Genomic DNA, 56152 nt, shown 5'->3' with positions numbered 1-56152 from the left:
AGACGCTCTCGGGCCGCAGGCTCGGTGTTCTGCAGAGCGTGCACGACAACGAGCGTGCGCTTTCCCTCAGTGATGTCGCTGCGGAAGTCCTTCTTCTTGGCCTCGTCAGTGCCCACGAGGTTCAGTAGATCGTCCTGAATCTGGAAGGCGAGGCCCGTGTCAAGCCCGTAGCTGCGCAGGGCCTCCACCACCTCGTCGGAGGCGCCCCCCACGATGGCGCCCACGGCCAGCGGCACCGCGCCGGAATAGTGGGCCGTTTTGTGGATGGCCATGGTGAGGTAGTCCTCGGGCGTGATGTCGTAGCGGCCGTCGCGGGCCCAGCCCAGATCGAGCGCCTGGCCCTCCACCGTGCGGCAGGTCATGGCGATGAGCTCCTTGATAACGCGCACCTTCACGGCGTCTTCCAAAAGCGGGTCGTTCACCACCGGACCGTTTACCATGGAAAGAGCCAGATCCCCCATGTTGATGGCCAGCCCCAGCCCCTCGGTAAGGTGCAGGCAGGGCTCGCCGCGGCGCAGCTCGGCCTCGTCGGCGATGTCGTCGTGGATGAGGGCCGCGGAATGGAAGTGCTCAATGGCCGCGGCGGTGGTGGCGGCACGGTTGGGGTCGCCGCCCACGGCCAGACAGGCCGCGAAGCAAATGAGCGGACGATGACGCTTGCCCGCGTTCTCGCTGTAATGATAGAGCGGATCGTACAGGTAGCGGTCCATATCCCCGTGAGTCCCATGGGGAATGTAGCTGTTGATCAGCTCCCCGACCGGATCGGCGTAGGCTTTCAAATAGTCTTCGAACGTGGCGGGCGTCTCTTCGACGCTGGCGAGGATTTCTGAGATGTTCTTCATAGCGCTTTCTTGCCAGAGGGCGGTCGTTTCAGCATCGAACCATAATACCACGGGCACCAAGGCCCGCGCCGCGCGATCAGCCCACCGACAAGAATGTAAGATTTGGCGGCGAGGAGCGACGCCGGCACCATGGCCCTAAGCAGCGTAAGGGCACGACTGCCCTACAGATCGAACTCCCGAAAGAGCTCGTCTCGCCGGACGGGATCGGATGCCGCTTGCGCGAGATCGTCGACGCGGCCGGCCTCGATGAGCCGGGACGCCAGGGCGGCGAACCGCGCGGAGCCCTCCTCGAGGCCTTCTTGGCGGCCTTCTTGGCGGCCTTCCTCGCGCGCCTCCTCGCAGGCGATGCGGCCGTTTATGCGCTCGCGCCGCGCGGCGTTCTCCACGATCGTGCTCACCGACCACACCTTGTCCACCCACTCTCGATCCTCGTTGGCCCGCCCGACCGCCTCCTCTATCTTGCGCGAGAGCGAACCCAGGGCCTTGCCCGTCTGGGCATATCTTAGCAGATCGAGCAGGTCCCCGCCCGGCGCGTCCTCCCACGCCCGGGCGTTCAGCGCGAGCCAGTGCGAGGCATTCCCGAGCCGCAATTCGGGGACCTCGTCGCATCGGCGCTCGAGGTGGTAGACGGGCAGGTCGTACCCGAAGGGATCCTGGCTGCACAGGAAGACGACGAAGCTCTCGGGCAGCCGGTCGTAGTCGTCCCCGGCGGGAAGCTCCCTCACGTCCAGGACAGCCTGGTAGTACCGGAAGCGCTTCCCGAGCAGGGGCTCCCGCTGCGCCTGCATCTCCAGGTCGTAGACCCGCTCGCCCGACCCGCGCTCCCTGGCGTACACGTCCATGCGGACGCCGTGGCTCTCCGGGGCGGGGTCGAGCACCTGCTCGGCGTTCAGGTAGTCGATGCGCACGGCCTCGATGCCCAGCACGGCCCTGATGACATCGCGACATATCGACTCGTCGGTCATGACCCTCCCGAACATCCAGCTGTTGGTGAAATCGACCCTTCTTTGGCGCTCCCGCATGACTCCTCCTCCATCGGACTTGCAGCATGAGCCTAACAGAGCCGAGCCGTAGAAATGACGCGGGAATGTCCCGTTTCGTTCCTCGCGCCGACCGCAGTCGCGTCGCAAAATGAAGCGGGCCCCGGCGAAAAAAGCCAGGGCCCGCTCTTGGGAGACTATTCGATTCGTATCAGCTAGACGGCGCAGTCCCCGGTCTCGAGATCGAAGCCCGATGCAGCATCCAGGGCACCGACCGCTGCAACAGCGCGGCGGTCGACAAACGCCCGGCGGACGCGCAGCACGGCGTAGGCGCCAAAGATCACCGTGTACATGACCACACTTGCCACAGCGGCCTCGCCGCCCTGGCTCGCCGCCGGCGCCAGCATCAGCATGAGGTGCACGTACACCAAGCCGAAGAACACATAGGCCCACCGCTGCAGGCGCTTCCAGCTATCGGTGCGCATGCGGCGCTTTACGAAGGCGAAAGAGGTCACGCCCAGCACCAGCAGAAGCACGAGCAGCGCGAGCGCTACCACCAGGGCGCTCACCACATTCACCCCCAGCGTGCCGCCGAGTCGCGGAGCGTAGGAGCCCAAATACACCGCCATATGCCCGCAAGCCAAAATGCATGCGATAATGGACAACTCGCTGCGCACCGGCTTAAGCCACTGATGCACCTTCGATCCCTTGGCGAACACACCGATGTACATGACCACCACAAACAGCGCCAGCGACAGCACACACTTGCCCATGAGCAGCGTAAGCGGCCCCATTACAACACGGGGGAGCAGCCCCTCGACGCCAATGACGTAGGCCACGTCAGCCGCCACAGCCAGTACGTAAAACGCCACCGGCCACTTATGCAGCGGCGTGCGCAGAGCCAGGCAAGCCGCCACCGTCACCGCCAAAACCATAAGGAATGTCATTGCTTGCTCCTCACCCTCGCCTATGCCGCACGCTCAGCAAGCGTTGCCAGCAGAAAACGCCCGTACGCCGCCAGCGCGCCATAGAAGCGCTCGGCCGCCGGGTCCACCTTGCCCGCCTGCGCGAGGCGTTCGACCTCTTCAGCCGTGCGCGTCAGGAAATCCGGCAGCCACAAAGCCGCGTGGTCTCGAACGAAATCAGCAACCCGACCCCGCCAAAGCGCCACGGCCTCTTCATCTTCCGCCTCTAAAGAAGCCGCCTCGCTGCCAAGGAGAAACGAGAGGAACGCCCATTCGTTCCACGCGCTGTCGCACGGCTCGGTCTCGGCGTCCTTCGGCAGAACGCCGCTCTCACGCATGGTTTTCTCGACACGCAGGGTCAGCGCCGTACGGAACAGCGCCGGCGCTCCGGGCAACCCCTCGCGAACGTGCACAAACGCGCTCTCGTAGGGAAAAATGGCCACTCCGCTTCCTTGGCGCGCGTACAGCAGCGACCATGCGCGGCGCAATGCGGCCCCGAGCGCCTCAGCATCTTCGTCGGCAGCGCACACGAAGCCTTCGCAAAGCGCCTCAATGTCACCAGCGCGCCCGTCATCACGCGCTGCCGCCACGTCTTTCGCGCAGCCAACCGCGTCGTCGTGCACCGATCCGCTCGCCACCGCTGCCGCCACATCGTTGTCAGGAAAGCGCGTCAGCGCGCTCATCAATTCGCAACCGTCGGCCAAGCCGACAACTTTCCTCATATCCTCTGCGCTCACGAAGCCTCCTTACAAAGAGGCGGGCGCCGTACTTTCCGACGCCCGCCCTGCCGTTTCCAGATACGCGCTTACTTCAAGTAGTAGACACTCGGGTTCGTCCCCGCCGACTCCAGCATGAGGTGATAGTCGCGGCCCTCGATGGCCTTCGACACCTCAGATTCCGGATCGTCCAAATCGCCCCAGTAGCGGGCGCGGGCCGGGCACAGCTGCATGCAGGCCGGCACATCTCCGCGATCGACGAGGTTCTTGCAGAACGTGCACTTCTCCACCGTCCCGGCCTTGTGGGGCGGGGCGTCGAACTCGCCGACCTCAACCTCAAGGTAATACTCGGGGTTGTCGCTGATAAGGGTGCGGACGCCCTCGTAGGGGCACGCCTTGATGCAGGACTCGCACCCGATGCACAGATCCGTATCAACGAACACGATGCCGTCCTCGCGCTGCTGGGTTGCGCCAGTGGGGCACACGCTCAGGCAGGCCGGATCAGCACAGTGCTGGCACTGCATGGGCAGGAAGTTCAGCGTGCAATTGGGGAAGGTGCCGCCGGCGTTGTCGTTGGCAAGGGCGCCGCGGGACACGGCGGTACCAATGGTGTCGAAATCGTCATCGGTCTTGGTGTACACGACGTTGTACGTCAGCTCCTTCGGCAGATTGTTCGCTATCTTGCACGCCGCAGCGCACGCCTGGCATCCGATGCAGCGACGAAGGTCGATCGCCATTCCGTATCGAGTCATCTATCTCAGCCTCCCTAGAGCTTCTCGATGGCCACAGCGCAGTCGAAGTAGGACTGGTTTCTGCAGGCCTGGTTGTATTCGTTGAAGGTCGTACGAGCAAGGTCGCCGTCAATGTGCTCGCGCGTCAGGAAGCTGCGCGGGCAGTGAACCGCCTTGCGCTGCTCACCGGGATTGAGGACGGCCAGCATGGTAACCGATCCGCGGTCGTTGTAGAGACGGACGGTATCTCCCTCTTCGATACCCAGCTCGGCGGCATCTTCCGGATTGATACGGCACACCGGTGCGGCCTCGAACTCCTTCAGATAATCGACGTCGTACCACTGAGTGTGGGCGCGGGTGCGCATATGCTCGCAGCAGATGGTGAAGGGGTACTTCTCGCGGATGGGGTTGGAAAGATCGGCCTCGCGCGCCGGCTCCCAGAAGACCGACAGCTTTTCCTTCTCCAAATCCAGCTCCTGGCCCATCATGTAGTCGGGCTTGGGATCCTCGCGGTAGAACATGGCGCGTCCCGTAGGCGTTCCGAAAACAGCGCCCTCGAAGGCGATGGTGGGATCGTTGTCGCAACGCAAGTAATTCTTCTCGCGGATCTTGTCGATAGTGATCCCCTTCTCCTTCCCATAGGGAGTGGAGAGAAGGACATTCAAGTACTCGTCGGCCGTGAACTGGAAGAAGTCACCGTATCCCATAGCCTCGGCGATGAGCTTGTAAATCTCGAAGTCCGGCTTGCTCTCGTACAGGGGCTCGACGGCCTTCTCGTTCCACAGCAGATAGGGGTTGCAGTAGTAGCGGACGCGCAAATCCTCAGTCTCGAACCAGTGGCAAGCAGGCAGCAGGATGTCAGCGTACAGCGCCGTGTCGTTCATGGTCATGTCCTGGATGACAATGAACTCGATCGCATTCATGAGCTCGAGGGTCTTGTTCTGATCCGTCTGATTCGAGACGACGTTGGTGCAGGAAGCGTAGAAGGACTTGATGGGGAAATCCTCGCCAAGCTTCTTGCCCGTGTGCACAATGTTGTTGCAGAAGTCGGTCCAGTTAAGAATAGCGCCGACTCCCTGAGGCACTTCACCCGAGGCGCTCGGCATCGTGATGCATGCCTGCACATTGCCCTCGCCGAAGTTCGGCTCGCCGGTGAACAGACCCGATCCCGAACGACCCATCTGGCCAGACACGAGCAGAAGCGAGTTGATGCACTTCGAGCTGTACATGCCGTTGTTGTAGTGGTTCAGACCGAACTTCATGTCCGTCTGAACATCGCCTTCCTGCGTGTAGAGGTGCGCGAGGTGCTGGATGTCCTCGACGCTCACGCCGGTCACCTCGGAGGTGTGCTCCAGCGTCCACGGCTCAACCGCTTCCCGCACCAGCTCCATCTCCGTGCGCACCGCGATGCCCTGGATGGGGGCAACCCCGCCGAGCGCAGGCTTGACGGCCTGTGCCAGGGGCACAGCGCTGGAAGTCTCCTCGTCCCACACCACGTAGGGGTCGACGGGAACTTCCTCGCCCTGAGCGTTGGTCGCAGTCTCGGTCGGCTCCACGCCCAAGTCGCTCATGCGCAGGAATTTACCGTCCTCCTTGATCAGCAGGGGAGCCTCGGTGTGATCGCGCAGGAAGTCGGTCGCTTCCCAGCCCTGCTCGAAGATCTCGTGGATAGCGCCGAGCGCCAGGGCGCCGTCGGTAGCCGGATGCACCGGGATGAACCAGTCGGCCTTCGAGGGCATGACGCGATAGGCGATATCGATCACCACAAGCTCGGTGCCCGCATCGCGCGCCTCCAGGAAGAAGTGTGCGAGCTGCTTCTGGGACACCGCCGTGTCGCCGCCCCAAATTACATGGTGCTTGGCGTTAATAGCGTCCGAGCTGCGATTGCCATAGGGGCCGGCTCCAAACACGTAGGCCCAGGACATCGGCGTAGCAATATCGCGGTCCGGCAGGACACGGCTCGCGCCCATGACGTTCAGCAGGCGAGCCATAATGGAGCCCTCCGGGGCGCCGCCGCCGAGAGTACCGGTGTTGCCGCTGCCCAGGAACATGGCAATGGACTTCGGGCCGAACTCCTCGGTGTAGCCCTTCCATTTCTCGGCGATCTCAGCAATCGCCTCATCCCAGCTAATGCGCTCGAACTCGCCACTGCCGCGCTCACCTACACGACGCATGGGGTACTGCAGTCGCTCGGCGCTGTACACGCGGGCGGGTTGGACAAGGCCCTTCGGGCAGATACGGTCGAACTCGGGGCCGTCATCGAAGTGACCCGCAGTCGTGCGCACCACGCGACCGTCGCGCACATGGACGTTCAGGTAGCAGCCCTGACCGCACTGGGCACGGCACGCGCCCGAGTAGATCTTCGTCTCCGGAACCTCTACCGTCTCCTCGCCCGTTTCCGCCAGCGTCTCCTTGGCGGGGGCGCAGCCGACGAGCGCGCCGGTGGCCGTCAGCGCGGCCGCTCCCTTGATGAAATTTCTGCGCGAGAAACTCATGCCCGTTGTCTGTTCGGTCATGTCCTGACTCCTCTCTCTCCCTCGCATGTTGACGAGGACGTTCGCCAGGGAGGGGGTGGCTCGCGTCCTCGCCCGCGTGAAAAGTCTCCTCTTTGGACTTTTCGATACTGCCATTATGCCGAGGTGCGCCGATTAATAGCGATACGCTATGCCTAAGCTTTAGGTTAAATTGACCTTAACAGGAGATTAAGTGGCCAATCGACAAGCATTCCGAACAGGGCGTTTTAGGATTTGGCGATGTTTCATTTTAGGATTTGGCGCTCGGCGCGACCCGGAGCGGCCCGCATGATCCACACGATCGCCACAGCCTGTGCCTACCCCAAGGTGTCGGCCATTTTGTAACCAACGCGCTGCACCGTCAGCAGGTATTTGGGCTCGCTGGGGTTCTCCTCTATCTTCTCGCGTATCTTGCGCACGAACACGGTGATGGAGTTCGAGTGCGCGTCCACCTCCCCTTCGCCCCAGATGTACTCCTGAATCTGACCGCGCGTGAACACCTTACCCGGGTGCGTCGCCAAAAAGGCCACGATCTCGAACTCCTTGGTAGTCAAATTCGCAGGAACACCGTGCACAAGCACCTGGCACTCGTCGAAACGCACCTCCAAGTCGCCGATAGTCACCGATCCGTCGCGGGTCGTGCAGCGAGCGAAATCAATCGTATCTTTGTGACGGCGGATGTGGGCCTCGATACGCAAAATAAGCTCGGTGGCGTCGAAGGGCTTCGTCACGTAGTCGTCACCCCCGGCCCTAAACCCAATGGACTTGTCCACAATGTCGTTTTTCGCCGACAGGAAGATAATGGGAATGCGCCGCCCCTCGGCGCGGATACGCGTGCACAAATCGAACCCATTCATACCCGGCAGCATAACGTCTAAAAGCAGCAAGTCCGGTTTCTCGGCGGCAAGCATTTCCATCCCCGACTCGGCGTCAGTGGCCCCGCAATACTCGTAGCCGTTCTTCGTGAGCAGCTTCTCGATGGCCATATGCAGGCTCTCCTCGTCATCGATGAGCATGACCTTGTACACAGCCGCCTCCTCGTCTCTCGCGTTCCGCGGCCTTCGAGGCGCCACACCCCGCGACCGCCGATCCTAGACCCGCGTTTCCTGCGGGCGCAGGTGGCTCCGAGCCGCCTACTCGTCCTCGTCCAACTCTACCACAGCCTTGACGGGAATGCGCACGGTAAACGCACTTCCACACCCCAGTTCGCTTTCCACCCCCACGGTGTAGCCCTGGGCCGCGGCGTACTCGCGAACGAGCGCCAGACCCAGCCCGCTGCCGCCGTAAATGCGCGTGGTAGAGCTATCCACCTGGAAGAACCGGTCGAAAATGCGCTCCTGATTCTCCTTGGCGATGCCGATGCCGTTATCGGACACCGTCACCAGCACATCTCCGGTTTCCTCCTCGCGCATCGCGGAAAGGGACACCGTGCCCCCAGCCGGCGTGAACTTCACTGCATTGCTGCCCAAGTTCTCCAGAATGCGCATCATCTTCTCGTAATCGCCGGAAACGAGCGGGACATCCGGAGCCACCGTCGTCGCCAGCGTTACCCGCGCCCCCACAGCCAGAGGGCCGATGGTGCTCTGCGCCGACGCCACGATGTCGCCCAGATCCATCAGCTCCATAGACACCGCCATCGCCCCCGCGTCCGACCGGGCGATATCCAGCATGTCGTTGATCATCCCCAAAAGCACCGAGCTCGACTTGCGCACCTCTTCCCAGCTGCGACGCTCCTCCTCGTCGGCCCCGCCCGACTCCAACGCAATTTGGGCGAGCGTGATGATGGAGGTGAGCGGCGTGCGCAGCTCATGGTTCACCATAGAGAGCAAATCGCTCTTCACCTGGGATTCCTTCGCCAGTTTCTCACTTAAGGCCTCCAGGTTATCGCGCTGGGCAGCCAACTCCTCGTTGGCTCGGCGCAAGTCCTGGGTACGCGCCTCCACCTGCTCCTCGAGCTCCTCGTAGGTAACGCTCAGCTCGCGGGACATGACATTGAAGCGATCGATGAGACTCGCCACCTCGCGCGCCGTGCCCGCGTCGTCCATGGATTGCCGAAGACGTCCTTCGCCCACTTCCCCGAACGCCCTCTTCATAGCCTCAAGCGGCCGCAGCACGAACACGGTCATGAGCCCGAACACCACGATGCCGATGAAGGTGGCCAGAAGCAGGAAGAAGCCCACGTCGCGGACAACGTTTTCCCGCAGGGCCTGATACTGCTGCTCCAGCGGAATGACGATGCTGATGGCGCCCCCGACGGAGTCCAGCGTCCAGCCCTCCTTGGGAAAGCCGGTGACATCGATCTCCCCGGCCGGTTCGCCATGGCACTCAAGGCAGCTCTCGTTTACCCTGAGCGCCTGCACATAGCGGAACTGCGCGGCGCCGTTGTCGGCCGAAGTTTGGGCGCGGTCGACCTCGGCCGGGTCGTCGCTCACAATGCGGAAGAACTCCTGAGTGTCCTTTTGCTCGTTGAACAGGGCCAGCGCCTCGGTTTCGAAGGCATCGGGCTTGTCCTGAGCCCGGCGCGGCTCGAAGTTCGTGTAGCGGATGGAGTAGTTGTTGCCCGCCGAGAAGATGGCGCCGACGCTCTTGCCGACGATGGCGCAGTGCAGCCCCTTGAACTCGTAGACGCCCGTCGTTGTGTTGTTGATGGTGTGCTGGGAGTTGTCCATGAACTCCCACACGGCGTCCATCTCGCGCGCGAAGGTGCGCGCCTCCTCGGCGAGCGAGTCCTCCATGTTCTGGGTTTGCATGCGGATGTCGAAGAGCGTGAACACCGCGGTGGCCACCACGAACACGAAGGTGAGCACGAGCAGCGATACCACTCGCAAGCTGATATTGCGTATCCTCATGGCCACCCCCTCGCACCGACAAGATTCTCCAAGTTCCCATGGTAACCCGACGCCCATGCACCGCAGCCTAAGTTTTGCCTAAGCTTTCGATTAACAGGATATTAAGGGATGAGGGGTGGAAATCTTGACGGGAAGTCGATAAAGTGAGGGCGAAAGCTTCGGCGCGCTCCTTGTTCCCTGTCGGCGGCGCGCATCTGGGCTGCACCGAGAAAGCATCGTGGAAAGGAAGAGCCTCGTGAGCCTTCGCCCCCTCCTCGCATCGCGAAAGGCAGCCAGGGCCTTTGCCCTGGTTCTCGCGGTGTGCCTGGGGCTGTCCATCATGCTGGGAGCCGCCGCGCCCGAAAGCGATGCCGACGAGGTGCCGCCCTTCCGCTTCACGGGGCGCATGGGCCAGGGCGTGTGCGACACCTTGTGGGTGTGGGCCCACCACCTTGATGAGGCCCGCCAGGATGTGCTCACCGAGCAATCCCTGCAAGCGGCGCGCCGGGCCGAGCCCGCACCTTCGGCCGACGACGACAGAACGCCCAATGCCGCAAGCAGCCTCATCTGCTTCCTCGGCGAGGAAGTGCCCTATCGCCAGGGCGAGCCAGCCGACATCACCGCGCCCGACGGCTACGCCAGCACCTGGGTGGGCACCGGGTGCGTCTCCGACAACGCGAACACCTACTTTATCGGCCACAACCCCGGCGTCTTCGAGCGCGTCATGGATTTGGAAATCGGCGACAAGATCACCGTGTTCGACGACGACGGCGCCTCGCGTACCTACTACGTCTTCGACACGCTCTTTCTGCCCAACGGGTCGAACTACTTCGTCTACGAGGGCCGCATCGCGCCGACCGGCGAGACCATCACCCTGCAGACCTGCACCGGAGACAACCAGCGGGTGCGCTGCGTCATGGCCCGCTAGGGGCGACGGGCGCGAACGTCGCGCGAAGCGCTCTCTTGTCGTGATATCATGCGTACATTCGCCGTTATCGGACGGCACACGATACGCGGGGGCGTGGCGGAATTGGCATACGCAGCGGACTTAAAATCCGCCTCTTCGGATTGTGGGTTCGAGTCCCACCGCCCCTACCATCAATCTTCCCGGGCGGCCTCGAAGATCATGCCGTGGAGGATGTCCGATTCGCTGGCCGTGTAGGCGTCGGCGCCGGCCAGAGCCAGCACCTCTTCCAAAATGACGAATCCGGCCACGATGACGCCGGCGCGCTTCGGGTCGAGGCCCACCGTGGCCTTGCGCTCTTCCAGCGGCTCGGCGGCCAGACGTTCCTCGATGGCCGCAAGCTCTCCAGCAGCGACAACGGCCTTGTGCACGCGGGAGGAATCGTAGACCTCCATGGCCTCGCGGATGCTCACGACGCTCGTGGCCGTGCCGGCCACGGCCACCACGCGGTCGATGGCGAACCCGGCGGTGGCCAAGCCTTCGAAATACGGCGCCATGGTCTCGCGAATCCACTGACGGGCCGCATCCATCTGGTCTGGCGTCGGCGGATCGTCGCGGAAGAACCGCTCCGTCACGCGACGGCACCCGATGTTGAAGGAATGGGAAGCAACGGGATCCTCGCCGAAGCGGCCGGCCACCACCTCCGTCGAGCCGCCGCCGATATCGACGACGAGCAGGTTCTCGCCGGGGAAATCGCTGGAAGCGCCCAAGAACGTGAGCTGCGCCTCACGGGAGCCGGGGATCACCGCCAACGTGATGCCGCGCTCTGCCAAGCGGGCCGCGAACTCGGGACCGTTGGCCGCATCGCGGGAGGCTGAGGTGGCCATGGCGATGAGCCGTCGCACGGGATGCTCGGGGGTATCGTAACGTGCGAGCACCTCCAAGTAGCGATCCACGCAGGCGAGCACCCGCTCGATAGCCGCCTCGGACAGGCGCCCCGTAGCGTCCACGCCCACGCCTAGATCGGTGATGGCGTACTCCTTGTCCACGTCGATGATGCGTCCGTCCTCCACGTCCGCCACAAGAAGACGGCAGGTCACCGTCCCGATATCCAAGGCCCCATAGCGCCCATCAGCGTACGTCATATCGTGCTCCTGTCGATGTTCAACCTTATTCCACGCCGAAGAGGGGATCGAGGAGATCCGAGTACCAGGTGTCGGGGGCGGTTATATCCTCGGAAACGATGTTGCCGCGGAACTCGGAGGCCTCGTCCTTTTCGTCCAGCCCGCTCACGGACACGGCGTGCTCGCCCTCGTGCACCCAGCCGAGCTGCGTGCGGGCCGCGTCCTCGATGCCGGCCTCGGTGGAAAGGGCATCCACCGACGCCTCAATGGCGGCGTTGCGCTCCGTGACGGCCTCGTACTCGGCGGCGAGGCGGTCTCGCTCGCGGATGTCCTGGTAGAGCTGCTGGGCCGGCCCGTAGAGGAAAGCCGCCCCCAGCCCCAGGCACAGAACCGTGGCGCAGGTGACGATGAAAGGCGCCCGAGTAAAGAAAGGAGCTTTCGCCTCGGGCATCTTGACGCGCCCAGAGGCGCCCGATTCCTTCTGCTGCATCCGAGACGAACGGCGGTGCGACGAGCCCATCTCGCCTTTGTACACGGCGGCGCGCGGACCGGCTTGGGAGGCGTCCGAGGGCTTGCCGGCCTCGTACTGGCGATAGTAGGCGCGACCCGCCCGCTCTTTCGCGCGCTGGCGGCGCTTCTTGCCGAACCGGGAGGTCAGGCGGCCCAAGGGCCCCAAGGGGGCTTCCAGCTCCTCGTCATCGACATCTGCGGCGCGCGCGGCCCCGCGCGATTCCAAAGAGCCCGGCCCGCGGTGGGCGTCGCTCATGGAAAGGGGCGCGTAGCGAGAACCGGACGCCGGCGCGGCGAACGACCGGGCCGAAGAGCGCCCGGCGCTTGCGGCTCGACCGGACACGCGCACCTCGAAATCCGGGTCATCGGCGAAGCGGCCGGCATGGGCGCGCACAGGCGGCGTCTGGCGCGCACGACGATCCGACGCAACGCGTCGCGCTGTGTCGAAGGAAACGATATTCGCCTGTCGTGGCACGGGAGTTCGCTCGTCCTTTCGCTGCCGGGGTTCGTTTCTGGTGCGGGTAGTCAGTCGAAAGCGGGTAGATTATCGGTCAGGCGCCGAGGCGCCCCTTGTTCACAAGTCGAGGCTGCGGACGAACGCGCCCCATTTCTCGAAGGAGGCATCGCTGATGGCGTGTTCCATCTGGCAGGCCTCGACTTCCGCCACCTCGGGTTCGATCCCCAAGGCCTTGGTCAGAAAGTCGAAGAGCATGCGATGGCGGTCGAGCACCGACCGACCGTAGGCGTAGCCCGCCTCGGTCAGCGTGATGTCGCCGTAGTGCGGTTGCACGACCAGCTCCTGCTCCTTCAGAGCGGAGATGGCCTTGTTCACCGACGCTTTGGAAACGCCCAGCTTGTTGGCCACATCCACCGAGCGCACGGGCGCGTCGGTCGTGCCGCCCAGCATGACGATGGCCTCGAGGTAATCCTCGTGGGACATGGACGTTTTCACCACAGCAATCTCCTTATCGAACAAGTCAGATCATCATAGCACGGCGCGCGAAGAAAAAAGAGGCTCGGAGCCGAAACTTCCGAGCCTCTTTCACATTGTCTTCGCCAAACGGTTACGGACGGCGCGGCGCCTGATCCCCCACGGCCTTGGCGGCGGCTTGGGCCATGGCCTCGGCCGCCTGGCAGCACGGCGGCATCTCGTCACCGGCACCCGTGCCGTTGATGCGGCTTGAAACGATCGGTCGAACGGCCGAAGCGCAATGGGAGCAGCCGGCGCAGCCCCCTTCCCCATCGCCGCAGTGGTCGCCGCAGTCGCACAGGCCGCGGCGCGTCATGCGCCGGATGGCGAGCACCGCCAGGGCCAGGATGACCAGAAGGATGACGACAGTGGGGAAATTGAGGCTGAGCTCTTGCATGATAGTTCCTTACGACTTAGGCGTTCTTGCTCGCCGTTTCAAGCTTGCCCGCACCCTTGGGCTTGGCGGCCGGACGGAACAGCAGGTACAGCATGCCCGCGGCCACCACGACAGCCAGGGCCGTGAACGGACCGAAGGTGATCTCGCCGGCGATCAGGCCGCCGAACTGGTAGATCATAAGACCGACGCACCAGGCGAAGGCGCACATGTAGCCGATAGCGGCCCAGGTCCACTTCGCCGACATCATCTGGCGACGGATAGTGCCGATGGCCGCGAAGCACGGCGCGCACAAAAGATTGAAGGCGCAGAAGGCCATGATGGCCGCCGAGCTGCCGCCGAGCATGGCGGCAAACGAGGCCCACAGCGACGGGTCGGTCTCGCCGATTTCCTCGCCGAGGCTCGTGATGACGCCCACGGTGGCCACGACGTTCTCCTTGGCCACAAGACCCGTGATGGAGGTGACGGTAGATTCCCAGTTGCCGAAGCCGAGCGGCGCGAAGATCCAGGCGAGCAGGTTGCCGAGGCCGGCCATGAGGCTGTACTGGATATAGTCGTCAACCTCGGGGTCGAGCAGGCCGAAGGAGCCCTCGTAGAAGCCGAAGTTCAGCAGGAACCAGATGACCATAGAGGACAGGAAGATGATGGTACCGGCTTTCACCACGTAGCTGCGCACGCGCTCCCACATGGAAAGCAGCACGTTCTTCACCGTGGGCAGATGGTATTGGGGAAGCTCCATGATGAAGGGGGCGACCTCGCCGGAGAAGGCGCGGAACTTCTTCAGGATAATGCAGGACAAGATGATGGCGAACAGCCCCAGGAAGTAGAAGACGGGCGCGACCCACCAGGTTGCCTCGTAGTCGCCGCCGGCCAGGGCGCCGAAGACGAGCGCGATGATGGGCAGCTTGGCGCCGCAGGGGATCATGGTCGTCGTCATGATGGTCATACGGCGGTCCTTCTCGTTCTCGATGGTCTTGGTGGCCATGACCGCGGGCACACCGCAGCCGGAGGCAATGAGCATTGGGATGAAGGATTTGCCGGACAGACCGAAGCGGCGGAACACGCGGTCCATGATGAAGGCGACGCGGGCCATGTATCCGCAGCCCTCCAAGAAGCCGAGCAGGATGAACAGCACGATCAGCTGCGGGATGAAGCCGATGACGGCGCCCACGCCGGCGATGATGCCGTCCAGCACGAGCGACTGCACCCAGGGAGCGGCGCCGATGGATTCAAGCCAGCCGCCCACCACGACGGGCACGCCCACGTGGTAGAGGCCGTAGTCGGCCGGATCGGGCTCCTCCAACCCGCCGGCCTCGAAGGCAGCCACGCCCTCGTCGGTCTCGAGGATGCCCTCGAACTCCTCGACGGCGGCCTCGTACTGTTCGGTGCCGGTGTAGAGCCAGCCGTCGCCGAACAGGCCGTCGTTGGCCCAGTCGGTCACGATGGTGCCCACGGTGGACACCGAGATGTAGTACACGAGGAACATGATGACGATGAAGATCGGGATGCCCAGGATGCGGTTGGTGACCACGCGGTCGATCTTCTGGGTGGTGGTCATGGTCTTCGGAGACTTCCTCACGCAGGCGTCACAGACCTCCGTGATATTGTCGTAACGCTCGTTGGTGATGATGGACTCGGCGTCGTCGTCCTCCGCATCTTCCAGACGCTCGCGGATGGCGGCGATCTTCGAGAGCGCGGCGGCCGGCAGGTTCAGCGCGTCGATGGTGAGCTGCTCGCCTTCCAGGAGTTTGATGGCGTACCAGCGAGCATGGCGGCCCTTGATGGCCGCGCCGGCCACGTCGATGACCTGGGCTAAGGCCTCTTCCACCTCGTTGGTGAAGCGCAGGGTGGTCGCAGGGGCGGCGCCCTTCTTGCCCGCCTCGATGGCGGCCTTCACGACCTCCTCCATGCCGCGGCCCTTGAGCGCCGAGGTCGGCACCACCGGGCAGCCCAAGCGCTTGGCAAGGGCATCGACGTCGATCTTATCGCCGTTTTTCTCCACGAGATCCATCATGTTGAGGGCCACGACGGTGGGGATGCCCAGATCGATGATCTGGGTGGTGAGGTAGAGGTTGCGCTCGAGATTCGTCGCGTCCACCAGATTGATGACCGCGTCCGGCTTGCCACTCATGAGGTAGTCGCGGGTGACGATCTCCTCGGGGGTGTAGGGCGAGAGCGAGTACACGCCGGGCAGATCGGTGATGACCACCTCCTTATCGGCGCGGTAGCGGCCCTCCTTCTTTTCAACGGTCACGCCGGGCCAGTTTCCCACGTACTGGTTCGCGCCGGTCAGATCGTTGAACATGGTCGTCTTGCCGCAATTGGGGTTGCCGGCAAGGGCAATGTTGATAGCCATGATCAGCCTTTCCTTCTCCAAAAAAAACCGTTGTTCGCCGGGCCCTTCTCGCGCCTCCCAATGCGCGCCGCGGCGAAGACAGAAGTTAGATAAAACTAACTAGAGGGGAGAAAAAATGCGCCCTCGGGCGCAGGGGGGTGCGGTTCCCCTAGGATACGAGCACGTTTTGCGCCTCGTCCTTGCGAAGCGACAACTCGAACCCGCGGACAGTCACCTCGATGGGGTCTCCCAAAGGCGCCACCTTGCGCACGTAGATATCGGTGCCCTTGGTGATGCCCATATCCATGATGCGGCGCTTGATGGCGCCCTCGCCCACCAGGCGGCGCACCGACGCCGATTGCCCCACGGGCACATCGCGCAGGGTCTTGTCCTCAGCCATGTTCTTCCTTTCTGTCCTCTCGGCGATTCCGGTTGATTGGGTCGGCACGACAACGCAGGCGCCCCGCGGCGTCCGTCATTGCGATCGCGCGACGACGCGAACGCCTCTTGACGCCCATCTTTGCGGGCGCGCGACGGGCGTGCCTTCTTATGAAACGATGATCTTCGCGGCCACCGATTTATCGAGCGCCACACTCGCGCCCTTGATCTCCACGATGAAGTTTCCTGCCTGCTCGGAAACGACGGACACCTTCGCTCCCTCGACAAACCCGAGGTTCTCGAGATGATGGTGCACATCGCCCTTTCCCCGCACGCGGACAACTTGAGCGGCATCGCCGCGACGCAGGAACGTCAGCGGCATCGGCTGGCACGACGCGCCCGCGCTGCTGGCCCGGCAGACGGCGCTCTCCATAACCATCGCATTGCTCATGATGACTCCAATCAATGTTAGCTGCATGCAACATTGTATTGTAGCCAAAAGTTAGACTATGTAAACCCTAAAAGTTTGCTTTTTCATACTTTGTCACGTGAGCGCGAAACTCGCACAGTCCGCCTGAAACGCCCCTCCAAAGAGCGGGCGACGTGGTATCCTTTATCCCATCTGACCTCTTTGAAGAAGGATGATTCATGGCGCAACGCATCGATCGGGCCGCCTCGTTCGGCCAGAACCTGTACGTGGACACGCGTGGAGCAGCCGGCGAGCCGGTGTCTTTCACCCAAGCCGTCATCAACGGCCTGGCCCAAGGCGGCGGTCTCTACGTTCCCGAAGAGCTGCCGACGCTGAGCCTTGACGAGATCTGCGCTCTGGCGCGTCTCCCCTACGCCCAGCGGGCGGCCGCCATCTACAAGGCGTTCAACGTCGACCTGCCCGACGACGCCATCGACGAGCTCATGGGCCGCGCCTATGGCGACAATTTCGACGATGAGGCCATCTGCCCTATTACCTCACTGGACGAGAGCACCCACATCCTGGAGCTGTGGCACGGGCCGACGAGTGCCTTCAAGGACATGGCCCTGCAGTGCCTGCCCCACTTCTTCTCGGCCAGCGCCGAGAAGCTGCGCGAGGAGGGGACGCTCGATCACGAGTTCATGATCCTCGTGGCCACCTCCGGCGACACCGGCAAGGCCGCCCTGGAGGGTTTCAAGGGCGTAGACGGCGTTTCCATCGGGGTGCTGTTCCCCGATGGCGGCGTGAGCGACATCCAGCGCAAGCAGATGGTCACCACCACCGGAGACAACGTGCAGGTGTGGGCCGTGCGCGGCAATTTCGACGACTGCCAGACCGGCGTCAAGCACGCCTTTGCCGACGAGAAGTTCGCCGAGAAGTTGCTGGACGAGTACCGCATCGCCCTTTCCAGCGCCAACTCCATCAACTGGGGGCGGCTGCTGCCTCAGGTGGTCTATTACATCTCCAGCTATGCCGAACTCGTGGCGGCGGGCAAGATCGAAGCCGGATGCCCCATCGACGTGTGCGTTCCCACGGGCAACTTCGGCAACATCCTGGCCGCTTGGTACGCCAAGCAAATCGGGGTGCCCATCGAACGGCTGCTGTGCGCCAGCAACGACAACCGCGTGCTCACCGACTTCATCAACACCGGCACCTACGACATCTCCGACCGCGAGTTCATTCTCACCTCCTCTCCCTCGATGGACATTCTCGTCTCCTCCAACCTCGAGCGCCAGCTCTTCGAGCTCACGGGCCGCAATGGCGAGGCTATTCGCCAGTGGATGGCCGATCTGGCCGACGCCCGTTGCTTCCGCGTAGACGCCGAGACGTTCCGCCGCGTGCGGGAGAACTTCAGCGCCGATTCCGTGGACAACGCCACCTGTCTCGCCACCATCCGCGAAGTGCTCGACGCCCACGACTACCTGCTGGATCCCCACACCGCCGTGGCCTACGCCGCCGCTCAGAACCTGCGCGGCGAGAACCCCGTCCTCATCGCCTCCACGGCCCACTGGGCAAAATTCGGCAACAACGTCTACCGGGCGCTTCACGGCATCGAGCCTTCTGGCGAGCTGCCCGCGGACGTGGCCGCGCTCACCGGTTGCGAGCTGAACAAGCTCATCGCCGAGGAAACGGGCAAGCATCACATCCCCGCCGGACTTGCCAACCTAGATACAATGCAAGTACGATTCACCGAAGTTATCGACAACGACGTCGAGGCCATCGAGGACGCCGCCGAGGCGTTCCTCGCCCGCTAGGCCTCCCGGGAACGGAAGCGATGCCATCATGGGCCAGTTGAAGAACCTCTCCACCACCGTCCGCCTCACCGTGGCGAACCCCTCTTCCGAGAACAAGTCCGCCTTCGGACCGGGCATCGCCAAGCTCTGCCTGGGCGTGCGCGAGATGGGCTCCCTCAACGCGGCCGCCAAGGGCATGCGCATGGCCTACAGCAAGGCCTGGCGCATCATCAAAGACACCGAGGAGACGCTCGACGTGCAGCTCCTCCTGCGCGACGGGGCTCACGGCTCCACGCTCACCGAGGACGGAAATCGCCTCCTCGATGCCTACCTGGCCATCGAGGAGCACCTCTCAGCCGAGGCCGATCGTCTCTTCAAGGAGATGACCCGCTAGACGGGCTCGATCTCTATGGTAAGCGAACTCCCCCGGGGCTGAAGCCCCTCGGAGCGCACGCGCAGACGCCAGCCAGGAACGCTCATCTCCTGGGCGGTGGGGGCGGCAGAACCGCCTTCGCCGCCTCTGCTGGCAGCGCACTCCCCTTCCCCTCCATCTACGGGCCAGGGCACTGCCTTCGCAGAGCGGGCCGCCTCGAGAGCCGGATCGCTGCCGAAACGGTACAGGCACCCGAAGCACGTATCCATGTCATCGAACAGGGTGCTCTCGCAAACTGGGCAGATTTTCATCGATGTCTCCTTCTCTTGGTTTCGTTCTTAACCGCTCCTCTGCCGCCCGACGTTTCCGGAGCGGCCTGAGTTCTTGCGAGAGCGGGCGCCCTCGGCTTTCTGCGTCGCGGAGCATCGGGGAGCAGGCACACATCGCCTCGGACGAACCAGGGCCCCGGCCGGGCAAAGCGCTCCACTACCGCCCAGGCTCGACCGCAACGCAGGCGCGCCCCCGGCAGCACGAGACGATGAACCGCTATCACCCGGCCCCTCCTGTCGAGAAAGGCAACGTCCAGAGGATGCCGCATCGTCAGCGTGTGCACATCGCGACAGCGCGGGAACACCATGACCGTAGAATCCGGCCTGCGTCCCGCCAATCCGCGCAACCGCAGAAGCGGGCTTGAAGCTACCACCCATCGGCCCTCGAACGGGGCCCGATCGCCATCCCTTACCGTGCAAAGGCGCGCAAACGCCGTTTTTGCGTCTCCCCTCATCCCATCGGCGCATTTACCTGAAGGACCACGCATAGCACGTCGCCCACCCATGTGCAGCTGAGTGCGAGCCATGAGCACCGCCCTCCTTCCTTGACTCCCGTCCATACTCCTTCTTGGCCGCTGGCTACCAGTGCCCACCCGCGTCCCTCCAGCTCGCCAACGAGGCGATCGGGCAGGCCGTCCCCCTCCTCAACGAAGGAGACCACCGACCAGTCGTCGTTGGCCCGCAGCTCCTCGCGACCGTCCACATCAACCACTTCCTCGGCGAACCAGTTGGGGGCCTCCCACGCCGCGCGCAGACCGACGTCGGGCTCAAGCTCCCCTGGCGCCCCGGGCAGCATGGCCTCCCCCATCGGTTGCCCCAAAGCCAGAGCGAGCAGGGGGGCCAGGACAAGCGCGAGGGCACACCCGAATCGACGGCGCCATGTCTTCCCGGCACCCATCAGAGCAGCACCCCCGGCCGATAGGCGTCCACCGTCAGATCGACTTCGTGGACGAGCCTCGGAAGCGAGACACCGAACACCTCGTCTTTAAGCCCCAGCCCGAAAAGCGTAGGGGCAAAGGAGAGACGTCCGCAATAGCGCTGATAGGAGCCTGCCCGCCCCTGAACCGTTACCTCGATTGCCAGGTTGGAAGCACCCAAAGCCCCCTCCAGCTCGCTTTCCACAAGAGCGGCCACCTCGGCCGGCCCCTGGCCCGCATCGGGCGACGGAGCATAGGCGCAGATGGCTTGACGGGCCAGCTGGTCAAAAGCCGCGCATGCCTCGAAAAACGACAGCGCGTTCACGACGATGACGGCGAGCACAATGGCCACGGGAAGGACGACAGCCAGCTCGACGGTAGCCTGACCCGCATCCCCGCGCTCCTTTCGCAGAACGTCCATAGCTCACTCCCATCTCTCGAGATACGTCGGAGCGCCGACGATGTTGCGCAGGGCTGCGAAAGCGCCATCGACAAGTCCGGTCGCTCCTTCGGCCAAGGTGGCGGGGAGGGTCACCGTCAACGGAACCGAGACCCCTGTCAGAGGAATCTCGACAACCGCAAGGGTGATCTCCAGGGAGGCCAAGCGCTGATAGGCCTCGTCGCTCACCCGCTCCGCTAGCAAACCGAGGGCATCGCTGGAGGCCTCGGGGCGCGCCAATGCCTGCTCGCGCAGAGAGAGGTACCGGGCTGACCAGTCGCCGCCGCCAGCGCGCGCCACGGCTTCCGTACCGGCAAGAACTGGCTTGAGGGGAGCCGTGTCGGCCGGCTCGAGGCCCACCGCCTCGAGCCCTTCGCGAAGGCCATTGGCGGCCCACTCTCCCAATCCCGTCGAGCCGGCGAGCGGTATGCCCGAAAGCACGGCCTCCACCCCGTTTTTCAACCCTTCGGTGCCGCTGCTATAGGCCTCCAGGACGCCGGCCCATCCGTCCAGCACCAAACCGCCGACGCCGGAGAGAGCAGAGCCCGACCCCGACAGATCGTCGAGCAAGTCGCCTATCACCGACGCCTCCTCGCCCTCGTCCCGGATGAGCGTCGCCGCCGACACCGCGGCCCGAGTGCCCAGCGTGCCCGAGGGCGCAAAAGCGCTCTCGAAGGCGGTCGGCTCCGACGTTCCCGTCGAGACGACGAAGGCGATGCACCCCGCCGCTCCGGGAGGATCCGCTTTAATGCGGAAGGCGCCCGCATCACCGAGCGCGGCCAGAACCTCGTTCAAAAGGCCCTCCGCCTTGCCCTTCGCCGCGCGACTCAACGGCTCAGCATCCGCTCTCGCCTTCTGGTAGTCGGCAGCAGCCTGGGCGACGGCGTCGTAGTGGTACTCGAACCCGTTGTCAATGGAGGTGGAGGCCGAGGCCACCGATCCTAAGGCGCTCGCTGTGAACTTGCAGGCAGGGCAGGTTTCGAAGGAACCGGACTCCCACTCCTCGGCCGACCCGTAATAGTCCACGAGCCCCGCCTCCGGGCAGCCGTCCCAGGCATGCATCACCGGCAGCTCTCCATCGACGGCCACCGGATAGACGGGCTCGGTATACAGCCGCGTGGCCCGCATCTGCTCGATGTTCCGCGGAAAGCGGGGGAACGACGCTGAGAAGCTGTCGGCCGTCTCGTGGACGAAGGCCTCGCGCAGCTCGCTTATGGCATAGGCGTAGAATCGCTTGCGCAGGGCGCTGCGGGCCTGCTCCTCGGCAGAGTCCGAGCCAGGACGCTCGCTCAGCAGCCTCTCGCGGTAATAGACTCGCGCCCGTTCGAGAGGCACGGAGAACGACCAACTGTCCACCGAGGCGAACAGAGGGTTATCGGCACCGCTCAGCCCTGCGAGGCGCCCCGCGCGCTCGTACATGCAATAGGACGGATTGTCGCCGCAGTCGCGGGCGAAACCCCGAGCCCGGGCTTCCTCGGCGGCACGCGCCGCCTCCTCGGCCCGGGACGCCGCCTCGGCAAGCTCGCCCTTGCCCGCTTCCACGGCCTCCTCCATGGACTCCTCGACCGCGCTCGCCCCTGACGCAATAGACGATCCCTCGCCGGGCAGCAGCAGGGCCATGGCCGCATAGCCGCTCCCCTCACCATTGGCCGCCGCCACCGCCGCACCGTTGGCCGCCGCGAGAAACGGCAGCGCCCGCTGCAGCGCCTCCAGCCCCTCGCAGGCCTTCTGGGAGAACGCGTCGCGCGCCTTGATCACTTTCTGACCGGCCGAAACGAGCTGGCTGCCCAACTCCGCCGCCGGCGGGACGCACAGGGCGACGACGCCGGCCCCGTACGCAATGTCACCCAGAAGCGTGAGTGACAGCACGGCGGCATCGGCCACGCGCACGGCCACCATGAACTCGGCCACGGGGTTTAAGGCCGCGCATGCGGCGGCATCGGCCACCTCCTGCACCTCGGCACCAGCGGCGTGGATGCGGTACACCTGAGCCGCTGAGAACAGCAGCGACAGAGTGACGAGCAGCGCCACGGCCATGCCGGCCGTCGTCGAGCCCTCCTCGTCGCGGAATATCGACTTATCCTTCATGGCGCCATTCACCTGCCTTTCCATTGACGCTCGCGCCATTCAATGATTCCTGAGCCCACGAGGCGCGCGTCGGCGCCGTCGCCGTCACCTCCACCACCAAGTTGCCCCGCTCGTTCACCATCCCGAGCAGCGTCGCCCCTCCATCCAGCAGGGGAAGCGGCCTCACCTCCGTCCGCACGGTCACCCGCGCGACATCCGCCGCACCGCCGCCCTCGCAACGCACCTCCCATGTGCAGCCGGAGTCATGCACATGGAAGACGTCGAGGGGCGGGATCGCCCCCAAGCGGCGGCGCACGTACTCCTCGCAGGTCGCCGCATCGCCGTCGCTCGTCGCCAGAAGCCGGCAGCCCTCGGCCGCCGCACCGGCCATGACCATGCGGTCGTACAGCACGATGCCCGGCTGTACGAGCAGAAGAACGAGCAAGAAAACCACCGGCAGGGCCACGGCGGCCTCCACCGTCGACTGGCCGCGCGCATCGCGGGCCCTCGCACCCATCCGCCCCATTGCCTCGCACCTCCTTAAAACACGAGCACATCGGCGATCCACGTGGCCGCCCCAGCGAGATGATGCGACGCCGAGGCGAGCCCGTGATCGACGAAAAGCCCTTGGGACAAGGCCCGCCAGAGCGCCGCCCCGGCAACAATCACGCATAGGAAAGCCACCGTGACGATGGCGTACTCCACCGTGCCCTGACCGCACTCGTTCCCTAAAGGCTGTTTATTCCCGAGGCGATGGCGTCCCAGAGCTCTTGCAGCTTTGGCCGGAACAGGGTGATGGCGATGATGGCAATGACCACGAGCACCCCGACGAGAATGGCGTACTCGGTCGTCCCCTGGCCGCGCGTGTCCACCAAGCGCGAGCGCACCGCGGCGCACCACGCGCGTGTGCGCCGATCGACCGCCTCCCGCGCACCCGCTACTTTTCCCACAACGGATTCGAGCCTCTTCATGTCGCACTTCCTTTCTCGTTCGTTTCATCTTCAAAAGCCCCCCGCCAATTCCAGGAGCACCGGCCCCAGCACGAGCATGAGCATGGCGGGCAGGATGAGCACGCCGGTGGGAACCATCATCTTCACCGGCGCCTTCGCCACCGCCTCCTGGCGACGCGCCTTGTATCCGCTGCGAGCCTCCCGCGCCGCGTCCTCCAAGTTGTCGGCCATAGTCGCGCCGAAGCGCAGGGAGCGCACAATGTTCTCGATCACCCGGGCGAGCAGCGGGGAGGCGTAGGAGTCGGCCACCTCGCGCAGCGCCTCCGGCCGCGATGCCAGGCCGCAGGCCCATTGGCGCTGGGCGCTTCGGAACGCATCGGCCAACTGCGTGCGGAAATACCCGGTGTACAAATCGAGGCTGCGGTCGAAGGACATTCCGCTGCGCATGCCGAGCGCCACCACGTCGAGCATCTCGGACAAGTCGCATTCCATGGCCTCGGCTCGCCGGCAACTTCGCCGCTTCACCGCCCAGGGCAACGCCCTCCACCCGGCGGCGGCGCCGATGACAGCGAGCAGAACCGCCAGCTCGGTCGTCGCCGTCAGCCCCACTGCACCGCCGAGAACCGCGCCGCCGAGCATCAGGCGCACTCGCGCCTCCCCATAGCCCGCAGGCGACAGCGCGCCGCCAAGACCGGCTGCGGCCAAGCGACGGTCAGGCAAGGGCCGCTCCCGTAGAGACGACGGCGACAGGAAGCGGAACAGCGGACTTCGGGCCCGCTGGGACAGCTCCACCGCATAGGCGACTATCCGCGCATCCACTCCTTCTTCCCCGACCGCTGCGGCACGGCCGGCCTGGAGCGCGGACGACCCTTCCACCACCGCCGCGCGATGACGGATGCGACGCCGCCATGCCCCGACGATGCGCGAGGCCATACCTCCGAGCAGCGCCGCCGAGCCGACCGCAACGACCGCCGCCGCTCCCTGCGCCCAACTTACATCCATCACGACCGCCTCCCGCCCGCGTCCAGCATCCGATGCACCAAGACGACGCCGGCCACCTGCATGACCAGAGCCGCCGCCAGAAGAGCCATACCCGCCATGCTCTCGAAGAACGGCGAGAGGAAACCGGGGCTCATAAGCGAGAACAGGGCGATAAGCACGAACGGCATCGCCGTGACGATGCGCGCCGACAGCTGGGCCTGGGCCGTCTGCACCTTGAGAGAGCGAGCGAGGTCGATCTCGCTTTCCACCGACTCCCGGGCCGCATCGAGCACCGCCGCAAGACTGCCGCCGCTCTGATGCTGCACGTCCAGGGCAACGGCCACGAAAGCGAGTTCCGGCACATCGGTCCGCTGACGAAACAGCGCCAGTGCCTCCGAGGCCGTGCCCCCCGTCTGAAGCACCAGGGCCGCCGAGAGGAACAACTCGCCCAAAGGACCCTTCATCTCCGAGCCCGTCTGTTCCAGCGTCTGCATGAGGGAGAGCCCCGCCCGAAAGCACACGCCCAACGAGCGCAGCGCATCGGGAATCTCGTCTCTCAAGGCGGCCTCGCGCCGTTCTGCATCGCTCTTCACCGCAGCGCAGAGCGCCACCAGGGCGCACCCCGCCACCGCCGCCCCGAATACCGGCGATGCGGCCACCACCCAGCAGGCGACAAGCAAGGCAAGGCAAACGCCCAGAACCAGCGAGAGCAAGGCGTCGGACGTCGAGGCATAGCCCCGCTGCTCCAAGGCCATCCGCGCCCACAGGACATAGCGCCGCACCGGCTCGCGGCGCAGGAGCGCCTCGGCGACCGGCCGCAAGCCCGACACCCCGTGGCGCAAGCGCCAAGCAAGCCCGGGGTGGGCGGCTCCCCGACCACCTTCGGCCGCAAGGGCCCAGGTACGGCGAAGGCGCTCGTGCCGGATCGTCGCAAGCCGCGCGACCAGATACCCCGCCGCCCCCGACGAGACTACGCCGACTGCCGCAAGTCCAACGACCGCATCCATGTCTTCACCTCCCGTCTGTCCGCCAGGCCCATGGGAGCCAGCCGGTCGACCCACTGCGGATAGTCCAGCCAAAAGCCCGCTTCCTGGCCCACTTCCCACCGGTACAGCGTGCGAACGACGCAGCGGCGGCGCCCGTGGTCGAAGGACACCTCGGCGATCTCGGAGATGCAGCGGGCGCCCCCAGGACGGCGCGCCGTCTGCACGATCAGATCTAAAGCGTTGCCGATCTGCGCCTCGATGGCATCGGGAGGCAGCTCCACGGCGAACCGCACCATGGTCACCAGGCGCTCCACCGCCTCGCGCGGGGCGTTGGCATGCAGCGTCGTCAGCGATCCGTCGTGGCCCGTGTTCATGGCCTGCAGCATGTCGATGGCCTCGTCGGAGCGGCATTCGCCCACGATGATGCGATCGGGCCTCATGCGCAGGGCGTTCACCACCAACTCCCGTATGGTCACCTCGCCGGTGCCTTCGGCGTTGGGCGCCCGGGCTTCCAAGCGCACCACGTGGGGGTGCTCGTCGAACTTCAATTCGGCGGCATCCTCGATGGTGATGACGCGCTCCTCGTGGGAGATATGGCAGGAAAGGGCGTTCAAGAGCGTCGTCTTGCCGCTGCCCGTGCCACCGGAAACCGCAATGGAACGGCGCGACCCCACAGCCCAAATGAGAAACTGCTCTACCGTCTCGTCGAACGAACCTCTCGCTTTCAGCTCGGCCAGCGTCATGACGCGCCGCGTGAAGGCGCGAATGGTGAGCAGCGGCCCATTGAGGGAGAGCGGCGGCAGCACCGCGTTGACGCGATGGCCCTGGGGCAAGCGGGCGCTGGCCATGGGCGACGATTCGTCGACCCGCCGGCCCAAAGGGCCTAAAATGCGATCGATGAGCGCCCGCACCTGCTCGTCGCTCTCGAAGCTCACGCTCGCTCGGGACAGGCGGCCGTCGCGCTCTATGTACACGCTGTCCGTTCCGTTGACCATGATCTCAGTCACCGTCTCGTCGGCAATCAGATCCTCCAGCGGCCCGAGCCCGAACACCGTGCTGATCAGGCCCTCCACCAAGTCGCGGAACACCGCGGGCGCAAGCGCCTTCCACGGATCTCGCGTCGAGAGCCTCCGGCAGGCGGCCCGGATCTCGTTGCGCGCCCGCTCCGGGCTGTCGACGGCGATGAGCGCGACCCTATCCAGGGGAACCAGCTCGCCCACGGCCATCCGCAAGGACTCGAGCCCCGTTGCCACGCGCTCATCGTCTTGCTGATCGCGGGCGTCTTCCGCCACGCGAACCCATTCCAGAAGAGACATTTCCTCACCTCCTTACGATGCGCCCTTGGCCAAGGCGGCCTCGCGACGGCTCGCGCGACCCTTGCGTTTGCGCTGTTTGCCCCGCAACCCCGCGTCTGCCTTGGGCGCCAAGCCGATGCGGGCGAGAGGAGCCTGCACCCCCGCACTTGCAGGACGAGAAGCCAAGGGCAGCAGCTCGTCGAGAACACCCTCGATGCTTATGCACAAAGGGCTCGAAGCCTCTACCAGGCTCTGCGCCATGCCCGCGCCGAGCAGCTCCTCCACTTCGCGACCGCCGTCGGCCAGCTCCGCTACATGGGCCCCATCCAACGCACTGGACACGTCGATGGACGTGAAGGGCGCATGACGCGTGCAGCGGTTCACGGCGAGCAGAAACGATCCCGTTGCAATGCCGCAGCGCAGGCACAAATCGAGGGCATGGCGGCAGGCACGTACCGAGGAGGCGCGCTGGTCGACGAGGAACAGGGAGGCGGCAGCCCGTTCCAGCAGAAGGAGATGCACGTCGTCCCAGCCGCCTCCCGTGTTCGCGATCACGAAATCGAAGGAGGCGACGAGGACGTCGACGACCGATCCCATGGAGGCCGCTACGACCTCCGAGCGCTCCAGGGCGCGCGGAGCGCTGACGAGCACCAGCGGCGCCCCACTCAGCTCATCGGGCACTGCTCCCGTTCTCGCAACTTCTTCAACCGGCACCGACGGAGCGTCTCCCATCAGGGCCGCGAGATCCCCAAACTGCAGATCAGCGTCGAGCAGCGCCGTGCGCAGGCCGCGCCGAGCCCCGAGAAGGGCCGCAAGGGTCGCCACCGTGCTCTTACCCGCACCACCGCTCCCGCTCACCACCGTCAGCAGAAAGCCCGCGCGATTCTCTTCCTGCGTTTTTGCCGTCGTGAGAGCTTGTCGGACGCCTTCGGAGTCGGGTAGCGCCAGCGCGACGGATTCCCCATCGCCCCTGTCGCCATCGATGTTGCGCGCAGCTTCTTTCAGCAAATACTCCCCCAGCTCCGCGGGGGACACGATGCCGTCCAGCTCGGCGGCCTGAGCCCGGGAGGCCACCGATCCCGTGCGATCCGCCGTCACAAGATAGACGGCCGTCTGCGGGCTGTCGCGCTTGCAAGCCGCCGCGAGATTGATGGGCTCCGCCCCTTCACAGCACGACACCCACACGAAATCGAAATGCTCCTCGTTGACGCACCGCCGAGCTGAGACCGCCTCGGCGCACACTTCCACAGCCAGCTCCTCCAGCACCGAAGAAAGCGAGGTTGTGCCGTCTTCCGCCATCGGCAGACTCTCGCCGTGGCCGCAGAGCAAGTAACGCTTGCGCTTCGTCATAGGTTCGCTCCTTCCCCCATCGCCCCATTCTCAGGCGCCGCTGGTTGCCCAGAAGCGGGAGGCGTCTCGGCAGCGGGGCCCTCCAAAGGCGCCTCCGCCGAAGCCGACGGCTCTGCCGCCTCCTGCCCCTGGGGCGCCGAATCGCGAACCCCCTCTCCCGTCGAACCGTCCGATGGCGTGCTGCCACCCAAAGCCGGCAGCGCGAAATAAAGTTCCAAGTTCTGCGCCGCCGCCACAACCTCCTGCACCCGCTCGGGCTCGACGGCCAGCGTGACCCACTCCGCCGTCGCCCCCGATTCGGACGCAGCGCTCGTGGCCAGAATCAGAGCGCCGCCCACCAGCTTGGTCGTGGACACGGGGCCCGTGGCGTACACGTCCACTTCCATACCCGGCTCCACCGAACCGCCCACGGCCTGCACGGGCCGCGCCGGCACGCTGATGGCGGCCATGCCCGCCGGCACCGCCAGTTCGGAGTCGGACATCTCGGTGCGCCGGGAGCAGAGGACTTCTCCCTTGATGACGTTCGAACCCAGACGTTTACCGATGATTTGGGAGGAATCAGTCACGGCAGTGTCGGGCAGAAGATCGGCCACCCACATCTTCGTGACGACGGCCGAGGCGTCCACCACCTCGCCCGCCGCCAAGTCGCGCTTGGCCACGCACACTTCCACCTGATCGCCCCCATAGCGCTCAAGCGCCTCGGCTCGGGCCGCGTCCACCTCCCCGCGCACGCTGGCCAAGTAGAGGGCCACGCACAACGCGCAGCACAGCCCGCAGGCCAGAGCACCCCATTTCGTCTTGTTGATTGCCATCGCTTCTCCTGACTTTCGGAAACGATGACATCATGCAAGATCACGACCGTAAAAATGACGCGGGAATGTCCCGTTTCGTTCCTCGCGCCGACCGTCATGGAGTCGCATCCTCGACCGCACTGGCGTCCCAAGGGCGAAGGGAAATGCCAGGGTAAACAAGAAAGCCCCAGGCAACCTGGGGCTTTCTGCTTCAATTCATGGTGGTCGCGGAGGGATTTGAACCCCCGACCTTGTGCTTGTAAGGCACCTGCGCTCCCGCTGCGCCACGCGACCGAACATATTACGCGCCTAAATGCGCGAGTCCGTATTGTGCCACAAGTTCCCCGCCGGAGCAAATGGAAAGCAGGGCGCCGAGACGATAGCGCATCCCACGTACCTCGCGGCACAGCGCCCACGGCGCAGCGTGCGGCGCGATCCCGGCACGGCGCCCACGGCGCTACCTCGGCACAGCGGCCGCGGCATTGCCGCCGGCGTCGTCGCTGGTCGCGCGCATCCGGCCCGCCACGAGCGCCGTAACGAAGATGGCCGCCGCGAACAGCAAGAGCACGTCGACCGCAAGCGCGACGCCTTCCGCCGCCGACCCCGTCGCATCGCCCACCGCCGCGCGCAGGCCCTCGCCGAGCCAGTACACCGGCGTGAAGGTGGCCACGACGCGCACCGCCTCGGGCATAAGATCCAGGCTGATCCACGTACCGCCTAGAAACGTCAGCACCATGCCGGTGATGTTGCCCACGGTGTTCGACACACTCTCGCCGCAGCCCAGCTGCCCCAGCAGAAACGCGATGGCCAGCGGGATGAGCACGAACACGAGCTCCACCGCCAGCACGCAGGCAAGATCGGCCGGTGCGAGGGTGAATGCGGAATAGCCGAATGCGACAAGGCCGATGCCCATGATAACGGCCCACACGAGAAGCGCCACGACGAGCCCCGCCGCCGCCTTCTGCAGCCCCAGACCCAAGCCCGAGGTGGAGGAGACGGCAACGCGCCGCCGCACGTCGGTGCGGTTGAAGGCCCCCATGAGAATGCCCACCGACACCACCACGGCCACCGTGAGCGGGTAGGCGCTCCACATAAGATAGAATACGAAGGCCTCGCTCCCCACCGCCACGCCCGGGACGGAAACCTCCTCGATGCGCGGCTCCTTCTGCGCGGAGGCCTCGGCCTGGGCCACCAGCACCTCCGGCGAGGAGTCCGGCTCGAGCACCGCCGCGGCCCGCACCAGCCCCAGATACTGGTTCACCTGGGTATCAACCAGCGTGGCCGCCATCGATTGGAAGCTGAACACCGTCTCAAGGCGCGGGCCGTCGCCGCCGTCGCGGGCCGCCGCCAGATAGCCCTCCTCGAACCCGGCGGGCACGATGAGCAGATAGTCCACCAAGCCCGTGGCCACGGCATCCTGGCAGGCCCGCGCCTCATCGGCCACCTCGACCGACGTTCCCCGCTCTTCGAGAAACGCCGCCACCGAGCGCGATAAGTCGCTTTGATCCCGATCGATCACCGCGAAGGGCACCTCGGCCGACTCGTAGCCCGCACTTGTCGCCGGCGGGTACACGCCGCTGGTGATAAACAGGCCCATGAGGCTCAAAAAGCCCACGTACACCAGCAGATAGATGGGATGCTTCGCCACCACTTCCAAGGCATATCTACAGGCTTGCATAGCGCTGCCTCCTCACGAACAGGGCCCCTACGGCGAACAGCGCGGCCGAGAACAGGCCGATGAGCGCCACGTTCCCCGCGAACACCTCCAGCCCGTCGTAGTAGTACAGGCTGTAGAACATGTCGCAGATGGCCTTCGCCGGGTTCAGCGAGGCCAGCACGGGGAATTCCCGCGAGACCATGTCGGCCAGCTCCATGCAGGGCTCGCCGTAGAGCCCCGTGAACAGCGAGAGCAGGCACACCACCCCGGTGAGAATGCCCGTCTTCGATCCCACATCCAACTTGGGGAGTGACCCGAGCGCCGTGCCCAGGGCGCAGGCGAGCAGCGATGCGGCGCCCAGTCCCGCCACGCACAGGCCCTCGCGGCCGGCGAAGTCGACCCCCACGACAAGACGCGTGTACAGAAACGCGATGAGCAGGCAGCAGAACGACAGCAGCCAGCAGGCCAGAAGCGTCGCCAGAAGCGTGCGCGTGCGCCCGATGGCCCCCAACGCCCGCCGCGCGCCCAACGGCGAGAGGTTCGGCTGGGTCCAGCAGACGGCCACCACGGCGATCTGGGCGCCGAACAGGGCCGCCATGGCGAACAGCGCGTAGTAGAAGCGCACCGACTCCTTGGGCGCGGCGTGGGTGAGCGAGACCTCCTCAGTCGCATCGACGCTCGAGAACAGCGCCTCCAGACGGCCCGGATCGGCGAAGGCCCCGGGGTTCTCGCGGGCGATGGATGTCATCAGGTCGGCGTCGCGCACGTAGGTGCCCACCACCGATTCCAGGATGCTGCGATCGATAGCATCCATATCTGTCGTCTGGCCGATCTGCAGCCCCGGCGCCAGGGACAGCACCGGCTCGCCGTCCTCGTCGACGGAGAACACCCCCATCACCTCGCCGTCGACGAGGGCCGATGCGGCCGCCTCCCCATCGGCGAAGCGGCACACGTCCAGCAACTGATCGTCGCCCCTTTCCCCCAGCGCCTCCGCCACCGCCGAAAACGGCGACGTGTCCCACGCCTCATCGGCCACCACGCCGGTGGGCACGGGGTCGAACTCCATGGCGCCGTCCAAGTTCGCGAACATGAACATGAAGATGGTCGCCATGAGGATGGGGAAGGCCAAAGACCAGATGAACAGGCTCTTCTCGCGAACGAGCGCCCGCAACGTGCTTGCGAACAACGTGCCCATAGCCCGCTCCTAATCCCTCAGCTCTTTACCGGTGATCTCGAGGAACACATCGTTTAAGGTGGGCGGCTCGGCATAGACGCGGCCCACGGCGCACCCCGCGTCCGCAAGCACGCCCAGCACGTCGCCCACGTTGTGGCCGCCCTGCTCGCACTGCACGACCAGCTCCGGCTCGGTGTAGGTCACGCGCCGCACATGGGGCAGCGAGGCCAGGCGCCCGCGCACGGCATCACCAAGCGCCGCCACCTCCACGATGATGCGCTCGCCGGCCCCCACTAGGGCCTTCAGCTCGACATTGGTGCCCACGGCCACCGACCGGCCGCGATCCATGATCATGATGCGCGAGCAGATCTCCTCCACCTCTTCCATATAGTGGCTCGTGTACACCACGGTGCAGCCCTGCGCGTTCATGCGGCGGATGCCCTCCAGAATGGCGTTGCGGCTCTGCGGATCCACCGCCACCGTCGGCTCGTCGAAGAAGGCGAGCCGGGGCCTGTGGGCGATGCCGCAGGCGATGTTGAGCCGCCGCAGAAGGCCGCCGGAGAGCTTGCGCGGGCGGAACTTCACGTAGTCCTCGAGGCCCACGAACGCGATGGCCTCGTCCACGAGCCGCGCCCGCTCGCGCCGATCGTCCACGTACAGGGCACAGAAGAAGTCGATGTTCTCCCGCACCGTGAGCTCTTCGAACAGCGCCACGTTCTGCGGCACCACGCCGATCTTGCGCTTCAGGTCGTAGCGCGTGGGCGTCATGGGCTCGCCGAACAGGCAGATGTCGCCCTTGTCGAAGGTGAGCAGCTGCAATATGCAATTGATGGCCGTCGTCTTGCCCGAACCGTTCGGGCCCAAAAGCCCGAAGATCTCGCCGGGCTCGATGCGCAAATCGAAGTGGTCGAGCGCCACCACGTCTCCGTAGCGCTTCACCAAGTTGCGCACCTCGACGATGGGCGCCGACATAGCGCCGGCCCGTGCGCTATCGTCTCTCGCGCAGTCGCCCTGCGCGCCATCCTGCGTGCCATCGATCCTCAGCGCGCCGGTCCGCGCGCTGCCGTTCGTAAGCTCGCCGTCCATGAGCGCTCCTTCCCCTATCGGTCATGGCCCCATTATTCCAAGAACCGCCGCGCCGCAGAAGTGCCAAATGTCACGAATGTCGACGTGCCCCTTGCTTCGCGAACGTGCGCCTTATAATGGCCCCATGGACAGAATTGTTGACGAGATCGTTCTCTTCGGGCTGGGGCTTCCCCTCCTTCTGCTCGCTCCCGCTGCCCCCGCAGCCGTAGCGGCGCCGCTTCTCACCCTCATCGCCACGGGCGCGCTCGAACTGCTCGATCGCGGCGAAGGCGGTGCGCAGCGCCAGGCCCCTGCCAGCGCCGCAAGCCCCGTCCGCGCCGCGCGCTTCATCCGCGTCGCACGTCCCGTCATCGCCGCCGCCTACCTCATCGCCGCACTTGCCGCGCCGGCCCTCGCCGCCTTCGTGCCGCTTCTGGCCTACGCCGCCGTGGCGCAGAACCTCGGCCCCCTGCGCTTTCTATGGCCCGCGGCCCTCCTGGGCGCCGCAGTGTCCGGAAGCGGCGCGCTGGCGGCAGCCGCCCTTCTGCTGGGAGCGCTCGCCTGCCTGGCCGCCCGGCGCACGACCAAAGTTCAAACCGAGCGCGCCTCGCTCCGCCAATGGCGCGACGCCGTGCAGGAAGACCGCCTCGCCCTGGCCGAGCGCACTCGCGACCTCGCCGAGCGGCAAGATTTGGAAGTGAGCTGCGCGGTGCTGGCCGAGCGAGCCCGCATCGCGCGGGAGATCCACGACAACGTCGGCCACCTGCTCACCCGCTCGGTGCTGCAAATGGAGGCGCTCGCCGTCACGCACGAGGACGATCCGGCGCTCGCCAAAGAGCTGGCGGCGGTCGGCGCCACCCTCCACGAGGCCCTCGGCACCGTGCGGGCCAGCGTGCACGACCTGCACGACGAGGCCTTCGATCCACAGACCACCTTGGCCGAGCTGATCGGGGAATTCCCGGGAATTGCCGGCACGCTCGCCTTCGAGGCCGAAAGCCTTCCGCGCCCTGTCGCCCTTGCCGTCGTGGCTATCGTGCGCGAGGCGCTCGCGAACGCCCGCACGCACGGGCGCGCCACGAGCGTCGCCGTCTCCCTCCTCGAGTTCCCCGGCTTCTATCAGCTCGCCATCGAGGACAACGGGCGCGCGGCGAACCTGGTTGGCGAGGGCGGCCTCGGTCTCGCCTCGATGGAAGAGCGCGCGACGGCCTTGGGCGGCACCTTCTCGTTCGAACCGTTGCCCCCACCGCGCACCGGCTCCCGCGTCTTCGCCACCTTCCCCAAAACCCAGGAGGTTCGCCCATGAGCGCCCCATCTCCCCTCTCCGTCGTCATCGTGGACGACGACGAGTTCGTGGCCCAATCGCTGCGCACGATACTGGAGGCGCGCGGTAGCGTGCGCGTGGCGGGCCTCGGCACGAAGGGGGCCGAGGCGGCGGCGCTTTTCAACGAGCACCACCCCGACATCATGCTCCTCGACATCCGCATGCCCGATCTGTCGGGTCTGGCCGCCGGCGAGGCCATCCTCGCCGCCCACCCGAAGGCGCGCATCGTTTTCCTCACCACCTTCGCCGACGACGACTACATCGTGCGCGCGCTGGCGATCGGGGCCCGCGGCTACCTCATCAAGCAGGAAGCTCGTGGTCTGGCCGAAGCGCTGCATTCCGTCATGGAAGGCCAAATTGTCCTGGGATCCGATGTCACCGACCGCGTGAGTGCGCTCATCGGGCAACGGCCAGCGAACGGCGCCGGAGCCGCCTTCGACGACTCTCTGTCGCACCCCGATAACAGCCAGGCCGCCCCCGCCTTCGCCGAGGGGCTCACACAGCGCGAGCGCGATATCGCCGAGCTCATCGCCGAGGGGCTCGACAACCGCGAGATCGCGCAGGCGCTGTACCTGTCCGAGGGCACCGTGCGCAACCACATCTCGGCCATCCTGCAGAAGTGCGGCCTGAGAAACCGTACCCAGATCGCCATCGCCTGGTGGCGGTAGGTCGCAGCGTCATCCGCTCCCCACCGCCCGCGACGTTCCCCGGCGCCCTCATCGTCCGCAAGACCGCATGGTGCGCCGCTGCAATTTCATGCAAGAAATCTACGGGCAAATGGCTATCATCTCTCCCTGTTATGGAAATGCCCCGCGCCCCACATACCCAACAGCCCCGCTCATCCCGACATCACGAGACCGTGCGCTGCGGCCGGCCTGGACAAGTACCGCGCCCTGCGGTCGTTCACCGCCGCTTTCGGCCTCACGCCCATGCGCTACCTTGCCTCGCTGCGGGTGGAAGCGGCCCGCGAGGCGCTCGCCGCCGGGGCCAGCTGCGCCGACGCCGCCTGGGCGGCAGGCTTCTCCGACCAGGCTCATCTGACCCGCGCCTTCAAGGAGCGTCTCGGCATGACGCCCGGCTTCTACCAGCGCGCCATCGCCGGAGCCGATCCTGCGGACGCGCTTGCTTCGTCGCCAGAGCAGGTGCGCCCATGAAAGCGCACGCGCTCGCCCTGTTCACCATCCTCGTTTGGAGCACCACCTTCGTCGCCGCCCTCGTGTGGTCGGTCTACTCCACCCTCGTCGATCGCATCGCCGACGCGGGCTACGAAACGCTGGCCGCCACCAAGCGCATCTTCGCGTGGGGCCTTTTGTTCATGATGCCGGCCGTTCCCTTTGCAGGGGCCTTCCCCGCACTGGGCCTGGTCGACCCCCTCGTCGTTGCGAACCTGCTCTTCTTGGGGCTCGGCGCCTCAGCTGCCTGCTTCGCCACCTGGAACTTCGCCGTGAAGCATCTCGGCGCCGTCGTCACGAGCACCTACATCTACCTGGTACCGGCGCTCACGGGCGCCGCCTCAGCCCTCGTGCTCGGCGAGCCGATGACGCCTCCCATCGTCGGCGGCGTCGCCCTCACCATCGCCGGCCTCATGCTTTCGAACCGCAAAGGCTCTCGCCGAGGGCAACGCCGCGGCCACGCCTCGCCCTCCTCTTCGTAGACGTAGTACAATGGCCGGAGCGTCAAGGGATCGCTGCTCGCACCAGCAGCATGGCCCTCACGCACCACCATCGCCATGTCGAAGAAAGGACCCCCGTGGCCGCTATTCCCGATCCCGTCCAAACCGCCTACGAGGCGGCCGCCGCCCAGCGCACCCTGTCGCTGCCGACCATTCCGGAAGAGCTGCGCGCCCTGGAGGCCGACGATCTGCGCGGCGGGGCAGAGGAACCGCTGGAGGCCATCGACGCGAGCGGCCTCATCATCGCCGACGAGAATTTCTCGGAGCTGCAGGCGGCCCACGCCCGGTTCGCGAATTGCTTCCTCTCCTGCTGCGACTTTTCCGGCTCGCTGTTTACCGATACGGTATTCGAGGGATGCGACTTCGCCAACAGCTACTTCGATAGCGCCGGATTCACCCGCTGCACCTTCAAGAACTGCAAGCTCACAGGCGCGTCGTTTATGGAAGCGAACCTGGAGCACGTGGCCCTTGAAGACTGCACGCTGGACTTCGGCGCCTTCAACCGTTGCCGTTTCTGGGCCGTATCGGCCACGCGCTGCGATTTCTCCGGTGCCGACATGGCCGAGATGGAGCTGCACTACGTGACGCTGGACGACGACCGCTTCATCGGCACGAGCTTCTTCCGCACGCCCCTGCTCGGGCTCGATTTCTCCACCTGTCAGCTGGAGGGCGTGGCGCTCTCCGACACCATGGCGGAAATCTACGGCACGAAGATGAACGTCTATCAGGCCGCAGCCTTAGCCCGCCGCCTCGGCGTCATCGTGGCGGAGTAGCCTAAGCCGCCATCCTGTCGTCGCGGCGCTTCGACACGAGCAATCTCGGGCGCGGCACGGCTCGACGGGAAACGACGACGGGAGCAGCCGGAGCTGCGGGAGCGCCCGTGCGTCCGTCGGCCCAGGTGGCGGCCACCACCGTGCCCACGATGACCGCGGCACCCAGAAGCCCCATCGCCGAAAGCGTCTCCCCCAGGAACAGGTAGGCGAACAGGGCCGTGAACACCGGCTCGCCCGTCAGCAGCAGCGACACCGTCGTGGAAGAGAGGCGGTCGAGCGCCAAGCTCTGCAGGAAGAACGCCAGGCAGGTGGAGAACAGCGCCAAGAACACGATGATGCCCCAGGCCACCGGCCGCACGGCGGCCACGTCCAGCATCGGCTCCCATGCCAGAGCGCACCCCAGGCACAGCGCGAAGGCCACGGCGATCTGCGTGCCGGCCACGGTCACAGCGTCAAGCTCGGCCAGCGCCTGCTTGCCGAACACGAGCGCGCCGGCCAGCGCCACCGACGACCCTAAAGCCAGAAGCTCGCCCGGCCCCACGGCGAGACTGCCGCCCTGGCTGCACAGAAGGTACAGGCCGCCGGCTACTCCCACCTGAAAGGGAATGATGGCGCGCGGGTAGCGGGAGCGCTCCACCACCGTCGAGAGCAGAGGCGCGAACACCACCGGCAGCGCCACGAGGAATCCCACGTTGGTGGCGGTGGTAAGGTCGAGCGCCACGTTGCAGCACAGATACGAAATGCCCATGCACAGCGCCTGGGGCAGCCACAACCGCACCTTCACGTTGCGAAGCCGCGCGACGATGCGGCGCCCGAAGAAGAGGGCGAACACCGCCGTGGCCAAGCCGAAGCGAGCGGCCAGGCACCACAGAGGCGTGATGGAGTCGTAGGCGAACTTCGTCACAGCGCTGCCCGATCCGAAAATGACCACTTCAATGAGCACGAAGACCACGAACGGCCAACGCGCCTGCTTCCAATGACTCATGGCTCCTCCTCTCAGCTTCGTCGCGGCCCGCATCCGGCACATGGCGGCGCGCAACCTCCTTCAAAGCGCAAAAATCCAAGCCCCACCTGGGGCGTTCTTTCTCTGAATTTGGAACGATGGCTATACTAAGCTCCGGGCAGAAAAAAGTAAAACGAGACTTCTTGTAAAACATTTTAAGAAAGTCTTATAATTGTGCAGACGCACAACACAGAGCAGGCTTATCCGCACCCCAGGAGGCGCCTTATGGCCAACCAGAAATACGACGCGTTCCTCACAGTGGCGCGCCTCGGCAGCTTCAAGGCCGCCGCCGAGGAACTGGGCTACACTCAGGCCGGCATCAGCTACCTGGTGAACGCCTTGGAAAAGGAGCTGGGACTGACGCTCTTTTTGCGCGAATACGGCGGCGTGCATCTTACTACCGAGGGCCGCGAAGTGCTCGGTCTTGTGCAGGCGATCAACGCCGACGAGCACGCCCTGGCCGCCCGCGTGCGCGAGCTCGCCGATCGGGAGGGCGGCCTTGTGCGCGTGGGAGCCTTCACGAGCGTCGCTATCGAGTGGTTTCCCTCCATAGCGCGGGCCTTCCTCGACCAGTATCCGAAAATCGACCTGAAGCTTCTGTGCATCGACGACGAGGAGGAGCTCGTGAACGCCGTGTGGGAGGGCCGCGCCGACTGCGCCTTCTCCATCGCGCCCGAGCGGCGCAACCTGGAGGCGGTGCCGCTGCATACCGACCCGCTCCTCGTGGTGCTGCCGCCGGACCATCCCCTCGCGGGCGCCCCCTTCTTCCCCACCGAAGCCTTAGCCCGCGAGCCCTACGTGCAGCTGCAGGGTAACGCGCGCCCCTCCGAGATGGAGGCGCTGTTCGAGGCCAACGGCGTCACCCCCAACGTGCGCTTCACGGTGGACTCCGACTACGCCGTCATGTCCATGGTCAGCGCCGGCCTGGGCTTCTCCGTGCTGCCGAGCCTCATTCTGTCGCGCCCTCTGTTCCCGCTCGCCGTCCTGCCTGCCGAGCGCGAGTGCTCCCGCAGCATCTCGCTCGCCGTGCGCTCGCGCGACACCGCCTCGGCCGCCACCCGCGCCTTCGCCGAAGTCACCCGAGAATGGGTCGCCGAGCGCTACGGGACGTAAACCGACAACACTTCAACTTATACATCAACAATCGAAGGGGGCCGCCGCAGCGACCCCCTTCGCAAGGGGAGGCAACAAATTGCAGATTTAGGCCCAGGCCTCTTCGCCCGCAACTTTCCTACCCGCTATACGCCCAAAGGTATAGCAACTGGCCACAGACGCACCACTGCCGCAATAGCCAGTTCCGAGAATATCGCTCGCGTTACGGCCCGCAGAATACAACCCAGAAATGGGGGAATCGTCCATCGCTGAAAGCACTTGCGCATCAGTGTTGATCTTGAGACCGCCATAAGTAAAGAGACCATTAAGCGTCGTGGCAGCTACCGCATAGAAAGGTGGCTGAGAAATTGGTCTCGTATACGCTGGCCTTTTCATCCACAGGGGGTCTTCTCCCTTTTGAGCATACTCATTATAATATGCAATGGTATTCTCGAGAGTTCCTGCCGGCATTTGGAGAGCCTCGGCCAAAGCACCGATGGTTTCGGCCTGAGCCACGATAACATCGGCGCCCACCTCGGAAATCTCTTCCATTTGATCATAAGTTTGCTGATCGAAAACCATGTAGCACGTCTCATAATCACGGAAATAGTAAGGATTACGAGCAACTTGCGCATAGTAAGAGCCCGCGTAATGGTCTTCGGCGATAAACCGTACGCCGCGCTTATTCACAAACGCGCTAAAGAGGAGAGGACCGCCAACTACGCTATCGCGCGCTATCCAAGCACCGTGGGAAAGCTGGCCGTAAGCAAAGTTCATATGACGCGTGTCGGCGCCAGCCCCTTGACCCATGCGGATGCCATCACCGGTATCCCCCTCAGTGCCTATGATGAAGCTTCCGGCAGCATACGGGACATACTGATCAACCATGGCGTCATTGCAAGCGAATCCACCCGTACAAAGAACGACGCCCTTGTTGGCCTTAATGTTGTAGGGTTTTCCATCCTTCTTAGCCTGCACTCCGACCACACGACCTGTTTCAGGATGCACGATAAGACGTTCGGCAGGTGTCTTATAGAGAATCTCGGGCGACAAATCTTCCACAGCCTTCTGAAGGGGGGCAAAGAAGCCCGAGCCGTTTTTTGCCCCGGTGAGCGTACCTTCCAAATTATCGGTCAAGCCTTCGACCCAGTGACTGTGGGGCACCGCCTCGCAGTACCCGACGTAATCCAGATTGAACTCATCGCCCGTGCATGATAATCCAGCGTCGTAATTCTCCTCCTCGGGCCAGGGAGGGTTGTATCCCGGCTTAAATACGACGCCAAGCGTGTCCACAAGCCAATGGTACAAATCCAAAGACTCGTCAGCCATAACACGACAATGGTCTTCGCTCACGCCAGGTCCCGTTGCCGCAACAAGATATTGATAGTAGTTATCCGTTGTCTCGTTGAACCCAGCCGCTACTTGAGTGGGAGTTCCCCCGCCCATGTAAATTAGACCTCCGCAGATGTTGGTAGATCCACCAGCTTTACCTTGCTTCTCCAAGATAGTTACCGTAGCGCCTGCATTTAGCGCCTCCCAAGCCGCCGCTGCGCCCGCGCCGCCAAAACCAGCAATTACCACATCCGACTCCGCGTCCCACGTCTCCGGAAGCCCAACAGGACTCAAAGGCGCGGCATCGCTTCCAGACTGCTGGGGACTGCAGCCACCGAGCACCCCTCCAACGAGCGCTGCTCCGCCGACCGCGACGCCTCCTTTCAGGAAAGAGCGGCGACTAACGAGTCCGCCCTCCTTGCCATTGTGACAAATCGCCATAGCATCTCCCTTCCTTAGCTGTACCTTAGCTGTATCGCGCCGGCGTCATGCCGACGCTGGCAAAATAATATGAAGAGAGCCATGCGCCGTGATCATATCGAACTCTCTGTTTATCCCAAAACGCCCCCGAGAAAAACGTATGGGTGTAGGGAGAAAGCAAGAAAGATATAATGGCAGAATGAGCATGACAGCAGACAATACTACCCGTCCTCGGAAAAAGGGGCCCATCGCTATAGAGGGCGCTCGGATCGTGGGATTTGCGCTCCTCTTGGCATGGTTCAGCGCAAGCGGTTTTTTGGTCTCCTCCGCCACTGCAAACAGTGCGGACTTTCTTACCTTGGTAGCTTTCACCGCGCTGCTATTCATCGCAGCTTTCGTCGGTCGATCTCGCGACATCAGGCGACAGGCGACAATACTCTGTCCAGTTTTCAGCGCAGTAGCTGCAGTTGGAACTATTGCTCCTTCCTTCACTGCCGACAGCCCCATCATTAGTATAATCTGCTCCTTGCTCACCGCGCCCGGTCTTGCTTTTCTTGTTCTCGGTTGGGGTTCTCTCTTTAGCAAGCGAAGTATGCCTACGGTCATTCTGGAAACCATTGCAGCACAACTCCTCATGTCAGCCATTCATCTGACAGGATGCCTTCAGCCGCCGCATCTCGAAGCCGTTCTGCGCGGGATCTACCTTATCGGATCGGCTTTCATGTTCGCGATCGCAGCGAAAGCCACTCAACCAACCAAACTCTCCCATCTCCTGAGCGGACAGCACGACCACAGTCAATCGGCAACAAAATGGCAGCCGTTTGTTCGGTTCATTATCGCCATCAACCTTTGGGGCGCCGCAATCAATCTGCTCTACAACATTTATCGCTATTGCGCACCTCTCGACTTTGAAGATCTATCGGCCCCAGCCGCCTTAATCGAGATAGCATTGTTAGGACTTCTTCTCGTTGTAGCTAGTAGGCAAAGGGTGAAGGACACCCAGCTCTACACAATCATATTCGCCACCGTACTGCTCGCCTTTCTTTTGGTTCCAATTCTTGGCATACAAAATACGGCACCGTTCTATGCCCTGTTTCTTGGCTTCGCGGCATTGTCGGTACTCACCTGGACTCTTTCTGCTCAGATCTGCCAGGCCTATCAGCTCAGCTCAAATATGGTGTATGGTTGCGCAATAGGCTCGTTCCTCGGATTGCAAATTGTTATAGCCCGCGCCATTGCTCGAGATGCGTTCAGCGGAATCACCTCGTCCCCCATAGAGCTCAACACCCTCTGCCTGATCGGGGCATTCGCCTCCTTCGCTGCCTACCAACTCGTATTCAACCACCGCTCGGCCATATGGTCAGAGCCAAGTGAGACCATGCAGGAAGCCGCAACAGATCATTCAGCTGAAGGGGATGCTTGCGCAAACGCCGAAGCCGTAGCGGACCCGTTCGAACGGTGGGATGACTTTGCGGCCCTCTATCACCTTACGCCTCGCGAAAGCGAGGTGCTTCTCCTCTTCGCGCGAGGTAGGAGCTATGAGCGCATCCAAGAGACGCTTGTCATTGCACGAGGAACGGTCAACTACCATATGTCCAATGCTTATAGAAAAATCGGTATCTCGAGCCGGCAAGATCTGCTCGACCGCCTCGACGAAGCCGCCTGCTCGAACGAGAGAAAATGAAGCCATTACTTCACCGGTCTCTATGCAATATTGACCCTCAAGAGATCGCGCCCCCGACACCCAGCTTCGCCCATCTCCACCAACAACGTCCGGAGCATGCGGATCGGTGGCGTCTTTTGCTCGCGCCGCGGGCAATCAGCTCGTGAAACAGCCGCTACAGGATCGCCGTTAAGAGAGGGACCCGGCTCTAGGCCCTCGTCAGTTATAACTCCCTGCTCTCATGCGATAGCAAGGAGTTCCGCAAAACAGGAAAACGCAGAAAGCCCCCGGTGGGGGCGATTCGCGTTTGCAAGGGGTTTGGGGATGCGAACCGCGCCCATCGGGGGCTTTCGATATCGGGGCGAAGTAGGAGACCTGCGACCGCTCTTCCGTAGGGGCCGACCTTGGTCGGCCCTCCTCGACAAAGACAATCTTTCTCAGTCGGGAGGGGCGACCGAGGTCGCCCCCTACGGGGGAGGACCAGCATAAGTTTCCCAGTCGGGAGGGGCGACCGAGGTCGCCCCCTACGGGTGCCGACCGGGAGACCGGCCTCCCCCGTGCTCTAGAAGAACGGGTAGATGGACACGCCGGTCATGTAGAACACCGCGCGCAGGGCAAGCGCGCTCACGAGCACGCAGGCCGCGCCCACGGCGCCCCACACCTTCCAGTCGCCCTTGGCGCGCCCGGCCAGCGCGGAGCCCAAGCCGGCAACAGCGGCCACGATGGCCACGACCGCCCAGGCCAGCGATGCGCCGGAGAAGGGCGCCGTCGAGCCGTCGGGGGTGATGTCCATGGTCGGGCTCGTCGGGTCGAACCAGAACTCCACCGCCGTGTAGGAGCCGGCCGTGGCCTGCATGGCGATGAGGTAGGCCACCACGAGCACCACGTTCACGGCCTGACCGATGAGGTTCGCCTTCGCGTCGAGGTCGGACGACTCGTCGCGCACGGCGCAGATGAGCGCCATGGTGGCCGGGCCGAAGCCGCAGGCCGCACCGAGCAGTGAGGCGATCTGCAGAAGCGAGTTCCAGGCGGGCAGCGAGGCCATCATGTAGGAGTGGCCCATGACGATGACGAGAATCGCCGCCACGACGATGCCCACGATGGACAGCCACGTCGGCACCTTGGCCTCATCGCCGCCCCGGCGCAGGTACACGAAGTACACCACCATCACCACGGCGAGCACCACGATGGCGATGAGCTCCTGGGTGATGCCGCTGGTCATGTGGCCGAAGCCGTTGAAGATGCGCTCCCAGTGCTCCAGGTGGAAGAACACGGCGATACCGCCGACGACCAGAAGCACGGCCGAGGTGATGAGCGCCGGCATCTGGGCGCGGGCGCCCTTCCCGCGAAGCGCCCAGACGCACTGAGCCGCAAACAGGCCGGCTGCCCAGGCCAGAAGCGTGGTAAATAAGATAAGGGGCCATTGCAGTTCCATTATTCGCCGCCTTTCCATTCGCGGTCGCGCAGGATGTAGGCGAAGTGCGGGCCATTGCCCACGTCAGGCAGATGGTGCACGTCGGCATCGCCGTACTCCACAGCCAGCTCGCCCAGCGTCACGCGGTTGCCGGTATACAGGTTGTCGTAGGAGCGGTCGACGTCGTAGCCCACCGCCGGCGCCTCGAAGGTGTCGATGCCCTGCTCAAGATCGCCGAAGAAGCGGGCGCGGCCGCCGCACTGGATGACGCACTGAGGCAGGCCGCCCTGGGCGGTGATCTGCTCGCAGAGCGTGCACTTCTCGACGACGCGCTCCTCTTCGTTGAGATAGCGCACGCCGTAGGGGCAGGCCATGGCGCAGAACTGGCAGCCGATGCACTTCGATTTGTCAATCTGCACGGTGCCATCCTCGGTCACGTGCGATGCCTGAGTCGGGCATACCTTCACGCACTCCGGATTCTCGCAGTGCTGGCACTGCACGGGCAGGTAGTACATCTCCACGTCGTGGGCGCTCGTGGCGCCAGGTTTCAGGCTCGGGCCGATGCGGAGCACCTTGTTCCAGTAGCTGCCGATAGGCACGTTGTTCACGGCCTTGCACGCGACCATGCATGCGAGGCAGCCCACGCAACGGTTCAGGTCGGTGACGATAGCGTTCGTTGCCATAATGCCCTACGCCTCCTCTCGAATGTCGTAGTTGGGCAGCCATTCCTTCAGGCGCGGGTCGGAGGCATCGCAGATGATCTGGGTGCCGTCCTCCGGCGCGCAGGGGATGACCTTGCCGTCGGGGCAGTTCTCGGGCGTGGCCTTGTAGATCTTCACCGGCACGCCGCGCATGTGGTGCGAGCTGATATGGGTATCTTGCCCATAGGGATCCCAAATGCACTCGATGTTCGAGAGTGTGAATCCATGGGTCGGTGCCGGCAGCTCCGGGAACCACCAGGCGTGTTCGGCGTTGGCCCAGCCGGGCGCGATGCCGTGGTACAGATCGACGCACTGGCGTACCTTGCCCCACTCGGTCTCGATCCAGGCCCAGTCGCCCTGCTTGAGCCCCAGCTTCTCGGCGTCGGCGGGGTTCATCTCCAGGCGCGGCGCCGGCCACAGCTCGCGGCACCAGGGCAGCTGGCGATGCTCGGAATGGAAGTACACGGGAATGCGACGCCCGGTAGTGAGAATGATCGGGTACTCCTCCAGGTCAACCTGACCGCCGCCCGGACCGCTTGCCGGCTCGTCGAAGTGCGGCATCATCTCATGGAGCAGGTCGTAGCGACCCGGCTCGATCTCGTTAGCGCGGTCAACGCAGTAGTTCTCGAAGAGCAGCGGCCAAAACTCGACGAGGGCCGTCGGCGTGGGACAACCGAAGTTGTTGACCGGCTCGCCCTTCTCATCGCAGGTGAAAAGCTTGCCGGTACAAGCGTCCTTGCCCATGCGCATCCAACCGGTTTCAAAGCGACGGTAGGTGCCCCAGCGGTCGGGCTCGATCTCCTTGGCGTTGATCCAGCCGTTCTCCTGGAAATCCTGACGGAAGTCCTCCCAGTGCTCCCACTTCACCTTGGGGTTGGTCTTCGAATTGTTCTGGAACCAGTCTTCCAGGCGATCATCATGATGATAGGCGCCCGGCCCGTCGCCGGCGATGTTGGTCCAGGTACCGTTCGGGCTGCCGTGGCGTTCCATGGTTTCGAAAAGGAGACGGTTGATGTCGTAGTCGAACTTGGTGTCCGCCGGCGGCTCGATAGCGCGCTGGGTGAGTCCGATGCCGCCCGAGGCGCCCTGGGACACGCGGATGTTGTTCAGCTCGAGCCAATGCTGGCAGGGCAGGATGATGTCGGCCATCTCGGTGCCGGGGTGATGGAACATGTTGATGTCCACCCAGAAATCCAGCTTAGAGAGAGCCTCCCAAGCCAGGTTCGCGTTGGACATGTTCATGAACGAGCCGGACTCGTTGATGCCGCCCTTCAGCGGGTAGGGGTCTCCCTCGATGCAGGCGTTCCAGATGCGGGTGGCATCGGACCACTCGTTGTAGTAGGCCAGAAGCGGGAAGCGGTCGGCGCTGACCATGTTGCTCAAGGTCTCGATGCGGTCGGGCACGTTCATGGGATCCGGCTCGACACCCTCCACGGGGATGACGCCCAGCGAGATGAGCTGCGCCTTCACCTCTTGGGGCATGTTGGAGCCGGGAACGCCCGTGGCTTGCTCGTCGAGGGGCGAGCGTGTAAGACCGCGGTTGCCGGCAGGCCCGTCGAAGTTCCCGGTCATGTACATGAGGTGCAGGATGGCGCGCACCGACTGCGTGCAGTTGCCGATCTGGTCGGGGGCGAGCTGCAGGTGGATGCCACCGTTGCCGTAGGTCTGTCCCTCGGGACGGGTGGCCCACACCACGCAAGCCTCCTCTACGAGCGCCGGATCGAGGCCAGTGATCTCCGCGCACCACTCGGGGGTGCAGTCGGCCACGGATTCCTCGAGATAGGACCACACGGGACGAGCCGTGTGCTTGCTGCCGTCGGCCAGGGTCACCTCATGGGAGTCGTGCATGTCCAGATCGATACCGGCTTCCACCAGCTCGTTATAGGAGATGGGAGGCAGGTATCCCTCCTGGGAAGTGCCGGCGTACATGACCTCCATCTGATCGCGGGTGGGAGCCACGTGGTTGCAGCCCTCCCATTGGGTCGTGTCCACGTCCCACAGCACCAGGCCGCCCTGACCGCCATTGGCGTTCTTGTTCCAGGCATAGAACTTGCGGGGGCTGCCTCCCTCGACGACATCGCTCTCCTTCAGAAGGCGCGTCTTCAGCTTGGTACCCACCACATCGGCCGGGGGTGCTGGCGAATCGGCCGTCGAACCCGCCATGGGGGTGAACAGCTCATAGTAGCGGCCGCCCGTGGGTTCCATGTCTTCCACCACGAGGAAGGACGCATTCGACCAGCGCTTGACGAATTCCCAGTCCACAAGATCGTGCTTCAGGATAATGTGCTGCCAGCACAGGGCCAGCGCACCGTCGGTGCCGGGGCGCAGGTTCAGCCAGTAATCGGCCTCTTTGCCAGAGCCGGACAGACGCGGGTCGATGCAGATGTGCACATCGGCATTGTTCATCTGGTCGACCAAGTTACGGCAGCTGTCGTCGTAGTTCGAGTTCTCCGGCGCGGTACCCCACTGAACATAGACCCGCGGGCCGTCACGCAACGCCATCCACGGAGCGCCGTCCACCGAGGTGATGGAGCCCATGAGGCGGCGCGGCCCCTTGCAGATTTCCGAAGCCACATGGGCGTTGGGAGTATCGAACAGCCACTTGTAGAAACAGTAGGGGCCGTAAACCCACTGGCGAGACGTACCGCACATGTTGAATATGGACTGGCCGCCGTACTGATCGATGATCTCCGTGAACTTCTCACCGATGGTGTCCATGGCCTCGTCCCACGTGATGCGCACCCAGCCGGGGTCTTCGCCCTTGGGGTTCGTTCGCTTCAGCGGATGATAGATACGATCGGGATGGTAGGCCGCCTGAATGGACGCCTGGCCCTTGCCGCAGTGATTGCCCGACGATTGGAACGACGACTGGTCGCCCTCGCTTTTGATCGCACGACCGTTCTCCACGGTGACCCACACGCCGCACTCCATCTTGCCGCAACCGCGACAGCAGGTGCGGACGCGCTTGATCTCGCTTCCGCGGCTGGGCGCCTCGGCGTCCTCGGCCAGGGCGGCACCGGGCACCGCGCAGCCGACAACGGCCGTAGCAGCCGTGGCTGCGGTGAGCTTGGCGAAGGTGCGCCGGCTCAGATTGAGCTTGCCCATCTCTCCTCCTTTTCCTATTCTCCTCGGAGCCCCGCATCGAGGCTCTCAGCGCCCACATCTTGTCAAAAGAAGGCTAGTACCACATCATATATTTGCCATTATTTTTAAGTTTTCCCAGTTCATCGCCTTGCATATCATTTAAAAAGTGAGATGGGGCAATCTTGTTTCGCCGTATAATTTCTTTCGTCAACAGGGGTTCTCCTCATCGACCGACGAGGAGACCAGGGCGCGATCCGCTGTCTCGTCAGGGCCGCGTCACCCGCCGCGCCGAGGGGGGTCGCATGAATTTCTGCAATATCAAAGAGAACCTGCTCGCCTATCGTGCTGAAACAGGAGGGCACCCGCTAGGCCTCGATAGAGTATTCGGCTTCGCGCTCATTCGGGCCTGGGTGTACCTCATGTTCGTCGGCGCTGCCGCCAGCTTCATGACTTGGAGCGGCGAGGCGATCCGACCAGCGTTCTTTCTCGTTTCCGCGGGCGCTCTATGCATTGCGCTGTTCGGAAGCGCTCTCACCGGCGATCGTTTCGTGAAACTCATGCTGCATCCGACAGCCCGCGCCGCCGGACCAACGCTCACCGGCGTGGGCACTGTCCTTTTGGCCTCCTCGGGTGCCGAGGGCATGATAGGCGACGTCTGCGGAATCATAGGGGCGATAACCACGGGCCTCGGCTCCGGGATCATCGATTTGGGCTATGGCGAGCTGTACCGCAACGAACCACCAGGCCGTACCACCTTCGAAGTGCCCTTGGCCTTCTTTCTCGCCGCTGTTGCCTATTCCCTCACCGCTATGCTCCCGCCCGTCACCAGCTGCGTGCTCTGCGCTCTTTTGCCCGTGGTCTCTGGATGGATTCTCTTCGTGCAGCAGCACGCCTGGTCACGCAAGCGCCAACCAACCGTGCGCCCCATCGAGTTCGATCTGAAGTCCTTCGCCTGGCGCATCGGCTTGTGCGCCTGCCTGGTGGGCATTGCCGACGGCATGGTGCGCGCAGCGTTCCTTTCCTCGAACAATCTGAGCATCCATTTACTCTTGCAATGGCCGCTAGCCGGTGCTGGTCTCATCACCATGCTCATTGTCTACGGCGCCGCCCTTTTGGGCTCTGAGCAGAGCACCCGTACTATCTACAAGGCAGCCATCGTCGTCATGGCCTTCTTCTTCATGCTGTTGCCCATCTTCACCGGCGCCCAGGACATCGAGAGCGTGCTGGCTCTGACGGGTTACGGCACCTTTAATGTGCTCATATGGATGTTGCTAGCAGAAATATCTGCTAACTACCGATTGTCCTCCACCCGCGTATTCGGCATCGGTTGGGGCATGGTCACGCTCGGCGTGCTGCTCGGTGCCGTCGCGGGGGACGCTGTGGATCGGTTCGCCCCCTTCTCACCGCAGTTCCTGAGCTTCATCGCCCTTGTCGCCACCATGGCGGTGCTGCTGTCGTTTTTGTTCGTGTTCCGCGAGAGCGACCTCATCGCACTGACCGAAGAGCCGGAGGATCCGTCGAGCGAGAATTTTTCGGGAACCGTGACGCAAGTCGACAGGGCTTCTTCAAAGAATGCTGCCGCCGAGCTACAAGCACCAAAATCGTCAACGCCGCTAGCAACGCCGCGCCCGCGCTTCCAGGACCGCTGCCTGGAAGTGGCCGCCGCCTTCGAGCTGTCGCCCAAGGAGACCGAGGTGATGATCCTCTTCGCCAAGGGCCGCTCGGCCGCCCGCATTCAAGAGGAGCTGTTTATCTCGAAGGGGACCGTGAGCACCCATTTGCGCCACATCTACCAGAAGATGGACGTCCATTCCAAACAGGAAATGCTCGACGTCATCGAAGGCGTCACGAGGGAGTAGGGCCGCATCCGGTCGGGGTTCTCCCGGCATCCATGGACTTCCCGACATTTTCCCTGGTCGGGCTGCGGATACTCTGGCAAAAAGCCGTGTCGGGCTGCGGACTCGAAGCAAAAACCCGCAGCCCAGTACGGCTTTTTGCCAGGCAGACTGATGACGCAGGGGAATTTCCCCCTTGACGGATTCGATGGGCCTCGGCTACTATGCGCTGTGGGGATACCGCCCGAATTCTCGGACGGACAATGTTTGCAAAAGTCGAACCTCGGGGGCGAGGTTCATCTCTCGCTGCGTGCGAGAGGGAAGACTGCAAGCATTTGTTCAAAGGGCGGATGACATGAAAGACACTTCCTCGTTCCTCGATCTCGCATTAGACGATTCCATGGGTTTCGACCCCCTCGGCGCCTTCGACGACGATGTCGAAGAAGATGCTGAGGAGGTAACCGGGGGCTATCTGGGCACCCCCCACACCGACGTCCCGGCGCCCGTCGTGGATACGCGCCCGGCCCCCGAGCGCATCGCCGACCTGTTCAGCGCTATGGCGCCGCGCCGTCGCACGCTGCTCGGCATGATCACGTTCTGCGCCGCGCCGCAGACCACCGACGCCCTGGATGCCGAGGTGGATCGCCTGCAGACAGACAACTTCTCCGTGTACTCCCCCGCTTCGCTCGCGAACTTGCTCGAGCGCGCCGGGGCCCTCGCCCGCGTGACCGCCGACGGCGAGCCATACCCCGAGGGCGACCCGGAGCCGGTGCTCGTGGAAGTCGACGGCGTGTCCTACTACGAGGCCGGCGAGGCGCCGGAGGTCTGCTGGCTTGCCACTGAGGACGGCGCGGCGTACGCCGAGGCCGACAAGCCCCTCGACCGCCTGACCAACCTGCTTGCCGAGGACGCGAAGTACGCCACGATCTACGAGCGCATTCTCGGCCTTACCGCCCAGGATGCCGGCGCTTCGATGCCGACCATCAACGAGGCCGTGGACAACGACGAGCTGCTGAAGAGCCCCCGTCTGTACGCGCCCCACTTCATCGACAAGCTGGAGAAATGCGATGCCGTGGAATGGCGCGACAAGAGCTGGCGCATTACCGAAGTCGGCCGCGCGGGACAGCGCATCGTGGCCGACCTCGTAGCGGCCCAGGCCGCGCCCGAGCCCGAGGCGCAGGCCGATAAGGGTGCCGAGACCGGCGAGACCACCGCGGACGCCCAGTAGCGCGGCGCCTTCCACCGCTTCCCTTCCGGTAACCAGAGGGCGGTCGAGTACGCCCCTTCGAGAACAGAGGAGATTCCCATGACCGAAACCGACACCATAGCCACTGCCGCCGCAGCAACCCCCGCGACCGAGGAGGCCACCGACCTGGCCGCCCTGGCCGAGCTCACCGCCCAGCGCTCCGCGGTGTACCGCCTGCTCGCCCGCCTCTACCGCGTGGAAGTGGACGAGGAGTTCCTGGCCGAGTTGAAGACCATGCGCTTCCCGGCCGCCACGGGCAACACCGCCGTGGACACCGGCTACCGCACCATCGCCACCTACCTGTCCGGGGCCGACGCCCACGCCATTACCGACCTGGCCGTCGATTACGTGCGGGCCTTCATCGGCCACGGCATCGACGCCTATTCCGCCGCCTACCCCTTCGAGTCGGTGTACACCAGCCCCAAGCGCCTCATGATGCAGGAGGCCCGCGATGAGGTGCTGGCCGTGTACCGCAGCGAGGGCCTCGACAAGCTGCCCACCTGGAAGGAGGCCGAGGACCACATCGCCTTGGAGCTGGAGTTCATGGCGGCCCTCGGCGACCGCATCGTGGCGGCGGCCGAGGCCGACGACGAGGCCGAGGTGGAGCGCCTGCTGGCCACCCAGCGCAACTTCCTGGCCGATCACCTGTCCAGCTGGGTGCCGCTCATGACCGCCGATCTGCGACGCTTCGCGCAGTGCGGCCTCTACCAGGGCCTCGCGAGTCTCACCGACGGCTTTCTGCAGGTGGAAGAGGAGTTCTTCGACGAGATTTTCGAGGATGGGGACGAGGACGGCGAATAAGCCCCATCACGGGGAAGGGCCCTGGGTCCTTCCCGCCAACTGCGTACTGCAACCCAAGGGCGAATGAGAGAGGAAGAGAAGACCATGGCTGAGAACGACGAGAAGGCCGCCGAGGCCGCCCCGAAGAAGGACGGGCGGCCGGTCATCACGCGCCGGGCGCTCTGCGTGGGGCTCGGCGGCACGGCGGCGCTGGTAGGGCTGGGGGCTGTGCGCTACGCCGGCAGCGCTCCGCTGGTGCGCCCGCCCGGAGGCCAGGACGAGGACGCCCTCGTGTCGGCGTGCATCCGCTGCGAGAAGTGCTACGAGGTGTGCCCCCGCGGCGTCATCGCCCCGGCGCACTTGGAGGACGGTCTGCTGAACATGCGCACCCCCGTCATGGATTTCAGCGCGAACTGGTGCGACTGGTGCACTGAGGAGAACGGCGGCGAGCCCTTGTGCGTGGCGTCGTGCCCCACCGAGGCGCTGAAACCGGGAAGCACCCCCGAGACCGGCGTGCTGGGCCTGGCCGAGCTGAACCAGGACCTGTGTCTGGCCTACCGCCTCATCGGCTGCCGCTTCTGCTACGACGCCTGCGAGTACGAGGCCATGGCGCTGGACGAGAACAACCGCCCCTACGTGCTGAACGACGCGTGCAACGGCTGCGGCGCCTGCGAGAGCGTGTGCGTCTCGTTGCAGAACGGCTCCATTTCCGCCGGGGCCACCGAGCGCGCCATCGTCGTCCGTCCCCTCGAAGCCTAAAGGAGGCCAGCGCTGTGAATACCAAGCGACTCCGCACTATCATTCCCCTCGCGGTCATCGCCGTGGTGGCCGTGGGATTCGCCACCCACGTGGGCGTGGGCACCCTGTCGGCCATCGGCTGGCAGGACATCTCGCTGCTCTGCCCCCTGGGGGCGCTTATGACCATGATCGCCACCAAGACCATGATTCCCCGGGCGGTCATTTCGGTGGTCATCGCCATCGCCCTCATCCTGCTGTTCGCCCGGGCCTTCTGCGGTTGGGTGTGCCCCGTGCCCGTGGTGTCGAAGATCCGCGGCATCTTCTCGAAGAAGACCTCAAACACCGACATGACCGGCACCGGCGTGCTGCCCGCCAGCGAGAACCCGCTGGTGAAGGCCGCCGTGGCCGACGGCGCCGGGGCGGGGACCGAAGCCGCGGCCGAGCCCGCGCCGCTTTCCGCCGACGAGCAGGCGGCCTTGAAGGGTTGCGGCTCGAAGGCCGGTTGCTCCTCCTGCGCCGAGAAGCGGGCCGCGCTGGACTCGCGCCACGTCATCCTCGGCGGCTCGCTGCTGTCGGCGGCCGTGTTCGGGTTCCCCGTGTTCTGCCTCATCTGCCCCATCGGCCTCACCTTCGCCACCATCGTGCTGGTCATGCGCCTGTTCGCCTTCGGCGACGTGGCCTGGGGCGTTATCCTCGTGCCGGCGCTGCTTTTGGCCGAGGTGGTGTTCTTCCGCAAGTGGTGCAGCACCTTCTGCCCCATCAGCGCCCTCATGAGCCTCATCGGCAAGGCGAACCGTACTTTCGTGCCACAGGTGAACGACGCGAAGTGCCGCGAGACCGTGGAGGGCGCCTCCTGCGAGGTGTGCGCCGCCGTGTGCCCCCAGGGCATCAACGTGCGCCATCCCGAGGCCGGTATGAGCTTCAGCGAGTGCACCAAGTGCCGCGCCTGCGTGGAGGCCTGCCCCACCCAGGCCATCAAGATGCCCTTCCTGCCCCAGAAGGTGCAGGGCGCATCCACCGTGGTCGTGGAGGACGAGGACGCGGTGACGGCTTCGTAGAACCCGCGCGGATCGGGCGTTGCGACCGGGAACGCGCCCGGGCCGCAGGGCCCAGGGCCGCCCGGGCAAGGGAGGCGGAAGGCGCCGCCCCCCTTGCCCCGAGCCGTAGGGAAAGGGCTCTGCCCTTGCCGCCGACAAAGGCAACCCACGGGAAAGACCGTTTCAGCGGTCTTTCCCCGGCAGGGAGTATTCGGTACTCTTTGCCGGGGAAAGACACGACGGGCGCGGGGGCTTCTCCGCGCCGACGGAAGAGAGGAAGGCTATGGCTATCGAACTGACCCCGACCCCCGAAGCCGTGCTGGTGGAGGGCGCCGTCGGTTGCGGGAAGACCACGCGCCTGGTGGAACGGGCGGCGGCGCTGCTGGAAGGCGGCGCGGCCCCGAGCGATCTGCTGGTGTTGGCGGCCACGCCCGATGCGGCCCGCATGCTGGCGGCGCGTCTGGAGGCGGCCTGCGGCGCGGCCGTGGAAGCGACCTGCGTGCGCGAAGTGGCCCTGGGGCTGCTTGCCACCGAGGGAGGCCGCGCGTTCAGCGACCGGGCCGGGCGCCTCGTCACCCCGGTGGAGATGGGTTTCATCATGGAGGACATGAAGACCTGCGGCCTGAAGAACCGCCGCCTCAAGGAGATGCTGAAGTTCTTCTACCGCAGCTGGACCGAGCTGGTGGAGGACGCCGACGGCAACGCCGACTGGCTGCTGGCCGGCGAGGAGGCCGACGTGCACGGGCTGCTGAAGGGCATCCTCGATTTCACCGGCGGCATTCTGGAACCGGAGCTGTCCGCCCTGGCCGTGCGCTACCTGCTGGCCGACGGCGAGGCGCTGGCCGGCGCCCAGCGGGCCCACGTGCTCGTGGACGACTACCAGATGCTCTCCCGCGCCTCCCAACATGTGGCGAACCTGCTGGCCCGCGACTCCATCGCCGTGGCCGCCGATCCCGCGGCCGTGGTGGAGGTCTTCGATTCCTACCCCTATGGTGAGGGCGTGGGCGAGTTCACCCAGGCCAACGCCGATTGCGAGCGCATCGTGCTGACCGAGAGCCATGCCTGCGGGGCCGCCGCCCACGCGGCGAGCCGCCTGCGCGAGGACGCGGCCCCCGGTGCCCCGGAGATCACCGGGGTCGGCGACGCCCCGGCGACGGACTCCTTCACTGCCCGGGAGAGCGCCGACCCCGCCGCCGAGGTGGCCGCCGTGGCCGAGGCCGTGGAAGCGGCCCTGGGTGCGGGCTGCGCCCCCGAGGACGTGTACGTGCTCACCTTCCATCCCGCCTGGATGCGCCAGGTCCTGCGGGCCCTGGCCGCGCGGGACATTGCCGCCGCCGCGCCCGTGGAGGGACGGCTTTCCGTGGGCGACTACCGCGACCTTGACCGCTGCGCCCCGGCGCGGCTGCTGGCGGCCCTGGACCTGGCAGCCGACCCCGCCAACGCTCTGGCCTGGCGCTCCTGGTGCGGCTTCGGCGACTATCTGGCCAACAGCGCCGCCTTCGCCGATATGCGGGCCGGGGCCGCCGCCGAGGGCGCGGGCCTCGTGGCGCTGCTGGAGGAGGCGTCGGCCGCCGCGCCCGCCGAGGGCTTCCCGAACACGGGCATCGGCCGCATCGTGGACGCCTACCGCGCCGGGCGCGAGCTCGTCGCCTCGGTGCAGGGCCTGGAAGGTGACGGGCTGCTGGACGCCCTCGCGGCCGGCCTCGGCCTGGAAGGCGACGGGGCGGCGCGGGCGCGGGCCCTCGTCGGTGCCCTCACGGCCCCGGCCCCCGGCGAGGAGGGCGGCACCGATGCCGCGACCCTGAGCCGCCGGGCGCGGCGGGCCCTGGGCGGCGCGGCCTTCGGCGACACCGCGGGCCGGGTGCTCGTGGGCGCCCCCGAGCACCTCGTCGGCCGCTCGCCGGCCGTGCTCGTGCTGGCCGGCTTCGTGAACGGCTTCTTCCCCAGCCGCGACTACTTCGACGCCACGGTCATGACCCCGGACAAGCAGAAGCTCGCCCGGGCCACCGACATCCGCCGCCTCTACGCCGCCGCGGGCAAGCCCACCGAGCGCCTCGTCGCCAGCTGGTTCACCTCCATCGACCTGGTGGGGGCCGAACAGCTCAAGCTGGAGATCGGCCGCGTGCGCCTGCGCCGCGGCGAGCGCATCGCCACCACGAGCCCGAGCATCTACTTGAAGGAGATCGAGCCCACCGAAGACCAATCCGCGTAAGCGACGCGGCCGCCCCGCCTTCCCCCTCCCGCTGCGTCTTTCCCACGCGGCCTGGGGCGGCCGCCCTCGCCGTCACACGTCGGTCCCGGCACTCATTCGCCCGCCGGGACCGGCACCCGCACCATCCGGGACGCCCCCGCCGCGAAGTGAGACACCCTACCGGATAACGCGTCTCACTTCGCCGGATGCGGAGCCCACTTTTCCAAAGCCAGTGGGACACCTTACCCGGTAGGGTGTCCCATCCGCCAGAAAGCCCCCGCTGGGAGAGATTCGCGTTGCAAGGGATTTGGGGAACGCGAGCCTCTCCCACCGGGGGCTTTTGCGTGGTGCCGCGCTTGCGCTCCCATCTTCTCTCATATAAACTGATACTCAAAATTTTTAATTGCTACAAAAGGGTATCATATGGAAGAAAGTGATCTCATCAATCAGTTGAGAGACATCGTCGGAAACGAGGCCATCGCCCCTGACGTGGATTTTGACCATGCCGCCCTGCGCGACAAGCTACCTCTCGCCACGTGCGCGCTTTTCTCGTTCGATTCGGTTCTGCTCTTCGGAAATCGCACGCTGTTCGTCCGCGCTACCGCTTCCATCAAACCTGAGATCCTCCTCTCTCAGAGCGAGCTTATATCGTCGGCACTTCAGGCACCTGTGGTGTGCCATCTCGACACCATAACTCCCTACCTGAGAAAACGCCTCATTGCAGCTCGTGCGCCGTTCCTAACGCAGGCGGGAGAGTTCTACCTTCCCGGACTGCTTCGCACGATACCATCGCCCGCGACAAAGCCGCGCCCCCTCGACACTGAGCTGACCGCCATGGGGAAAACCGCGTTCCTGCACTTTCTCTACTACGGGGGAACCCCCTCGACCATCAAGGACGTGTGCGCTCGCACCGGCCTATCGCGAGGGGGAGCCCAGCGGGCCTGCGAGGAACTTCTCCGCCACGGGCTGCTGCAGCGAAGGACAGGAGGCCCCACCAACCGCACCGCCTACTACACCGTCGCCGACCCTGCCGCATACTTTGAAAAAGGCTGGCGGCTCTTTGGCCGAACTGTCAAGAAGACAC

General features: G+C 64.8%; 53 protein-coding genes and 2 tRNA genes (2 of these 55 only partly in view). 18 read left to right on the top strand and 37 right to left on the bottom strand.

From position 1 onward, the window contains the following. The 8 genes from ACW4QM_RS04160 to ACW4QM_RS04125 all read right to left on the bottom strand — a co-directional run. A protein-coding gene (locus ACW4QM_RS04160) for a polyprenyl synthetase family protein (RefSeq protein WP_452040686.1) crosses the window boundary here: on the bottom strand, positions 1-842 show its 5' portion. Its footprint begins 214 nt before the window's first position; the window shows 842 of its 1056 coding nt (coding positions 1-842); it begins with the start codon at positions 840-842; its stop codon lies beyond the left edge, outside the window. Between the two features lie 161 nt (positions 843-1003). Continuing rightward, complete coding sequence (locus tag ACW4QM_RS04155; RefSeq protein WP_302383719.1) at positions 1004-1864, bottom strand: Rpn family recombination-promoting nuclease/putative transposase; 861 nt, start codon at positions 1862-1864, stop codon at positions 1004-1006. Between the two features lie 173 nt (positions 1865-2037). Further along, the gene (locus tag ACW4QM_RS04150) at positions 2038-2769 is read right to left on the bottom strand and encodes a hypothetical protein (protein ID WP_418381821.1); all 732 of its coding nucleotides are present in this window, start codon (positions 2767-2769) and stop codon (positions 2038-2040) included. 20 nt (positions 2770-2789) lie between these two features. Then, positions 2790-3524 carry a molecular chaperone TorD family protein gene (locus ACW4QM_RS04145; protein ID WP_114549272.1) on the bottom strand — a complete coding sequence of 245 codons (735 nt, stop codon included), beginning with the start codon at positions 3522-3524 and terminating at the stop codon, positions 2790-2792. Between the two features lie 68 nt (positions 3525-3592). Further along, complete coding sequence (locus ACW4QM_RS04140; protein WP_114549271.1) at positions 3593-4255, bottom strand: 4Fe-4S dicluster domain-containing protein; 663 nt, start codon at positions 4253-4255, stop codon at positions 3593-3595. A 14-nt stretch (positions 4256-4269) separates the two neighbouring features. Beyond that, positions 4270-6750, bottom strand: coding sequence for a molybdopterin-containing oxidoreductase family protein (locus ACW4QM_RS04135; protein WP_161127590.1), 2481 nt, complete (start codon positions 6748-6750; stop codon positions 4270-4272). A gap of 314 nt (positions 6751-7064) precedes the next feature. After that, on the bottom strand, positions 7065-7775 hold the full coding sequence (locus ACW4QM_RS04130) for a response regulator transcription factor (protein ID WP_455798212.1): 711 nt from the start codon (positions 7773-7775) through the stop codon (positions 7065-7067). A gap of 105 nt (positions 7776-7880) precedes the next feature. Continuing rightward, positions 7881-9596 carry an ATP-binding protein gene (locus tag ACW4QM_RS04125; protein WP_161127588.1) on the bottom strand — a complete coding sequence of 572 codons (1716 nt, stop codon included), beginning with the start codon at positions 9594-9596 and terminating at the stop codon, positions 7881-7883. Between the two features lie 235 nt (positions 9597-9831). On the opposite strand from ACW4QM_RS04125, the gene ACW4QM_RS04120 reads away from it, so the two are divergent. Together ACW4QM_RS04120 and ACW4QM_RS04115 are read left to right on the top strand one after the other, a co-directional pair. After that, positions 9832-10503: a sortase gene (locus ACW4QM_RS04120; protein WP_022740649.1), complete on the top strand. Its 672-nt coding sequence runs from the start codon at positions 9832-9834 to the stop codon at positions 10501-10503. A gap of 87 nt (positions 10504-10590) precedes the next feature. Then, positions 10591-10673: transfer RNA gene (locus ACW4QM_RS04115), tRNA-Leu, on the top strand. On the opposite strand, the gene ACW4QM_RS04110 is transcribed toward ACW4QM_RS04115, so the two are convergent. The 7 genes from ACW4QM_RS04110 to ACW4QM_RS04080 form a co-directional block, all read right to left on the bottom strand. Continuing rightward, positions 10674-11624 carry a Ppx/GppA phosphatase family protein gene (locus tag ACW4QM_RS04110; RefSeq protein WP_161127587.1) on the bottom strand — a complete coding sequence of 317 codons (951 nt, stop codon included), beginning with the start codon at positions 11622-11624 and terminating at the stop codon, positions 10674-10676. It abuts the tRNA gene before it with no gap. Between the two features lie 25 nt (positions 11625-11649). After that, the gene (locus ACW4QM_RS04105; RefSeq protein ID WP_227070408.1) at positions 11650-12588 is read right to left on the bottom strand and encodes an FtsB family cell division protein; all 939 of its coding nucleotides are present in this window, start codon (positions 12586-12588) and stop codon (positions 11650-11652) included. A 99-nt stretch (positions 12589-12687) separates the two neighbouring features. Next, positions 12688-13068, bottom strand: coding sequence for a metal-dependent transcriptional regulator (locus ACW4QM_RS04100; RefSeq protein WP_022740652.1), 381 nt, complete (start codon positions 13066-13068; stop codon positions 12688-12690). A gap of 109 nt (positions 13069-13177) precedes the next feature. Then, positions 13178-13480 (bottom strand): hypothetical protein, encoded by a 303-nt coding sequence (locus ACW4QM_RS04095; protein ID WP_114548841.1) that lies wholly within the window; start codon positions 13478-13480, stop codon positions 13178-13180. A gap of 16 nt (positions 13481-13496) precedes the next feature. Beyond that, on the bottom strand, positions 13497-15833 hold the full coding sequence (gene feoB, locus ACW4QM_RS04090) for a ferrous iron transporter B (RefSeq protein WP_114548842.1): 2337 nt from the start codon (positions 15831-15833) through the stop codon (positions 13497-13499). Between the two features lie 148 nt (positions 15834-15981). Beyond that, on the bottom strand, positions 15982-16212 hold the full coding sequence (locus ACW4QM_RS04085) for a FeoA family protein (protein ID WP_114548843.1): 231 nt from the start codon (positions 16210-16212) through the stop codon (positions 15982-15984). Positions 16213-16359: 147 nt separating this feature from the next. Beyond that, complete coding sequence (locus ACW4QM_RS04080) at positions 16360-16641, bottom strand: FeoA family protein (RefSeq protein ID WP_225885503.1); 282 nt, start codon at positions 16639-16641, stop codon at positions 16360-16362. Positions 16642-16838: 197 nt separating this feature from the next. Here ACW4QM_RS04080 and thrC point away from each other — a divergent pair, with 197 nt between their 5' ends. Together thrC and ACW4QM_RS04070 are read left to right on the top strand one after the other, a co-directional pair. Beyond that, the gene (gene thrC, locus ACW4QM_RS04075) at positions 16839-18413 is read left to right on the top strand and encodes a threonine synthase (protein WP_114548844.1); all 1575 of its coding nucleotides are present in this window, start codon (positions 16839-16841) and stop codon (positions 18411-18413) included. Between the two features lie 28 nt (positions 18414-18441). Continuing rightward, positions 18442-18786 carry a winged helix-turn-helix domain-containing protein gene (locus ACW4QM_RS04070; protein WP_022740658.1) on the top strand — a complete coding sequence of 115 codons (345 nt, stop codon included), beginning with the start codon at positions 18442-18444 and terminating at the stop codon, positions 18784-18786. On the opposite strand, the gene ACW4QM_RS04065 is transcribed toward ACW4QM_RS04070, so the two are convergent. From ACW4QM_RS04065 to ACW4QM_RS03985, 17 genes are all read right to left on the bottom strand, one after another. Beyond that, positions 18783-19076: a hypothetical protein gene (locus ACW4QM_RS04065; protein ID WP_022740659.1), complete on the bottom strand. Its 294-nt coding sequence runs from the start codon at positions 19074-19076 to the stop codon at positions 18783-18785. The genes ACW4QM_RS04070 and ACW4QM_RS04065 overlap by 4 nt on opposite strands. After that, positions 19073-19549: a DUF192 domain-containing protein gene (locus tag ACW4QM_RS04060; protein ID WP_084280629.1), complete on the bottom strand. Its 477-nt coding sequence runs from the start codon at positions 19547-19549 to the stop codon at positions 19073-19075. The genes ACW4QM_RS04065 and ACW4QM_RS04060 overlap by 4 nt, the downstream gene beginning before the upstream one ends. Then, positions 19546-19902 carry a hypothetical protein gene (locus ACW4QM_RS04055; protein WP_418911742.1) on the bottom strand — a complete coding sequence of 119 codons (357 nt, stop codon included), beginning with the start codon at positions 19900-19902 and terminating at the stop codon, positions 19546-19548. The genes ACW4QM_RS04060 and ACW4QM_RS04055 overlap by 4 nt, the downstream gene beginning before the upstream one ends. 89 nt (positions 19903-19991) lie before the next feature. Further along, positions 19992-20432: a hypothetical protein gene (locus ACW4QM_RS04050; protein WP_455798211.1), complete on the bottom strand. Its 441-nt coding sequence runs from the start codon at positions 20430-20432 to the stop codon at positions 19992-19994. A 3-nt stretch (positions 20433-20435) separates the two neighbouring features. Beyond that, on the bottom strand, positions 20436-22538 hold the full coding sequence (locus ACW4QM_RS04045; RefSeq protein WP_114539463.1) for a molybdenum cofactor biosynthesis enzyme: 2103 nt from the start codon (positions 22536-22538) through the stop codon (positions 20436-20438). Further along, the gene (locus ACW4QM_RS04040) at positions 22528-23043 is read right to left on the bottom strand and encodes a TadE/TadG family type IV pilus assembly protein (RefSeq protein ID WP_232325605.1); all 516 of its coding nucleotides are present in this window, start codon (positions 23041-23043) and stop codon (positions 22528-22530) included. Before ACW4QM_RS04040 ends, ACW4QM_RS04045 begins: the two co-directional genes overlap by 11 nt. Before the next feature lie 14 nt (positions 23044-23057). Beyond that, positions 23058-23222: a hypothetical protein gene (locus ACW4QM_RS04035; RefSeq protein WP_241520668.1), complete on the bottom strand. Its 165-nt coding sequence runs from the start codon at positions 23220-23222 to the stop codon at positions 23058-23060. A gap of 23 nt (positions 23223-23245) precedes the next feature. Beyond that, complete coding sequence (locus ACW4QM_RS04030; RefSeq protein WP_222705434.1) at positions 23246-23488, bottom strand: class III signal peptide-containing protein; 243 nt, start codon at positions 23486-23488, stop codon at positions 23246-23248. A gap of 30 nt (positions 23489-23518) precedes the next feature. Then, entirely contained in the window at positions 23519-24469 is a 951-nt protein-coding gene (locus ACW4QM_RS04025) for a type II secretion system F family protein (RefSeq protein WP_232325621.1), read from the bottom strand. After that, positions 24469-25455, bottom strand: coding sequence for a type II secretion system F family protein (locus ACW4QM_RS04020; RefSeq protein WP_114539465.1), 987 nt, complete (start codon positions 25453-25455; stop codon positions 24469-24471). Before ACW4QM_RS04020 ends, ACW4QM_RS04025 begins: the two co-directional genes overlap by 1 nt. Then, positions 25419-26750, bottom strand: coding sequence for a CpaF family protein (locus ACW4QM_RS04015; RefSeq protein WP_114539466.1), 1332 nt, complete (start codon positions 26748-26750; stop codon positions 25419-25421). Before ACW4QM_RS04015 ends, ACW4QM_RS04020 begins: the two co-directional genes overlap by 37 nt. 12 nt (positions 26751-26762) lie before the next feature. Next, a complete protein-coding gene (locus ACW4QM_RS04010; RefSeq protein WP_114539467.1) occupies positions 26763-28079 on the bottom strand; it encodes an AAA family ATPase in 1317 nt (438 codons plus the stop codon). Then, positions 28076-28891: a Flp pilus assembly protein CpaB gene (gene cpaB, locus ACW4QM_RS04005; RefSeq protein WP_114539468.1), complete on the bottom strand. Its 816-nt coding sequence runs from the start codon at positions 28889-28891 to the stop codon at positions 28076-28078. Before cpaB ends, ACW4QM_RS04010 begins: the two co-directional genes overlap by 4 nt. A 198-nt stretch (positions 28892-29089) precedes the next feature. After that, positions 29090-29164: transfer RNA gene (locus ACW4QM_RS04000), tRNA-Val, on the bottom strand. 163 nt (positions 29165-29327) lie between these two features. Continuing rightward, the gene (locus ACW4QM_RS03995) at positions 29328-30548 is read right to left on the bottom strand and encodes an ABC transporter permease (protein ID WP_114539469.1); all 1221 of its coding nucleotides are present in this window, start codon (positions 30546-30548) and stop codon (positions 29328-29330) included. Further along, positions 30535-31722, bottom strand: coding sequence for an ABC transporter permease (locus ACW4QM_RS03990; RefSeq protein ID WP_114539470.1), 1188 nt, complete (start codon positions 31720-31722; stop codon positions 30535-30537). Before ACW4QM_RS03990 ends, ACW4QM_RS03995 begins: the two co-directional genes overlap by 14 nt. Before the next feature lie 9 nt (positions 31723-31731). Continuing rightward, entirely contained in the window at positions 31732-32787 is a 1056-nt protein-coding gene (locus ACW4QM_RS03985) for an ABC transporter ATP-binding protein (protein WP_347231199.1), read from the bottom strand. 124 nt (positions 32788-32911) lie between these two features. Between ACW4QM_RS03985 and ACW4QM_RS03980 the strand changes: the two genes are divergently transcribed. The 5 genes from ACW4QM_RS03980 (at position 32912) to ACW4QM_RS03960 (ending at position 36532) form a co-directional block, all read left to right on the top strand. Beyond that, positions 32912-34069, top strand: coding sequence for a sensor histidine kinase (locus tag ACW4QM_RS03980; RefSeq protein WP_114548846.1), 1158 nt, complete (start codon positions 32912-32914; stop codon positions 34067-34069). Continuing rightward, entirely contained in the window at positions 34066-34755 is a 690-nt protein-coding gene (locus tag ACW4QM_RS03975) for a response regulator (protein ID WP_114548847.1), read from the top strand. The genes ACW4QM_RS03980 and ACW4QM_RS03975 overlap by 4 nt, the downstream gene beginning before the upstream one ends. A gap of 78 nt (positions 34756-34833) precedes the next feature. Further along, entirely contained in the window at positions 34834-35241 is a 408-nt protein-coding gene (locus tag ACW4QM_RS03970) for a helix-turn-helix domain-containing protein (protein WP_114548848.1), read from the top strand. Further along, positions 35238-35741 carry a DMT family transporter gene (locus ACW4QM_RS03965; protein ID WP_157012423.1) on the top strand — a complete coding sequence of 168 codons (504 nt, stop codon included), beginning with the start codon at positions 35238-35240 and terminating at the stop codon, positions 35739-35741. The genes ACW4QM_RS03970 and ACW4QM_RS03965 overlap by 4 nt, the downstream gene beginning before the upstream one ends. A 95-nt stretch (positions 35742-35836) precedes the next feature. After that, positions 35837-36532, top strand: a complete 696-nt coding sequence (locus tag ACW4QM_RS03960; protein ID WP_181815537.1) for a pentapeptide repeat-containing protein — start codon at positions 35837-35839, stop codon at positions 36530-36532. Between the two features lies 1 nt (position 36533). Here ACW4QM_RS03960 and ACW4QM_RS03955 read toward each other — a convergent pair whose 3' ends face one another. Continuing rightward, a complete protein-coding gene (locus tag ACW4QM_RS03955; protein WP_114548851.1) occupies positions 36534-37517 on the bottom strand; it encodes a DMT family transporter in 984 nt (327 codons plus the stop codon). Positions 37518-37760: 243 nt separating this feature from the next. On the opposite strand from ACW4QM_RS03955, the gene ACW4QM_RS03950 reads away from it, so the two are divergent. Beyond that, a complete protein-coding gene (locus ACW4QM_RS03950; protein ID WP_114548852.1) occupies positions 37761-38648 on the top strand; it encodes a LysR family transcriptional regulator in 888 nt (295 codons plus the stop codon). An 87-nt stretch (positions 38649-38735) separates the two neighbouring features. Here the strand turns inward: ACW4QM_RS03950 and ACW4QM_RS03945 are convergent, their stop codons facing one another. Next, entirely contained in the window at positions 38736-40400 is a 1665-nt protein-coding gene (locus ACW4QM_RS03945) for an FAD-dependent oxidoreductase (RefSeq protein ID WP_455798210.1), read from the bottom strand. A 178-nt stretch (positions 40401-40578) separates the two neighbouring features. On the opposite strand from ACW4QM_RS03945, the gene ACW4QM_RS03940 reads away from it, so the two are divergent. Next, a complete protein-coding gene (locus ACW4QM_RS03940) occupies positions 40579-42063 on the top strand; it encodes a LuxR C-terminal-related transcriptional regulator (protein WP_455798209.1) in 1485 nt (494 codons plus the stop codon). A gap of 541 nt (positions 42064-42604) precedes the next feature. Here ACW4QM_RS03940 and ACW4QM_RS03935 read toward each other — a convergent pair. The 3 genes from ACW4QM_RS03935 to ACW4QM_RS03925 are packed head-to-tail and all read right to left on the bottom strand — an operon-like array spanning position 42605 to position 47262. Further along, positions 42605-43477: a dimethyl sulfoxide reductase anchor subunit family protein gene (locus ACW4QM_RS03935; RefSeq protein ID WP_114539481.1), complete on the bottom strand. Its 873-nt coding sequence runs from the start codon at positions 43475-43477 to the stop codon at positions 42605-42607. After that, a complete protein-coding gene (locus ACW4QM_RS03930) occupies positions 43477-44139 on the bottom strand; it encodes a 4Fe-4S dicluster domain-containing protein (protein ID WP_114539482.1) in 663 nt (220 codons plus the stop codon). The genes ACW4QM_RS03935 and ACW4QM_RS03930 overlap by 1 nt, the downstream gene beginning before the upstream one ends. A gap of 6 nt (positions 44140-44145) precedes the next feature. Next, entirely contained in the window at positions 44146-47262 is a 3117-nt protein-coding gene (locus ACW4QM_RS03925) for a molybdopterin-containing oxidoreductase family protein (RefSeq protein ID WP_114539483.1), read from the bottom strand. 281 nt (positions 47263-47543) lie between these two features. Here ACW4QM_RS03925 and ACW4QM_RS03920 point away from each other — a divergent pair, with 281 nt between their 5' ends. The 7 genes from ACW4QM_RS03920 to ACW4QM_RS03890 form a co-directional block, all read left to right on the top strand. Beyond that, positions 47544-49100 (top strand): helix-turn-helix transcriptional regulator, encoded by a 1557-nt coding sequence (locus ACW4QM_RS03920; protein WP_114539484.1) that lies wholly within the window; start codon positions 47544-47546, stop codon positions 49098-49100. A 331-nt stretch (positions 49101-49431) separates the two neighbouring features. Then, positions 49432-50304: a hypothetical protein gene (locus ACW4QM_RS03915; protein ID WP_114539485.1), complete on the top strand. Its 873-nt coding sequence runs from the start codon at positions 49432-49434 to the stop codon at positions 50302-50304. Positions 50305-50382: 78 nt separating this feature from the next. Then, on the top strand, positions 50383-51123 hold the full coding sequence (locus ACW4QM_RS03910) for a TorD/DmsD family molecular chaperone (RefSeq protein ID WP_114539486.1): 741 nt from the start codon (positions 50383-50385) through the stop codon (positions 51121-51123). An 84-nt stretch (positions 51124-51207) separates the two neighbouring features. Then, positions 51208-51861 (top strand): 4Fe-4S dicluster domain-containing protein, encoded by a 654-nt coding sequence (locus tag ACW4QM_RS03905; RefSeq protein ID WP_114539487.1) that lies wholly within the window; start codon positions 51208-51210, stop codon positions 51859-51861. A gap of 14 nt (positions 51862-51875) precedes the next feature. Continuing rightward, the gene (locus tag ACW4QM_RS03900) at positions 51876-52898 is read left to right on the top strand and encodes a 4Fe-4S binding protein (RefSeq protein ID WP_114539488.1); all 1023 of its coding nucleotides are present in this window, start codon (positions 51876-51878) and stop codon (positions 52896-52898) included. Positions 52899-53160: 262 nt separating this feature from the next. Beyond that, complete coding sequence (locus ACW4QM_RS03895; RefSeq protein WP_114539489.1) at positions 53161-55089, top strand: UvrD-helicase domain-containing protein; 1929 nt, start codon at positions 53161-53163, stop codon at positions 55087-55089. Between the two features lie 402 nt (positions 55090-55491). Next, positions 55492-56152, top strand: the 5' portion of a protein-coding gene (locus ACW4QM_RS03890; RefSeq protein WP_455798208.1) for a MarR family transcriptional regulator. Its footprint extends 317 nt past the window's final position; 661 of the gene's 978 nt are visible here — the first part of the coding sequence; the start codon lies at positions 55492-55494; its stop codon lies off the right edge, out of view.

It is taken from the genome of Adlercreutzia sp. CNCM I-6207 (assembly GCF_977072305.1).
This window is presented reverse-complemented; position numbering and strand designations above follow the sequence as displayed.

What these genes read in the sequence shown, in the direction of transcription:
- ACW4QM_RS04155 (WP_302383719.1), bottom strand. Translation starts at nt 1,864, where the DNA reads ATGCGGGAGCGCCAAAGAAGGGTCGATTTCACCAACAGCTGGATGTTC.
- ACW4QM_RS04150 (WP_418381821.1), bottom strand. Translation starts at nt 2,769, where the DNA reads ATGACATTCCTTATGGTTTTGGCGGTGACGGTGGCGGCTTGCCTGGCT.
- ACW4QM_RS04140 (WP_114549271.1), bottom strand. Translation starts at nt 4,255, where the DNA reads ATGACTCGATACGGAATGGCGATCGACCTTCGTCGCTGCATCGGATGC.
- ACW4QM_RS04135 (WP_161127590.1), bottom strand. Translation starts at nt 6,750, where the DNA reads ATGACCGAACAGACAACGGGCATGAGTTTCTCGCGCAGAAATTTCATC.
- ACW4QM_RS04125 (WP_161127588.1), bottom strand. Translation starts at nt 9,596, where the DNA reads ATGAGGATACGCAATATCAGCTTGCGAGTGGTATCGCTGCTCGTGCTC.
- ACW4QM_RS04110 (WP_161127587.1), bottom strand. Translation starts at nt 11,624, where the DNA reads ATGACGTACGCTGATGGGCGCTATGGGGCCTTGGATATCGGGACGGTG.
- ACW4QM_RS04095 (WP_114548841.1), bottom strand. Translation starts at nt 13,480, where the DNA reads ATGCAAGAGCTCAGCCTCAATTTCCCCACTGTCGTCATCCTTCTGGTC.
- feoB (WP_114548842.1), bottom strand. Translation starts at nt 15,833, where the DNA reads ATGGCTATCAACATTGCCCTTGCCGGCAACCCCAATTGCGGCAAGACG.
- ACW4QM_RS04085 (WP_114548843.1), bottom strand. Translation starts at nt 16,212, where the DNA reads ATGGCTGAGGACAAGACCCTGCGCGATGTGCCCGTGGGGCAATCGGCG.
- ACW4QM_RS04080 (WP_225885503.1), bottom strand. Translation starts at nt 16,641, where the DNA reads ATGAGCAATGCGATGGTTATGGAGAGCGCCGTCTGCCGGGCCAGCAGC.
- thrC (WP_114548844.1), top strand. Translation starts at nt 16,839, where the DNA reads ATGGCGCAACGCATCGATCGGGCCGCCTCGTTCGGCCAGAACCTGTAC.
- ACW4QM_RS04070 (WP_022740658.1), top strand. Translation starts at nt 18,442, where the DNA reads ATGGGCCAGTTGAAGAACCTCTCCACCACCGTCCGCCTCACCGTGGCG.
- ACW4QM_RS04065 (WP_022740659.1), bottom strand. Translation starts at nt 19,076, where the DNA reads ATGAAAATCTGCCCAGTTTGCGAGAGCACCCTGTTCGATGACATGGAT.
- ACW4QM_RS04060 (WP_084280629.1), bottom strand. Translation starts at nt 19,549, where the DNA reads ATGAGGGGAGACGCAAAAACGGCGTTTGCGCGCCTTTGCACGGTAAGG.
- ACW4QM_RS04055 (WP_418911742.1), bottom strand. Translation starts at nt 19,902, where the DNA reads ATGGGGGAGGCCATGCTGCCCGGGGCGCCAGGGGAGCTTGAGCCCGAC.
- ACW4QM_RS04050 (WP_455798211.1), bottom strand. Translation starts at nt 20,432, where the DNA reads ATGGACGTTCTGCGAAAGGAGCGCGGGGATGCGGGTCAGGCTACCGTC.
- ACW4QM_RS04045 (WP_114539463.1), bottom strand. Translation starts at nt 22,538, where the DNA reads ATGAAGGATAAGTCGATATTCCGCGACGAGGAGGGCTCGACGACGGCC.
- ACW4QM_RS04040 (WP_232325605.1), bottom strand. Translation starts at nt 23,043, where the DNA reads ATGGGGCGGATGGGTGCGAGGGCCCGCGATGCGCGCGGCCAGTCGACG.
- ACW4QM_RS04030 (WP_222705434.1), bottom strand. Translation starts at nt 23,488, where the DNA reads ATGAAGAGGCTCGAATCCGTTGTGGGAAAAGTAGCGGGTGCGCGGGAG.
- ACW4QM_RS04025 (WP_232325621.1), bottom strand. Translation starts at nt 24,469, where the DNA reads ATGGATGTAAGTTGGGCGCAGGGAGCGGCGGCGGTCGTTGCGGTCGGC.
- ACW4QM_RS04020 (WP_114539465.1), bottom strand. Translation starts at nt 25,455, where the DNA reads ATGGATGCGGTCGTTGGACTTGCGGCAGTCGGCGTAGTCTCGTCGGGG.
- ACW4QM_RS04015 (WP_114539466.1), bottom strand. Translation starts at nt 26,750, where the DNA reads ATGTCTCTTCTGGAATGGGTTCGCGTGGCGGAAGACGCCCGCGATCAG.
- ACW4QM_RS04010 (WP_114539467.1), bottom strand. Translation starts at nt 28,079, where the DNA reads ATGACGAAGCGCAAGCGTTACTTGCTCTGCGGCCACGGCGAGAGTCTG.
- cpaB (WP_114539468.1), bottom strand. Translation starts at nt 28,891, where the DNA reads ATGGCAATCAACAAGACGAAATGGGGTGCTCTGGCCTGCGGGCTGTGC.
- ACW4QM_RS03995 (WP_114539469.1), bottom strand. Translation starts at nt 30,548, where the DNA reads ATGCAAGCCTGTAGATATGCCTTGGAAGTGGTGGCGAAGCATCCCATC.
- ACW4QM_RS03990 (WP_114539470.1), bottom strand. Translation starts at nt 31,722, where the DNA reads ATGGGCACGTTGTTCGCAAGCACGTTGCGGGCGCTCGTTCGCGAGAAG.
- ACW4QM_RS03985 (WP_347231199.1), bottom strand. Translation starts at nt 32,787, where the DNA reads ATGGACGGCGAGCTTACGAACGGCAGCGCGCGGACCGGCGCGCTGAGG.
- ACW4QM_RS03980 (WP_114548846.1), top strand. Translation starts at nt 32,912, where the DNA reads ATGGACAGAATTGTTGACGAGATCGTTCTCTTCGGGCTGGGGCTTCCC.
- ACW4QM_RS03975 (WP_114548847.1), top strand. Translation starts at nt 34,066, where the DNA reads ATGAGCGCCCCATCTCCCCTCTCCGTCGTCATCGTGGACGACGACGAG.
- ACW4QM_RS03965 (WP_157012423.1), top strand. Translation starts at nt 35,238, where the DNA reads ATGAAAGCGCACGCGCTCGCCCTGTTCACCATCCTCGTTTGGAGCACC.
- ACW4QM_RS03955 (WP_114548851.1), bottom strand. Translation starts at nt 37,517, where the DNA reads ATGAGTCATTGGAAGCAGGCGCGTTGGCCGTTCGTGGTCTTCGTGCTC.
- ACW4QM_RS03950 (WP_114548852.1), top strand. Translation starts at nt 37,761, where the DNA reads ATGGCCAACCAGAAATACGACGCGTTCCTCACAGTGGCGCGCCTCGGC.
- ACW4QM_RS03945 (WP_455798210.1), bottom strand. Translation starts at nt 40,400, where the DNA reads ATGGCGATTTGTCACAATGGCAAGGAGGGCGGACTCGTTAGTCGCCGC.
- ACW4QM_RS03940 (WP_455798209.1), top strand. Translation starts at nt 40,579, where the DNA reads ATGAGCATGACAGCAGACAATACTACCCGTCCTCGGAAAAAGGGGCCC.
- ACW4QM_RS03935 (WP_114539481.1), bottom strand. Translation starts at nt 43,477, where the DNA reads ATGGAACTGCAATGGCCCCTTATCTTATTTACCACGCTTCTGGCCTGG.
- ACW4QM_RS03930 (WP_114539482.1), bottom strand. Translation starts at nt 44,139, where the DNA reads ATGGCAACGAACGCTATCGTCACCGACCTGAACCGTTGCGTGGGCTGC.
- ACW4QM_RS03925 (WP_114539483.1), bottom strand. Translation starts at nt 47,262, where the DNA reads ATGGGCAAGCTCAATCTGAGCCGGCGCACCTTCGCCAAGCTCACCGCA.
- ACW4QM_RS03920 (WP_114539484.1), top strand. Translation starts at nt 47,544, where the DNA reads ATGAATTTCTGCAATATCAAAGAGAACCTGCTCGCCTATCGTGCTGAA.
- ACW4QM_RS03915 (WP_114539485.1), top strand. Translation starts at nt 49,432, where the DNA reads ATGAAAGACACTTCCTCGTTCCTCGATCTCGCATTAGACGATTCCATG.
- ACW4QM_RS03910 (WP_114539486.1), top strand. Translation starts at nt 50,383, where the DNA reads ATGACCGAAACCGACACCATAGCCACTGCCGCCGCAGCAACCCCCGCG.
- ACW4QM_RS03905 (WP_114539487.1), top strand. Translation starts at nt 51,208, where the DNA reads ATGGCTGAGAACGACGAGAAGGCCGCCGAGGCCGCCCCGAAGAAGGAC.
- ACW4QM_RS03895 (WP_114539489.1), top strand. Translation starts at nt 53,161, where the DNA reads ATGGCTATCGAACTGACCCCGACCCCCGAAGCCGTGCTGGTGGAGGGC.